The organism is Enterococcus lemanii, from assembly GCF_016909125.1.
GTDB classification, from domain to species: Bacteria; Bacillota; Bacilli; order Lactobacillales; family Enterococcaceae; genus Enterococcus_I; species Enterococcus_I lemanii.
Window position 1 is genome coordinate 1 of the sequence record NZ_JAFBFD010000030.1, and the last position, 41,896, is coordinate 41,896.

General features: G+C 36.9%; 32 protein-coding genes, 2 pseudogenes and 1 other annotated feature. Of the genes and pseudogenes, 5 read left to right on the forward strand and 29 right to left on the reverse strand.

Features of this window, described 5'->3' with window-relative positions; genetic code table 11:
- Positions 1-217: 217 nt before the first annotated feature.
- From JOD14_RS09170 to JOD14_RS09210, 9 genes are all read right to left on the reverse strand, one after another.
- Positions 218-481, reverse strand: coding sequence for a type B 50S ribosomal protein L31 (locus JOD14_RS09170; RefSeq protein WP_204654531.1), 264 nt, complete (start codon positions 479-481; stop codon positions 218-220).
- 96 nt (positions 482-577) lie between these two features.
- On the reverse strand, positions 578-1,873 hold the full coding sequence (gene rho, locus JOD14_RS09175) for a transcription termination factor Rho (protein WP_204654532.1): 1,296 nt from the start codon (positions 1,871-1,873) through the stop codon (positions 578-580).
- A gap of 4 nt (positions 1,874-1,877) precedes the next feature.
- The gene (locus JOD14_RS09180) at positions 1,878-3,137 is read right to left on the reverse strand and encodes a UDP-N-acetylglucosamine 1-carboxyvinyltransferase (RefSeq protein WP_204654533.1); all 1,260 of its coding nucleotides are present in this window, start codon (positions 3,135-3,137) and stop codon (positions 1,878-1,880) included.
- A 121-nt stretch (positions 3,138-3,258) separates the two neighbouring features.
- Complete coding sequence (locus JOD14_RS09185; protein WP_204654534.1) at positions 3,259-4,128, reverse strand: class II fructose-bisphosphate aldolase; 870 nt, start codon at positions 4,126-4,128, stop codon at positions 3,259-3,261.
- A 185-nt stretch (positions 4,129-4,313) separates the two neighbouring features.
- Positions 4,314-5,654, reverse strand: coding sequence for a type I glutamate--ammonia ligase (gene glnA, locus JOD14_RS09190; protein ID WP_204654535.1), 1,341 nt, complete (start codon positions 5,652-5,654; stop codon positions 4,314-4,316).
- Positions 5,655-5,684: 30 nt separating this feature from the next.
- Complete coding sequence (locus tag JOD14_RS09195) at positions 5,685-6,059, reverse strand: MerR family transcriptional regulator (protein WP_204654536.1); 375 nt, start codon at positions 6,057-6,059, stop codon at positions 5,685-5,687.
- 986 nt (positions 6,060-7,045) lie between these two features.
- Positions 7,046-8,293 (reverse strand): GTPase HflX, encoded by a 1,248-nt coding sequence (hflX, locus tag JOD14_RS09200; RefSeq protein ID WP_204654537.1) that lies wholly within the window; start codon positions 8,291-8,293, stop codon positions 7,046-7,048.
- Positions 8,286-9,218, reverse strand: a complete 933-nt coding sequence (miaA, locus tag JOD14_RS09205; protein WP_204654538.1) for a tRNA (adenosine(37)-N6)-dimethylallyltransferase MiaA — start codon at positions 9,216-9,218, stop codon at positions 8,286-8,288. Before miaA ends, hflX begins: the two co-directional genes overlap by 8 nt.
- Before the next feature lie 25 nt (positions 9,219-9,243).
- Positions 9,244-9,762, reverse strand: a complete 519-nt coding sequence (locus JOD14_RS09210; RefSeq protein WP_204654539.1) for a hypothetical protein — start codon at positions 9,760-9,762, stop codon at positions 9,244-9,246.
- Between the two features lie 201 nt (positions 9,763-9,963).
- Between JOD14_RS09210 and clpP the strand changes: the two genes are divergently transcribed.
- The gene (clpP, locus tag JOD14_RS09215) at positions 9,964-10,545 is read left to right on the forward strand and encodes an ATP-dependent Clp endopeptidase proteolytic subunit ClpP (protein WP_204654540.1); all 582 of its coding nucleotides are present in this window, start codon (positions 9,964-9,966) and stop codon (positions 10,543-10,545) included.
- Between the two features lie 77 nt (positions 10,546-10,622).
- Here the strand turns inward: clpP and JOD14_RS09220 are convergent, their stop codons facing one another.
- The 3 genes from JOD14_RS09220 to JOD14_RS09230 form a co-directional block, all read right to left on the reverse strand.
- Positions 10,623-11,942: a glucosaminidase domain-containing protein gene (locus tag JOD14_RS09220; protein WP_204654541.1), complete on the reverse strand. Its 1,320-nt coding sequence runs from the start codon at positions 11,940-11,942 to the stop codon at positions 10,623-10,625.
- A gap of 118 nt (positions 11,943-12,060) precedes the next feature.
- On the reverse strand, positions 12,061-13,824 hold the full coding sequence (locus JOD14_RS09225; RefSeq protein ID WP_204654542.1) for an ABC transporter ATP-binding protein: 1,764 nt from the start codon (positions 13,822-13,824) through the stop codon (positions 12,061-12,063).
- Entirely contained in the window at positions 13,821-15,554 is a 1,734-nt protein-coding gene (locus tag JOD14_RS09230; RefSeq protein ID WP_204654543.1) for an ABC transporter transmembrane domain-containing protein, read from the reverse strand. The genes JOD14_RS09225 and JOD14_RS09230 overlap by 4 nt, the downstream gene beginning before the upstream one ends.
- Before the next feature lie 444 nt (positions 15,555-15,998).
- Here JOD14_RS09230 and JOD14_RS09235 point away from each other — a divergent pair, with 444 nt between their 5' ends.
- A complete protein-coding gene (locus JOD14_RS09235; protein ID WP_204654544.1) occupies positions 15,999-16,211 on the forward strand; it encodes a DNA-dependent RNA polymerase subunit epsilon in 213 nt (70 codons plus the stop codon).
- Position 16,212: 1 nt separating this feature from the next.
- A complete protein-coding gene (gene rnjA, locus JOD14_RS09240) occupies positions 16,213-17,892 on the forward strand; it encodes a ribonuclease J1 (protein ID WP_204654545.1) in 1,680 nt (559 codons plus the stop codon).
- A 204-nt stretch (positions 17,893-18,096) separates the two neighbouring features.
- On the opposite strand, the gene JOD14_RS09245 is transcribed toward rnjA, so the two are convergent.
- The 13 genes and pseudogenes from JOD14_RS09245 to JOD14_RS09305 all read right to left on the reverse strand — a co-directional run bounded on the left by JOD14_RS09245 (position 18,097) and on the right by JOD14_RS09305 (position 34,905).
- Positions 18,097-18,297, reverse strand: coding sequence for a cold-shock protein (locus JOD14_RS09245; RefSeq protein ID WP_204654546.1), 201 nt, complete (start codon positions 18,295-18,297; stop codon positions 18,097-18,099).
- Between the two features lie 169 nt (positions 18,298-18,466).
- Positions 18,467-18,619: pseudogene (locus JOD14_RS09250) on the reverse strand (JAB domain-containing protein); the annotation flags it as partial.
- Between the two features lie 844 nt (positions 18,620-19,463).
- A pseudogene (gene radC, locus JOD14_RS09255) lies at positions 19,464-19,982 on the reverse strand (RadC family protein); the annotation flags it as partial.
- 65 nt (positions 19,983-20,047) lie between these two features.
- Complete coding sequence (locus JOD14_RS09260; RefSeq protein ID WP_204654547.1) at positions 20,048-20,710, reverse strand: HAD family hydrolase; 663 nt, start codon at positions 20,708-20,710, stop codon at positions 20,048-20,050.
- A gap of 10 nt (positions 20,711-20,720) precedes the next feature.
- Positions 20,721-22,025, reverse strand: coding sequence for a bifunctional folylpolyglutamate synthase/dihydrofolate synthase (locus JOD14_RS09265; RefSeq protein WP_204654548.1), 1,305 nt, complete (start codon positions 22,023-22,025; stop codon positions 20,721-20,723).
- 271 nt (positions 22,026-22,296) lie between these two features.
- Positions 22,297-23,424: an RNA-guided endonuclease InsQ/TnpB family protein gene (locus JOD14_RS09270; protein ID WP_204654549.1), complete on the reverse strand. Its 1,128-nt coding sequence runs from the start codon at positions 23,422-23,424 to the stop codon at positions 22,297-22,299.
- Between the two features lie 254 nt (positions 23,425-23,678).
- Entirely contained in the window at positions 23,679-24,920 is a 1,242-nt protein-coding gene (locus JOD14_RS09275; RefSeq protein ID WP_204654550.1) for a coiled-coil domain-containing protein, read from the reverse strand.
- 231 nt (positions 24,921-25,151) lie between these two features.
- Positions 25,152-26,444, reverse strand: coding sequence for a hypothetical protein (locus tag JOD14_RS09280; protein WP_204654551.1), 1,293 nt, complete (start codon positions 26,442-26,444; stop codon positions 25,152-25,154).
- A gap of 392 nt (positions 26,445-26,836) precedes the next feature.
- Positions 26,837-29,479 (reverse strand): valine--tRNA ligase, encoded by a 2,643-nt coding sequence (locus JOD14_RS09285; RefSeq protein ID WP_204654552.1) that lies wholly within the window; start codon positions 29,477-29,479, stop codon positions 26,837-26,839.
- A gap of 46 nt (positions 29,480-29,525) precedes the next feature.
- Positions 29,526-29,739 (reverse strand) — a binding site (T-box leader).
- 36 nt (positions 29,740-29,775) lie between these two features.
- Entirely contained in the window at positions 29,776-30,435 is a 660-nt protein-coding gene (locus tag JOD14_RS09290) for a redox-sensing transcriptional repressor Rex (protein WP_379962503.1), read from the reverse strand.
- Positions 30,436-30,618: 183 nt separating this feature from the next.
- Positions 30,619-31,818, reverse strand: a complete 1,200-nt coding sequence (gene thiI, locus JOD14_RS09295) for a tRNA uracil 4-sulfurtransferase ThiI (protein WP_204654554.1) — start codon at positions 31,816-31,818, stop codon at positions 30,619-30,621.
- Between the two features lie 11 nt (positions 31,819-31,829).
- Complete coding sequence (locus tag JOD14_RS09300; RefSeq protein ID WP_204654555.1) at positions 31,830-32,972, reverse strand: cysteine desulfurase family protein; 1,143 nt, start codon at positions 32,970-32,972, stop codon at positions 31,830-31,832.
- A 211-nt stretch (positions 32,973-33,183) separates the two neighbouring features.
- Positions 33,184-34,905 carry a septation ring formation regulator EzrA gene (locus tag JOD14_RS09305; RefSeq protein WP_204654556.1) on the reverse strand — a complete coding sequence of 574 codons (1,722 nt, stop codon included), beginning with the start codon at positions 34,903-34,905 and terminating at the stop codon, positions 33,184-33,186.
- Between the two features lie 285 nt (positions 34,906-35,190).
- Here JOD14_RS09305 and JOD14_RS09310 point away from each other — a divergent pair, with 285 nt between their 5' ends.
- On the forward strand, positions 35,191-36,540 hold the full coding sequence (locus JOD14_RS09310) for an aspartate kinase (protein ID WP_204654557.1): 1,350 nt from the start codon (positions 35,191-35,193) through the stop codon (positions 36,538-36,540).
- Positions 36,541-36,586: 46 nt separating this feature from the next.
- Here the strand turns inward: JOD14_RS09310 and JOD14_RS09315 are convergent, their stop codons facing one another.
- Positions 36,587-37,093: a pyrophosphohydrolase domain-containing protein gene (locus JOD14_RS09315; protein WP_204654558.1), complete on the reverse strand. Its 507-nt coding sequence runs from the start codon at positions 37,091-37,093 to the stop codon at positions 36,587-36,589.
- A gap of 14 nt (positions 37,094-37,107) precedes the next feature.
- Complete coding sequence (locus JOD14_RS09320; RefSeq protein WP_204654559.1) at positions 37,108-37,947, reverse strand: Cof-type HAD-IIB family hydrolase; 840 nt, start codon at positions 37,945-37,947, stop codon at positions 37,108-37,110.
- Between the two features lie 199 nt (positions 37,948-38,146).
- Between JOD14_RS09320 and JOD14_RS09325 the strand changes: the two genes are divergently transcribed.
- Positions 38,147-39,115, forward strand: coding sequence for an asparaginase (locus JOD14_RS09325; protein WP_204654560.1), 969 nt, complete (start codon positions 38,147-38,149; stop codon positions 39,113-39,115).
- A gap of 41 nt (positions 39,116-39,156) precedes the next feature.
- Here the strand turns inward: JOD14_RS09325 and JOD14_RS09330 are convergent, their stop codons facing one another.
- Positions 39,157-39,906: an acyl-[acyl-carrier-protein] thioesterase gene (locus JOD14_RS09330; RefSeq protein WP_204654561.1), complete on the reverse strand. Its 750-nt coding sequence runs from the start codon at positions 39,904-39,906 to the stop codon at positions 39,157-39,159.
- A gap of 54 nt (positions 39,907-39,960) precedes the next feature.
- Positions 39,961-41,289, reverse strand: a complete 1,329-nt coding sequence (locus JOD14_RS09335) for a C1 family peptidase (RefSeq protein WP_204654562.1) — start codon at positions 41,287-41,289, stop codon at positions 39,961-39,963.
- Positions 41,290-41,896: the final 607 nt, after the last annotated feature.

The window sequence follows — 41,896 nt, forward strand, 5'->3', positions numbered from 1 at the left end:
TAAAAAGCCAAAATTAAATAACAAAAAAAGAAGAACCTGAGTCCTTCTTAATTATACGGATATTGCTAAACAACACTATTTGACAAAGAGCCCTTTATTTTCTTATTTAGTGCATTCAAAGGGCATTCAAAACGTATTCAAACACAAAAAAAGAGCCTTCCCCCGAAAAGGAAAGCCCTCATAAACGTTGATACACCAACGTTTGTTAAGTCTAAAATTATTCTGCAGCGTTTTCGTCTTTGAGACCGTATTTTTTGTTGAAACGGTCCACGCGTCCGTCTGCTTGTGTGAATTTTTGACGACCAGTGTAGAATGGGTGTGAATCTGAAGTAACCTCAACACGGATTACTGGGTAAGTGTTGCCATCTTCCCATTCGATTGTTTCTTGTGTTTTCTTTGTTGAACCTGACAAGAATTTGAAGCCTGTTGTTGAGTCTAAGAAAACTACTGGATGGTATTCTGGATGAATATTTGGTTTCATGCTAATTTCTCTCCTTTGCCCTGATTCATTTGCTGAACCAGAGTTAATATCGTTTTACAACATGAACATCTTAACACGTTTCTTTTTTAGATGCAATTATCTTTTGTTAATTCGCTTTGTTATTTTTCCACCAAAGGAAACATCTTGAAAAGCAGTTAAAAATTCTTGGTTGTTTTTTGTTTTTTTCATTAATTGAATGAACTGATCCGTAAAGTCTAAAGAATCACCCACCATATTATTGCGTAAACGCCAAGTTTCCTCAAGTTGTTCAGCACTCATTAATAGTTCTTCTTTACGTGTGCCTGATTTTTTCAAGTCAATCGCTGGGAAGATGCGGCGCTCTGCTAGTTGTCGAGACAATTGCAGTTCCATATTCCCTGTTCCTTTAAACTCTTCATAAATCATGTCATCCATTCGGCTACCGGTTTCGACCAAAGCCGTCGCTAAAATCGTTAAGCTGCCACCCTCTTCAATATTGCGAGCAGCACCAAAGAATTTTTTGGGTTTGTATAAAGCCGCTGGATCAATCCCACCACTCAATGTCCGGCCACTTGGCGGAACAACTAAGTTATAAGCACGAGCCAAACGGGTAATACTGTCCATCAAAATCACGACGTCACGTTTATCTTCAACCAGGCGCATCGCTCGTTCTAAAACCAGTTCGGCCACGCGTGTATGATTGCTTGGTTGTAAATCAAAGGTCGAAGAAACAACGTCACCTTTAACACTTCGTTCTAGGTCGGTCACTTCTTCTGGACGTTCATCAATTAACAAGACAATTAGTTCGACTTCTGGATGATTTTCAGTAATTCCGTTGGCAATTTCTTTTAAAATACTCGTTTTACCTGCTTTAGGCGGCGCGACAATTAAGCCGCGTTGCCCAAAACCAATTGGTGAAAACAAATCGATCATTCGTGTTGATAAGCGGCCAGTTGTGGTTTCTAATTGAATTCGACGATTCGGGTAAAGTGGGGTTAAGGCTGGAAAGTGAGGACGCTCTTTGGCTTCTTCCGGGTCTTTTCCATTGACGCTTTCAACATGCATTAAGCCATAATAACGTTCGGACTCTTTAGGTGGGCGAGCTTTTCCGGCCACCTTATCACCATTACGTAAACTAAAACGACGAATTTGCGAAGATGAAATATAAATATCTTCTGCACTCGGGCCATAGTTGATTGGACGTAAAAAGCCATAACCTTCTTGACCAACAATATCTAATATTCCTTCCATATAGAAGAAACCTTGTTTTTCAGCTTGTGCGCGAATGACTGCTAACGATAGCTCTTTTTTATTCATTTGACTGTAATAAGGAATTTTAAAATCCTTAGCATAAGTATAGATTTCTTTTAAAGTCTTGTGCTCTAGTTCGGCCATTGTTAAATAGTCTCTCATTGCATTACTCCTCAATCATTTGGATATCTGCTCCCATAGCAGAAAGTTTTTCAATAATATTGTCGTAACCTCTTAAAATGTGATCGACTTGACTAATCTTTGTTGTTCCGGTTGCCATTAATCCAGCAATGACTAGACAGGCCCCAGCTCGTAAATCAGACGCGGCCACTTCTACACCAGATAACTGCGGGCTTTCTTGAATAATCATCATATTGCCTTCAATGCTTGCTTTTGCCCCTAAACGGACCAGTTCTGGAATATGATTGACCCGTTTAGGATAAATCGTATCGACCACTTCTGAAGTCCCTTTGGCTTTTAGTAAAAGCGGGGTTAATGGTTGTTGTAGGTCAGTTGCCAGCCCTGGATAAGGGAATGTTTTCACCGAAATAGCTTTTAGGTCTTTGGCTGGATGGACAAAAATACTATCCTCACCAATCTCCATTTCAACGCCCATTTCTTCTAGTTTTGAAAGGAAGCTATCAAGATGTTCATGAATCACATTTTTAACCAAAACGCCATTTCCAACTGCAGCGGCTAATGCCAAGTACGTACCGGCTTCAATGCGATCAGGAATAATCGTATGGCGACAACCGTGTAATTGTTCAACGCCATCGATACGAATTTCGTTGGTTCCTGCGCCACGAATTTTTGCGCCCATATTATTTAATAAAGTCGCCACATCGATAATTTCAGGTTCGCGAGCCGCGTTTTCGATAATCGTTCGACCTTTTGCACGAACGGCTGCCAAAATAACGTTAATTGTTGCTCCAATTGAAACCATATCCATAAAAATACGGGTACCTTTTAAGCCTTCTTCAGGACTGCGTAAATACATCGCGCCATGCTCATTCGTTACTTGAACGCCCAAAGCTTCAAAGCCTTTAATATGCAAGTTGATGGGTCTTGGACCTAAATTACAGCCTCCAGGTAACCCAACCACTCCTTCACCAAACTTACCAAGCAAGGCGCCCATAAAATAATAAGAAGCACGCAAACTATTAATTTTCCCAGTCGGCATTGGAATGGAGACAATTTCTGTTGGATCAATGATTAATGTATTATTTTTAAAAGTTGATTTTACGCCCATAATGGCTAAAATTTCAAGTAAAGAATGGACATCCTGAATATCAGGGACGCCTTCTAATGTAACTGGCGAGTCAGCTAAAATGGCAGCAGGGATTAACGCAACGACACTATTTTTAGCCCCACTAATAGTTACTTCACCTGTTAAGGGTTTATTTCCTTGAATCATTAATTTTTTCATTTAAATTTCACCTATTTAATTATAATTATTTTCAGATACCCTTAATACTAACATAGTTTAGCCGATTTAAAAAGGCGCCTTTCATTACAAATGAAAGGCGCCTTTTATAATTTGATTAAAATTAAGCTTTATTTGCTGAACCAAAGATTTCGATATGCTCTTCTGCATCTTTGATAATCGCTGCTTTACCAGGAGCTAATAATTTACGAGGGTCAAAACCTTTACCTTCTAAATCTTTACCAGCTTCGATATATTCACGAGTTGCTTTGGCAAATGATACTTGGAATTCAGTGTTTACGTTTACTTTAGAAACACCCATTGAGATTGCTTTTTGGATTTGCTCAGTTGGAATACCTGAACCACCATGTAATACTAATGGCACTTCTTGGCCAACCGCATCCGCAATTGCTTGTAAGTGATCAAAAGCTAAACCAGTCCAGTTTGCAGGATATGCACCATGGATATTACCAATTCCACAAGCTAGGAAGTCAATTCCTGTGTTAACCATTTGAACACATTCGTCGATATCAGCTAATTCACCTGAACCAATGATTCCGTCTTCTTCTCCACCGATTGAACCAACTTCACATTCAACAGAAACACCTTTTGCATGTGCTTTTTCAACAACGTCTTTTGCTAATTTTAAGTTTTCTTCAAATGGTAAGTGAGATCCGTCAAACATTACAGATGTGTAACCAACTTCAATACACTCTAAAGCGTCTTTGTACTCACCATGGTCTAAATGAATTGCTACAGGAACAGTAATGTTCATTGATTCCATTAAGTCTTTCACCATGTTTACAACTAATTTGTATCCACCCATGTATTTTGCTGCACCCATTGAAGTTTGGATCATTACTGGCGCTTGTTTTGCTTGAGCTGCTGCTAAAATTGCTTGCGTCCACTCTAAGTTGTTTGTGTTGTAAGCTCCAATTGCGTAGCCGCCTTCACGTGCTGCTTTTAACATTTCAGTTGCTGATACTAATGGCATAATCATTTCCTCCTAGTTTTTGGCTAAACTTTATTTGTCAAGAATTCTGATTCTCAACCAACAAACCTATTTTAGCAAAGTTTTCACTTTTTTGCTAGTCTTCCGGTGAAAATTACTATTTTTTTCATTAAAAACTGGCAACGTCAATGATTATAAAAGTAAGTTTTCAGAAAACAACCGATTAATTAATACAACTCTAGGTATTGCTCTCTCTCCCATTCAGAAACCGTTTGACGATACGCAGCCCATTCCATTCGTTTTGCCTCGTTGAAGTTCCCATAAATATGTTGCCCTAGTGCATTAATCATAACAGGGTCTTTCCGCAATGCTTTAATCGCATTATGGATAGTTGATGGCAAATCGTAAATTTGTGCAGCTTCTCTTTCTTCTTCTGTCATCACATAGATATTACGATCAACGGCAGGTGGCGGTGTCAATTCGCGACGGATACCATCTAACCCTGCTTCAAGCAAAACAGCCATCGCTAAATAAGGGTTCGCCGTTGGATCAACTGAACGTAACTCTAAACGCGTTGACAAGCCACGTGCTTCTGGAATACGAATCAGTGGTGAGCGGTTGTGTCCAGACCACGCCACGTATACCGGCGCTTCAAAACCTGGAACAAGGCGTTTATAAGAGTTAACCGTTGGATTACAAACAGCGGTAAATGCCCGTGCATGCTCTAACAAACCAGCCATAAAGTGGTATGCCGTTTGGCTAAGTTGCATTTCGCCAGTTTCATCATAAAAGACATTTTCTTTGCCTTTAAATAAAGACATATTACAGTGCATACCTGAACCAGCAATCCCATAAAGTGGTTTAGCCATAAAAGTTGCATGTAAGCCATGTTTACGAGCAATTGTTTTTACGACCAGTTTGAATGTTTGAATATTGTCACAAGCTTCAACGACATCCGCATATTTAAAGTCGATTTCGTGTTGTCCCGGAGCGGTTTCGTGATGAGAAGCTTCAACTTCAAAGCCCATTTTTTCCAATTCTAACACAATATCTCTTCGACAGTTTTCGCCCATGTCCGTTGGTGAAAAATCAAAGTAGCCACCTTTATCATTTAAATCGGTGGTAATTTCACCATCTTCATCTAGTTTGAATAAGAAAAATTCAGGTTCTGGCCCTAAGTTAAAAGAGGTATAGCCCATTTTTTCCATATTACGTAGATTTCGTTTTAAATTTCCACGAGGATCACCCGCAAATGGGGTACCATCCGGATTATAAATATCACAAATCAAGCGAGCCACTTTCCCATGCTCACTTTCCCAAGGGAAAATTAACCAAGTAGAGACATCTGGGTACAGATACATGTCGCTTTCTTCAATCCGAACAAAGCCTTCAATTGAAGAACCATCAAACATCATTTTATTATCCAACACTTTATCCAGTTGGCTAATCGGTACTTCGACGTTTTTAATTGTTCCCATAATATCAGTGAACATTAAGCGTAAAAAGCGTACATTTTCTTCTTTAGCATTTTGTTTAATTTCAGCAGCTGTAAAGTCTACTCTTGGCATAAATTTTTCCACCTTTTTGGTTTTAGATTTTTAAATTCTTGGATTTTTTTGAAAAGGATTACTTTGAGATAATCCTCCTTGTGATAAAATCTCATCGTAAAAAATACGACGAACATCTTTATCGGTTAACGGTTGTTTCGTTTTTATTTCTTTTTCTTCTTGTTTCATACGATAAAGACGTTTAATCCCAGCCATATTTAAGCCTTCGGAAAGATAATCTTTTATTTCCAGTAATACATCAATATCATTTAATGAATACATTCTTCGATTCCCTTCACTGCGTTCTGGATAAATCAATTCTTGTTCTTCATAATAACGAATTTGACGAGCCGTTAAATCCGTTAACTTCATGACAGTACCAATTGGAAATACAGACATGGAACGCCGTAATTCTTTTTCTTGCATGAAACGTACGCCCTCCTTCATCGATGCTCTTTCTTAATTAAATCTAATGAAAATATAGCAAGCCTTTTTTTAGTTGTCAACTGTTTATGTCACAAAATCTAACATGATTTTTACGAACGTTCAGTTTTTACAACTTTTTTTGGTAAATAATGTCTACTGAATAATTGCCAAATATTCATAACGTGACCAATTTAATTTGTAAGCGCCACTCACCTACGAGAATGCATTGGCTTTTGGGTCCGTGATGACGCAGCCGTTCGAACGTTAGTGAGTTACGGATGCGGGACAAGGTTGAGCGTTAGCGAAACGTTGTTCATTGCCCGTAGTCTCTCAGCTTTCGAGCTTCAAACGGAGAGCTAGTTGCTAAAGCACCAAGCTTCCGTAATTCACATCGAATCTTTTGACACGGCTCCGGCGCCAATGATTCTCTTCGGTTCGCAAATCTGAATGAACCGAGCAATAGATGCATAAACATCTTTATTTAATAAAAGAATATGAATCAATTTATTTTAAAAATAATGAATGACCAGTATCCATTAACAAATAGGATGATTTCGTCAAATAATGGTTCGCAAATAAGGATTTTCTTGAATTTGCATAACGATTTCTTATTCATTGAAGCCATATTCTTTTTGAATTAGTAAAGCACCCAAAGTCATTATAAAAGTTGCACAACATTGCCTTTTTTATTAAGTAGTTTTTTAGCTCTGACTAGCCGATTTTTTAATCCAAGAGATTGATCAAAATCTGCAAAAGTAAGTTGCGGGTGAACTTGTGGTTTATACATTAGAAATCTTCAATATTGATAAAAGTGCACGATTTTCCGTGTTCTACTGTTAAAGTTATTGCACTTGTTATATAAAATATTGAGGTCAAATACTGATGTTTCAATGTTTTTCATTTATTCAGCAGGCATTAAATGCGGCCCGTTTGACAAGTAAAAAAAGAGGTAAAAACGAGCATGATGCTTGTTTCTACCTCTTTTTTTATTCTAGTTCACTTTCCATTAGCCGAAGCGCAAAAGAACCAGCTTGGGCAAATCCTTTGACCAAATAATTCTGCGTCTCCTCGTTAAACTCAGATGACAACATGAGTGTTTCTTTTTTCAAGCGATGCAATAAGTTCCCCTTCTCTTGGGTCAGAGTTAAAGTATAAGGTTGTAAAATTTCCATCAAATTCAGTTTAATGCCTTGGATTAATTGTTCTTTTCCACTTAAACTTTTTGATGAAACAAGGACACTAGGAAAAAGAGTTGGGACAAAGTGGCTTGGGTCAATCTTATCAGACTTATTGTAGACGGTTAAAATTGGTATTTTACTAAGATCTAACTCTTCAATCAGGCGCAAGACGGTCTCCTCTTGTTGTTGGCGACTTGGCGAACTTGCATCGACAATATGAAGTAACAAATCAACTTCGCGGCTTTCTTCTAAAGTTGAATGAAAGGCATTGACTAATTGAGTTGGCAAATCTTGAATAAAGCCAACGGTATCCGTGATGGTCACTTCAAAACCTTCTGGCATCCGCCATTTTTTAGTTAGCGGATCTAAAGTGGCAAAAAGCTGGTCTTGTTCATAAGTTTGAGCTTGTGTTAAGATATTTAAAACCGTTGATTTACCAGCATTTGTGTAGCCGATTAAACCAATTTGGAAAACTTGGTTATCTTGACGTTTTTGGCGTGTTCGATGACGATGAGCAGCCACTTCTTTTAGTTCGCGTTTAATGACGGTAATTTTGTCGCGGATATAACGACGATCGGTTTCTAACTTTGTTTCCCCCGGTCCTCTTGTTCCAATTCCGCCACCTAAACGAGAAAGAGTCTTACCTTGTCCAATTAAACGAGGTAATAAATATTCTAATTGGGCGAGCTCTACTTGTAATTTCCCTTCTTTTGAGCGCGCACGCATCGCAAAGATGTCCAAAATCAATTGCACGCGATCAATTACCGCCACTCCAAGCGCATCAGAAATAATTTGGCTTTGCCGCGGAGTCAACTCATGGTTAAAAATAACTAAATCTGCCTCGTGATTTTCAACAATGGTCTGTAACTCTTCAATTTTACCTTTACCAATAACGGTTTGGCGATCAATTTGTGGCCTTTTTTGAACTAGTGAAAAGACGACTTCTCCCATTGCTGTTTTTGTTAAACTCTTTAGTTCAATCATCGATTCTTCAAAATATTTATAATTATTCTCAGTCTCTACGCCCACTAAAACAACTTTTTCTTTTTTATCCACTAATACCCACCTCTTCCAACCATTTTTTAATTTCTTTTTCTAATTGCTGACTAGCAGATGGATCTAACAGCAGGTCATACCACCTAGGATTCATTCGATTTCTAAACCAAGTAAGCTGACGTTTGGCATAGCGTCTAGAATGCAATTGAATGTCCTCGATTACTTCTTCTAAACCCATTTCACCAGCAAAAAACGGTTGAAATTCCTTGTAACCAATGCCTCGACTAGCTTGAGCATCTGGATAAGCAAGCGTTTTTTCCGCCTCGCTTATTAAGCCTGTTTCAACCATTTGTTTAACCCTAAGATTAATTCGATCATATAGTAACTCACGCTTCGTTGTTAATCCAATTAGAAAGTCGTCATACAACTTTTTTGGTTCTTTTTCCGGCGTTAAAATACTCGTTCCAGTTAATTCGTAAACTTCAAGCGCACGAATCACTTTTCTTTCATTGTTTGGATGAATTTTTTGGGCAGCTAAAGGATCGACTTGTTTTAAATACTCCCAGGTCCATTGCTTGCCTTTTTCTTGAGCCATCTTTGTATATTTTTCTCGAATCGCAGTATTTGAAACCTCGGTGTTTGCGCCTAACTGATAATCATACAATAAGGCTTGAACATATAAGCCCGTTCCTCCAACGACAATTGGGACTTTCCCTCGTTGCGTAATTTCATCAATGAGCAGTCTAGCCGCCGTTTGAAAATCGGCCACTGAATAAGGCTCACTGATTTCACATATATCTAGCAAATGGTGAGGAATCCCTTGTCTTTCTTCGCTTGTGGCCTTGGCCGTTCCGATATCAAGTCCTCGATAAATTTGCATTGAATCGGCATTAATAATTTCACCATTCAATTTTTGGGCTAATTCGATACTTAACGCCGTTTTACCGACAGCAGTAGGCCCGACAATCACAATCACTTTTTTCATTTTTTCATTAAATTCCTTTAGCTAATTAAAATGCTCTTGAAAAGAGAGTTAACGGTTCGTCCGTTACTTTTTTTAGTTGAACCTTTCTTTCATAAATCATTTCGGTGATTTTATCAGAAAGTTGTTCAATGATGACACGTCCACCTTTAAAGGTATAACCACCAATGGCCAAAGTTTCTTCTGGTGATAGCACGACTTTACGCGTTGAGATTTGATTGAAAAATTCCTCTAAAAAACGATTAGGTAAATAAAAACTATTATGAGCCGCAAACGATTGTAAATAAATGTAATCATCTACTGTGATATAACAGTCATCAAATGCATCAAAACTAACATATTTATCCATTAATAAAACCCGTTTTTCTAGAATCTCAACCATTTTTTGATTAAGATGAATTAATGTTTCGATTTCTTTGGCTTTTTGCTCGATTACGCGTCGTTTTTTCTCTTTTTGGTCTTGATATTTCAATAATAAATAAAACGCCAAAATAACAATGAGCGCGCCTGTAAACACCCCACTCATTCCAATTAAAAACAAGGTCATTTCTTCTTTCGCCTCCCATACATTCCTTTGTTATATTTTACCATAGATTCACCAAAATTCGCAGTTTTTTTATTTGACCTTTTTTGACCTTTTAGTTATACTTTGTTTAGCTAAATGTGGAAAAATTCTACTTAAATTTTTTCAGATATGTTATGCTATGTATGTAAATTTAGCGAATACAACTAAGGAGGATATATCCCTATGAATTTAATTCCAACAGTCATTGAACAATCATCTCGTGGCGAAAGAGCGTATGACATTTATTCACGTTTATTGAAAGATCGAATCATTATGTTAAGCGGACAAGTAACAGACGACTTGGCCAACTCTATTATCGCCCAACTACTTTTCTTAGATGCACAAGACTCTGAAAAAGACATTTACTTGTACATTAACTCGCCTGGTGGAAGCGTAACAGCCGGTTTAGCGATTTATGATACAATGAACTTTGTAAAAGCCGATGTTCAAACCATCGTAATGGGGATGGCAGCTTCCATGGGTAGTTTCTTACTTGCTGCAGGTACAAAAGGCAAGCGTTTTGCTTTACCAAATGCTGAAGTCATGATTCACCAGCCACTTGGTGGGGCGCAAGGACAAGCAACGGAGATTGAAATTGCTGCACGCCATATTTTAAATACTCGTGACCGTTTGAACAAAATTTTAGCAGAAAGAACCGGTCAACCGATTGAGGTTATCGAAAAAGATACCGATCGCGATAACTTTATGACTGCTGAAGAAGCAAAAGCTTATGGCTTAATCGATGAAGTCATGGTGACACGTTAATTTAAATAACATAAAAAGAACCTTCTAAATACGGAAGGTTCTTTTTATGTGTGCTAAAAAATAATCATTATCCATTTCTAATCATATTGTGTCAAATCCCAATTACGAATAATTTGATTTAATTTTTCTGCATATTGCGGATCAGTAGCGTATTTTCCAACTAAACCTTTTGTTGCTTCTTCAAAATTGCTAGCAACACTTCGCCAAGTGCCACTGTAATAATTTTTATTCCAAGATACACCATTTGCTAGTAGCTTGCCGTTGTCTTCTAAAGAATCTTTTGCCGTGGCATATTTTCTAAAGGACGCGGGTAAAGAAACCATTCGACCATTCACAAATTCATCTGAATAAATATCATACTTCTCATAGTTTGTTTCATCAGATCCTACTGAAAACTTAATTCCAAAAAAATTGTTCGCTTCTTTCGTTAACCGACTGCGACCATAATCAGACTCTAAAATAGCTTGAGCAATCATTACGGAAGGATACAATTGATATTTACCTGCAATTTCTTGAGCATCTTTCGCAATTAGACGAACAAACTCTTCATTGTCTTTATAATTGGTTAAAATAAATGTTTGAGAAGGAGCGCTTGGACTGACTTGATTATTTTTTACAACAGGTGGAATTTGACCTGAAATAAAAAATTGGTTAAAAAGTGTTTTAATCGGACGCTTTTGTTCAGTACTTTCACTAGTAAGTACATTTTCTCGACTTTCCTGGGACACGGTTTCCAACTTTTCTCCTAGTGGCTCGGACTCACTTGTATGATTTGTTTCTAATGAGTCTGCACTAGCTAAATCTTCACCGTCGCTAGCTGCTACCATCGCTTGTGCATCAATATACCCTAGCCAATTCCCTTTAAAGTCATAAGCCTCATAATACATCGTTTGATTAAAATGATAGTAGACTCCTTTTATTTTCACTTTTTTTAAATAAAAATCTTCGCTTTGTTCGTTTACTTGTCCTAAAAAATTCGAAAAGAACACCGGATTCTCTTGATGAATGGTCATTGTTTTGGCCATTTTCTTTTTATAACCTTCTGGTGAATCACCTGTTAACGTAACACTTGACTGACTGACATAACCAACTTCTTCGCCTAAATAATCACGCAATAAATAATACGTTTCGATGCCTTGACTAAAAGACTTTTCAACAAAAAAAGTCTGATTTAGCCATTTTTTTGCACCTTTGTTTTCTGTTCCTTTTAAATCTGTTGTTAGACGAAAATTCTCATAAGTAATGGTGCCGTATTCGCCAATTTCCTTTTCACGAAAAATTGATCGTGCTTGGACTTCAATTGGGTGAGTAAACAATAATGTATAACCACATCCTAAGATTGCCAAACAGCTAATCACGCAAATGGCAACGAACCCGTACTGAGTTTTTATTTTCAACGTTTTCATTCCTTTAACCTTTAATCTACCAAACTATTATACCTTAGATTAATGAGAGTGTGATGCAAATTTGCTAAAAAAAAGAGAGGATTGAACAATCATCCCCTCTTTTTTCCTTTTATTCGCTCATTTCTTCTTCTGCAAACTGGCTATTATACAATTTGGCATAAAAGCCATCTTTTTCTAATAGCGATTGGTGGGTCCCTTGTTCGATAATCGACCCTTGATTCATCACCAGTATCAAATCAGCCTCGCGAATCGTTGACAAGCGGTGTGCAATCACAAAACTGGTACGGCCTTGCATTACTTTTGTCATCGCCTTTTGAATCAAAGCTTCTAACCGCGTGTCGACTGAACTTGTCGCTTCATCTAAAATTAGAATCTTTGGATTTGAAATCACAGCCCGGGCAATTGTTAATAATTGTTTTTGCCCTAGCGAGATGTTATCTCCCTCAGAATTAATCATCATTGCATACCCTTCAGGCATTGTTCGAATAAAATGATCCACGTTGGCTGTTTTGGCAGCATCGACTACTTCATATTCCGTCGCCGTTAACTTTCCAAAACGAATATTCTCTGCGATTGTCCCTTCATATAACCAAGCATCTTGTAAAACCATCCCAAATAGCGAACGAACGTCACTCCGCTTTAGTTTCTTTGTGTCAATCCCATCAATCTTAATTGCCCCGTCATTTACTTCATAAAAACGCATCAACAAATTAATAATCGTGGTTTTTCCAGCCCCGGTTGGCCCAACAATTGCAACGGTTTGACCTGCTTTAACCGTGAAATTCAAGTTTTCGATTAACGGTTTATCAGGAGAATAAGAAAAGCCAACATTTTCAAAACGAACTTCGCCTTTTACTTCCTCGGGTAAAGAAAGGTATGCTTCACTAACAGCCTCTTCTTCTTCATCTAGAATTTCAAAAATACGCTTAGCTGAAGCAGCCGCACTTTGTAAAACACCCGAAAGTTGCGTAATATTCCCCATCGGTTGACTAATTTGCCAAATATATTGAATGAAAGCTTGTAATTGACCAACAACAAGCGCGCCAGCAATCACATAATAACTACCTAATACAGCAATAACGATATACGTTAAATAAGCCGTTAATTGAACAAGTGGCATCATTAGACCTGAAATAAAGGCTGCTCGAAAGCCATAATATTGTAATTTGTGATTCGCCTCTTTAAATCCTTCTAAAGCTTGTTTTTCGCGACCATACGCTTTTAAAATACCAAAACCGGTCATATTTTCTTGAACATAGCCGTTCATTTCACCTAAAGCGTTTTGCATGTTATTAAAATACGTTTGCGATTTTGTCACAATCATTTTAGAGATAAAAAAAGAAGCAGGAATCATGATTAGTGCAACGAGCGCCATAACTTTATGAATATAAAACATCATGCCTAACGCAATGGCAATGCTTAAAAGGGCATTGATAATACCGATTAATGCTTGTTGAAGTGCGCCACTAACCGCATCGACATCATTGGTCACCCGAGAAAAAATATTCCCTTGTTTGTTTCGATCAAAATACGAAACCGGTAATCGATTAATTTTCTGTTCTAAGTCTCGCCGCAAATCTTGCATCATCGACTGGACGACATTCGTAATTAATACTCCTGCTAATAACTGAGCAATACCATAGCCTAAACCAACCAAGAAGATCCAAAGTAAGGTTTGCTTAATATAACCAAAATTTAACGATTCTCCGGCTAAAACATTTTTTGTAATTTCAGTCGTCGGTAAGCCCGCAACATAAGGAAGGGCCCCACTAAAAATAACCGTTAAAACCGTAAAGAAAAGAACGAGAAAAAAACTCAGACGATAAGGTTTAATATAACTACTTAAACGTTTAAAAGAAGAGAAGTTTTTCATTTTTTCAATTCCTCCTCTGAAAGTTGTGACGCTGCAATATCATAATAGATTGAACAATTTGCTAGTAATTCGTCATGCGTACCTGTTCCGACAATTTCCCCTTCATTTAAAACAATAATCTTATCTGCATGCATAATGGTTCCCACTCGTTGTGCAACGATTAAAGTTGTTGTTTGCGTTGTTACTTTTTTTAAACACGCTCTTAATTTCGCATCCGTGGCATAATCAAGTGCTGAAAAACTATCATCAAAAATAAAAATCTCTGGTTGACGAATAATAGCTCTGGCAATGGCTAAGCGTTGTTTTTGACCACCTGAAAAGTTAGTCCCACCTTCTGACACTTGGGTTTCAAGCCCTTTTTCCAAGCGCGAAACAAAGTCTTTTGCTTGCGCAATTTCTAAAGCCTGTAACATTTCTTCGGTGGTCGCATCTTCTTTTCCATAGCGTAAATTATCCGCAATCGTACCGGAAAATAGTAACGCTTTTTGTGGTATATAGCCAATCTTTTTCCGTAGAAATTCAAGAGGATAGTCTTTCACATTGACCCCATCAATTAAGACTTCTCCCTCACTAACCTCGTAAAATCGTGGAATTAATTGAATTAAGGAGGACTTCCCACTCCCCGTGCTTCCAATAAACGCAACGGTTTCGCCCGGTCTTGCCGTAAAGTTTATGCTACGTAATATCGGCGTTTCAGTCGCACCTGGATAAGCAAAAGTAACGTTCTTAAATTCCACAATACCTTTTGTTTTCGTTTTAGGTGCAGTCTTTTCTTTTGACTCAATTAAAGGCTCCATCGCAAAAGCTTCCATAATTCGATTCGCAGAAACAGCGGCTCTTGGATACATCATAAAAACCGTTGCAAAAAGCATAAATGAAAACAACGCATGAAAAATGTATTCGATAAAAGCAATTAAGTTCCCAACTTGTAACGAACCTGCTTCAATTTGGATACTACCCGACCAAATAATAAGAACCATTACAATATTAAACAAAAAGAAAAAAGCGGGTTGTGCAACTGCCATTAAACGAAACAATCGCTTTGAACTATCCGTATAATCTTTATTGACCGTCGCAAAACGCTCTTCTTCGAATTTTTCATTTACAAACGCTCGAATTACCCGAATGCCAGATAAATTCTCACGTAAAATACTGTTTATTTTATCTAAGTTCTTTTGTTGTTTTTTAGAAATCGGTTCTGAAAGCAACGCAATAGTAACGACACCAACTAATAAAAAGGGCAAGGAGCCTAAAACATACCACCCTAAAGATGGGCTCGTCCGAACAACTAAATAAATACTCGCAACAAACATCATTGGTGCTGTAAAACCAATTCTTAAAATGTTTTGCATAAATAACATGATTTGATACGCATCATTGGTTACTCGTGTAATTAATGACGATACACCAATTTCTTCATACTCTTGATGTGAATAACCTTGAATTTTTTCAAACAAATCATCACGAATGTCTGCAATCATATTCGTTGTAATTCGTGAAGTAAAATAACCGAGCATAATATTCAAGATAATACCAAAAAGAACGACCCCTAACATCAAAATGCCCATTGATTGAATATAAGAAATATCTTTTTTTACAATGCCGTTATTTATCATTTTGGCTAATAACGTTGGCAAACCTAGTTCAATCCCAATAAAACCAAATACACATATAAAATTTAAAATTAATAATTTTTTATTGCGTAAGGAATATTCCCACATTAATTTCACTAATTTTCCTCCTAACTTTTTCCAAGTACAACCACTATAACAAAAGTATTTTTAAAGTTCAAAATAAAATAATACAAACTAATCGGTCTTTAATTTGCTAAATAATTATTCTTTTTTGAATGGTTAAGTTAAAATTGTGTCGGTCGTCTATCTTAAGAAGACGACCGACTTTGTTTTCTGTGCACCTTTTCTATACTTCTTTTCATTTCTATGATAAACTAAAGAAAATTTCTGTATAGAAATACAGAGCAGTCCGGTGAATTTTTAACCATTACAATCAGAAAGTCTGGTCGAAACTTTCTCTTTTTTCTCACTCAATGTCTGAAAAAAGAAATATTTAAGAAATTTCTTTCACAGCAAGTCTGCTACAAAACGGCAGCCTTTGCTTTGTTGTGTTAAAAAGTGATCGAGCGGATCTGTCAATAAACTAAAGGAGCGTATCATATGATTTACAAAGTATTTTACCAAGAAAGAAAAGATTACAACCCAAAAAGAGAGCAAACAAAATCACTTTATCTAGAAGCAGAAAGTGAAGTCATTGCTCGTCAGTTAGTCGAAAAAAATACCCCATATAATATTGAATTCATTCAACTCTTAGAAGGCAACCACTTAGAGTATGAAAAAGAAAATGCTGAATTCATTTTAACGGAGTTTTAAAATGAAAGTTTCACTAAAAAATAATGAAACCGGCGTTTTTGGCATTGGTGGATTAGGTGAAATTGGAAAAAACTGTTATGGGGTTCAATTCCAAGATGAAATTATATTGATTGATGCAGGAATTAAGTTTCCTGAGGATGAATTACTTGGGATTGACTATGTGATTTCCGATTATAGTTACATCGTCCAAAATTTACCAAAAGTTAAAGGACTAATTGTCACCCATGGGCACGAAGACCATATTGGCGGAATTCCTTACCTATTACGTCAAGCGAATATTCCCATTTATGCAGGCCCATTAGCACTCGCTTTAATTACAAATAAACTTGATGAGCATGGTCTTTTACGAGATGCACAGATGCATGAAATTAACGAAGAGACAGTTATTCGCTTTCGAAAAACTTCGATTAGTTTTTTTAGAACGACGCACAGCATTCCCGATGCCCTTGGCGTTGTTGTCAAAACACCGTCTGGCAATGTTGTAGCCACTGGCGACTTCAAGTTTGATTTTACCCCAGTTGGAGAACCAGCCAACCTACATAAAATGGCTAAAATTGGTGAAGAAGGCGTTCTTTGTTTACTTTCTGATAGTACGAATGCTGAAATCCCAACCTTTACCAAATCAGAAAAAACAATTGGCTCTTCGATTGTCAAAATTTTTGAAAAAATCGATGGCCGAATTATATTTGCAAGTTTTGCTTCAAATATTTTTCGACTACAACAAGCCGCTGATGCAGCGGTAGCAACCGGTCGAAAAATTGCCGTCTTTGGTCGCAGCATGGAAAACGCCATTATAAACGGTCAAAAACTTGGCTATATTAAAGTCCCCGATGGTACTTTTGTTGATGCTACCGAAATTAATCGTCTCCCTGCAAATGAAACGATGATTTTATGTACTGGCTCTCAAGGAGAACCCATGGCCGCTCTTAGTCGAATTGCCAATGGGACACATCGCCAAATTCAAATTCATCCAGACGATACGGTTATTTTTTCAAGTTCGCCAATTCCAGGGAATACTTTGAGTGTCAACCATGTCATTAATCTGCTATTAGAAGCAGGTGCACATGTTATTCATGGTAAACTAAACAATATTCATACTTCAGGGCATGGTGGACAAGAAGAACAAAAATTAATGTTACGTTTAATGAAACCAAAATTTTTCATGCCGGTTCATGGAGAGTTTCGTATGTTAAAAATCCATACACAACTTGCCCAGGATACGGGTGTGCCTAGAGAAAATTGTTTTATTATGGAAAACGGTGATATGTTAGCTTTAACAGCAGACACTGCCCGCTTAGCTGGTAAATTCAATGCCAGCGATGTCTATATTGACGGAAGTGGCATTGGTGATATCGGGAACGTTGTCTTAAAAGATCGTCGCATTCTATCTGAAGAAGGCCTCGTTCTAGCAGTCGCAACCGTTAATATTGAACAAAAAGAAATTTTATCAGGACCAGACATTTTATCGCGCGGGTTTGTCTATATGCGTGAATCAGGTGAAATGATTAGTGAAGGCCAGACCATTTTATTTAATGCCCTCAGAGAAGCTTTGAATCAACCTAATTGTTCCGAGTTTAAACTAAGAGAAGCAATGTCTAGCGCCTTACAACCTTTCTTATTTGAAAAAACAGAACGACACCCAATGATCTTATCGATGATTATGACTCCCGATCAAGGATAAGCAAAAGACAAGAGCTTTCTTCTAAAATAGAGGCAAGCTTCTTGTCTTTTTCCTTCAACCTATTTTTTGTCAAAAACAATGCGTACTCGTTCTAAATTTTTAAAAGAGAAGGCTCATTTTAAAAAGTCTTGTGTCAGACAAAAGTAAAAACAGCTTCTATTTTTTCATTAATGAAAAAATAGAAGCTGTTTGTTTTCACTTTAATTAAGCTTTGTGAACGTTTGTTGCTTGAGGTCCACGATCTGAATCTTCCACGTCGAAAGTTACCGCTTGGCCTTCTTCTAAAGTTTTGAATCCTTCACCTTGGATTGCTGAGAAGTGAACAAATACGTCGCTTCCATCTTCACGAGAGATAAAGCCAAAACCTTTCTCTGCGTTAAACCATTTTACTGTTCCGTTTTCCATGAATATTACCTCCTAGTGCTGATGCACATTCTTTCATTGTAACCTTTGCTCGTCACCAACATAAGAGGCAAAGACAATCTTTTTACTCCTACTAGCCAAACAAAATTACATCTACTATTTTACACGTAACCGTTTCATTTTGCAACCTCACCTCATTCATTCTTTTACATTACTGATTCCATAGACCTTCTTCTCTTAAACTAACATAACTTGAATGGCCTATAATTAAATGATCCAATAACTCAATCCCCATCATTTCGCCACAAGCTTTTAAACGCTTCGTGAATTGACGATCATTTTCCGAAGGTTCGGGGTTTCCAGACGATAGCAATAGGTCAGGTTTTGAAAGAATCGCTACCTTTTCCCCTGCTCCATACCGTGCATGCAATTTTCACCGCACACGGCATTCCACCGTTTGCCATTGATTTCTTTTTCAATCTTATTTCAATTATGACTTTATTCGATTGCATTTTTAGTATCCGAAAAAGTCTAAGACTGATTGATTTGAAATGCATTGACTAAACGACTTGAGGCTATTGCTCCACTTTCATTACAAAAGCTTCACCACTCACGCCTCTACTCTCACTACCACAAAAAGAAGTTATAGATAAAACTTTTCCTCCTTAACACTTCACTGAGCGTGTACTCTCCATGTTGGTAGTTTTCCACGTTCCCTTAACTCTATCCATGTCTTAACTTAGGTGCTAACTCTTGCCTGGCGTTCGCTCCACCGCCTGTAACGGTGCATGGTACTTTCAAAACCACCATCAGTACTCGCCCACGGAACGCACTTGAATTTTCATCAAGTCTATTCATTTCTAAATAGGTCCACTTGCAGACATTTCATTCGTTAGTTCGTCAGTGTTTGACCACATGCTCACCATATTAAGTTTTAACGACTCCCGACCTATCGGTTGTACCAACTACCTCTAGTTAGCTTTCGGTTACTAGATAAACTAGTACTACGACAACGTTCAGCCGACTTCACCGAGCTTCATACCTTATTTTTTTACACATTCAAATAGCGCATGTCGGAGTATTAGAGTAGGCACTTCAAGGCGTTACCCTATCATTTTACCTATCGAGTTAAGAGTTCACAACTTTCTTTTAGTCTTTTGACCTTCAGATCGTGTGCGTAACCTTTTCAGTTACGAACGTGTCGCACGGTGATTATGGACGCAAATGATACGTGCGGCACTGTGACGAACTGCTTCGCGAAAGATTTCACGAGGATGAGCAATTGATTGATTAAGGGACCCAATGAATAAAGTTTGACGATGGATAATTTCATTTTTAGTATTTAAGTAAAGGCAAATCAAGTGTTCTTGTTGGTAGTCTTTCAACTCTTCCATTAATTGAAAAGCTAAATCCATGCTCGTCCGGACTTTTCCGTACTTTGGTTGAAGCGCTTGATGAATGCGACTACCTAACTCCATCATTGCCTTTAACTCGATTGCTTTAATTTGCCCCACTCCTCGGATTGTCTGGAGCTCTTTTAAACTAGCCGATTTTAATTCATATAAACTAGGAAAAGCAGCTAATACTAACCCCGATAACTCCATCACATTATACGGTTTACTTCCAGTTCGCAACAAAATAGCTAATAGCTCTTGATTTGATAAGGCCTGTTCGCCGTATTCAAGTAAACGTTCACGAGGTAACGAGCTTTTAGGAATTGAAAGCATTAATTTTTCACTCAAAAAAAAACCTCCTTTGCATATTCTTAATTTAAGATACGCAAAGAGAGAATTTAACTCTGTATAAAGGATAGAAGATTTAACAAACTAGGAAAAACTTGAATCGTTTTTTCTTTTAATTCAACAGAAGGGGCAATTAAGTCAGGGATCATTACGACATCAATCTTAGCACGATGAGCTGCTAACACCCCATTTTTCGAATCTTCTAAGATTAATAATTGGTTTTTTTCAATTGCTAAAAAATCGGCCGCCTTTTCAAAAAGTTCTGGATCAGGTTTCGCACGTTTCACATCTTCAACCGAAAAAACTCTTTCAAATTCATGAACAAGTTGATTCTTTTCAAGTAAAATGTCAATTAGACGTCTTTGATTACTTGAGGCAATCACCTTTTTGATCTTTTTTTCATTCAAATAAGCGAGTAACTCGGGGACACCTTCTTTCAGTTGCGCTTGGCCAGATTCAAAAAGTTCCACAGAACGATGAAAAGCATTGTTGATAAATGCATTAACAAATTCTTTTCCAAACGTTGAGTCATACATCTGATGGTAGTGCGCCCAAAGCTCTTCATCGCTAATGCCAATATACCGATGATAAATGCTTTCATCATACGGAATTTGCATCTCATCAGCAATTGCTTGCGTCGCTTCGTAATACAATCGCTCCGTATCAAACAATAAGCCATCTAAATCGAAAATTACACCCTGGTATTTTTTCATTTTTTTCTCCTTAAATACTTAATAAGAATTGACGAATCTCAGAAACAAAGTATAACGAGCCTGTGATTAAAAGCAGATCGTCCTCGGTCATTTTTTCTAATAAATCCGCTAAACCAAATTGCCAAGAAGAGGCAACTGAAATTTTATTTGGTGCAATGGCTTGGTAGTCAGCCGCTAAGCGAATTGCCTTAGGGTTATCAAAAGTCGTGATTAAAATTTGACTTTGAGGAATCTCAGTCAAATCCTTTAACATGCTTGAAATATCTTTCGTTTCTAATGCTGAAAATAAAACATAAATTTTACGATTAGCAAATTCTCGTTTCATGTTGTCAACTAAGCGTTTCATCGCATGATCATTGTGCGCACCATCTAAAATGATTAGTGGTTCCGTACTTATTTTCTCCATTCTTGCAGGCCAAGTTGTTTGAGCTAGACCCGTTTTAATCCACTGTTGCTGAACAATGATCCCTTTTAATTGGCAATACTTGAAAAAAAGCTCAATTGCTAATCCTGCATTTTCAACTTGATGCGCGCCTAATAGCGGTGTTTTTAAATGCTTGATTTTCCCTTGTTCGTTATAAAAATCAAAGACTTCTCCCCAATTTGGATCAGGATGTTGATAAAACACTTGGTAATCTTTATTTAAACGGTACACTTTTGCTTGTACTTTTTGGGCGACCCCATCGATAACTTGTTGCGCTTGCAAACTAAGATTGCCAGTAACAACTGGGATACCTGGTTTAATAATTCCTGCTTTTTGAACAGCAATTTCTTCAATGGTTGCACCTAAAATATCGGTGTGATCTAAGCCGATGGTTGTAATCGCACTTAAAATAGGCGTAATGACATTTGTCGAATCTAATAAACCACCTAGACCAACTTCAATAATTGCCACATCGACTTTATTTTGTAAGAAATAATCAAAAGCCAAAACAGTCAATAATTCAAATTCTGTAATACCACTTGTTTTTGTTTGTGCATCTAATGATTCGACAAGTGGTTGATATTTTTCAACTAAAGCAATTAGTTCTTCATCCGCAATAAAAATCCCATTAATTGCAATGCGTTCATTAAATACTTCAATGTAAGGGGAAGTATAGGTTCCTACCGTTAAACCAGCTGATTCTAACATGTTTTTTAAATAACTAACGGTCGAACCTTTTCCATTTGTTCCTGCTACGTGAATCATTTCAATTTTATTTTCAGGATGATCAACTAAGTCCAATAATGCTTCCACTCGATCTAATCCTGGTCGAATACCAAATGGCAGCCGACTATGAATCCACGCAATCGCTTCTTCTATTGATAATTTCATCTTTTTCACCTCTTTTTCATTATAGCAAACTCTTTGAACTTTTATTAGCCCTTCTCTTTTGGGAAGTAAAATATCTTTAAAAAAGCTGGCACCTAGTCAACGACCCACCACTTAACGTAACCGTTTGAAGTGGGGGCTTGTGTCTGTCTAAATTCGACAGGGTTTCTGCCCTTACAGATAACCATTACACTTATTCCTACCCAGTAGTGCGAACGGTTGTTTAGACCTCCTACCTTCGTATGGTGGAATATAAGGACGGTTGACTTCGCCCCTACCACAAGAGTGATACTCTTGTGGTAACAACACCGATATGTTCAATTCCTTTGCGGTGTAAGTTCATGGCTGCAATACGGTCATCATTTGATTCGTACTGGCAGTTCTTACACTTAAACAGGTGTTGTTTTTTATTGCGATTTGCTTTTTCAATATGTCCACATTTCGGACACGTTTGAGACGTGTATCTAGGATCGACCGCAATTACCTTTTGTCCGTTCAGTTTTGCTTTATATTCCAAACATTGACGGAATTGGTAGAACGCCCAGGAGACAGAAACATAGCGGTTTTTCACGCGTACTTTTTCAATCGCCGAACGAACACCCGTTAAATCTTCTAAAACAAACAGCGTCCCTTTCGGGTATTTATCAACGAGTGCCTTTGTAATCTGATGGTTCACATCAGCAACATAACGGTTTTCTCTTGAACCGATTTGTTTTAATTTTTTACGAGCAGAAGGCGTTTGACGCAATTGCAATTGTTTACGAACGGCTTTAAATTGCCCGCGTTTATGTTTAACCACGTTACCATTGTAGAACGTGGTCTTTCCCTGACTGTCATACGTCGTCGCTAGAAAATTAATACCTAAATCAATACCAACAACATTCTTGACATCGGTGTCGTTCAGTTCTGGAAACTCTTTTGTCATCGGTATGTGCAAAAACCATTTTTGATATTTGTACACTAATTTTGCCGTGCCGAATTTCCACGTCCCATTAAAGTATTTTTTCATGGCGGTACGTTCGTAATTCAATTTAAGGCGACCCGCTAACGTGTTTACGCTAAATTGATTTTGCGTCAGAGAATAATCTCGATTCCAAACGAGGTCGTATTCAGGAAGCTTAAACACAATGAAAGACCAGTGATGTCCGTTCGATTGCGCTGATTTATAACGCGCGATAACGGTTTTCATTACCGATTGTGCCATCTGGCTTTTCAGCTCAAACAGACGTCTCAAATCAGCGTAATAGCGCTTGTTTAAACTTGCTTGATTCAGGTCTTTTGTCTCAAAAACATGTTTCGACAGCCAATTGCACGCCTCACGGTAAGCGTCCGTTGTGGCCTTTAGATTTTTCGCTTGGAGACTCGAAACGTAAACTTGTATTTTTGCCGTAACGGTAGACATTCACCTCACCACCTTTCACTAATGTTATTATACTATATATATCCTAGTGAAATTAAATACTTTATGTTAGAAAAAGGCATTTCAGCTATGTTCGTAGCTGACGACCATTCCTCACCCACTTATCGTTGGGCTTCGCCCTGCACACGATTGAAGTGGGCGTATCCTTGTCGGGTTTAGATGAAATACCTAAAAAATGAATAAAAAGCCACAAAAGAGTGTGACTTTTTATTCATTCAATTAATAGAAATTAAGCACTAGTTAGCAAACCAAATGGCTAAAGAGGAGTTCGAATTTGATTCTTCACATGTTTGCCAAGTCACTGCAGCACCTTGAGATTTTAATACGCCATAAGCTTGATCATTATTTGGAACATTGCGCATAATGTTAAAGACTGTATACGTTTGACCATTAATCACAACTTGGTCCCCAATATTAATTTCCCAAACTGCTGTTCCTGCACTACTTGCCCGTTCGAATAAATAATGCGTTGGGTCTTCTGTCCATTGATAAACATACGGTGTCCACGTTGGTACAGACCCAGTACCAGAAAAAGAACTTAAATCAAAATGATAGCCTTTAAAATTAAAGCCATCAGTCCGTTCTTCAGGAATCGCTACTGGCTCTTGAATGGTTTGATCACTTGATTGTGTTGTTTCTTGCGTTGTTTCAGTTGTATCGGAAAAATTTGATTCTAATTTTGATACGACTTTTATTTCTTCTTTTTGTTTTTTTGGATTGGTCTTTTGTTGTGAACGATTGTCAGTTTCGTTTACTTCATTGGTTGCTTGATAATTTAATTTTTCTTTATAATCGGCTAGTTTTTGTTCATATTCTTTTTTTGTAGTTCCAGGAACGATTTGGTCAACTAACTCTTGAAATTTTTGATAGTTTTCATTTGTTATGATTTCACTATTTTCTTGATACCACTGTTTTAATTGTTCTTTTAATTGAAGTTGTTCTTCTGCGGAATCAATCACTTGTATACATTGTTCTTTTACTTGATTTGGCTGATTTAATTCTTGGACTGCCACTTTCAAATTTTCTAAGGTTTTTTTCGTAACATCTGATTTCAATTCAATTTTTTCATTAAACTTATTTTCTTCAAAAACATTCTCTTTAAAAAGATTTTCTAAAGCTAAGGTTACTTGAAGTAATTCTTGGTTATCTTCTAACTTATCTAACATTTTTTGGTTTTCTTCGTTAATAGGTAAATACGCTTCTTGATCAAGTTTGTTTAGCTTTTCCGTTTTTGCAATCACTTTGTCTAAATCTTCTAGTAATTGTTTAACTTTTAAAGAAGTATTCTTAAGCGAAAAAGTAGGCTGGTTTGATCCTTCATATAATTGTGCAATGGATGATTCAATTTCCTTTTGCTCGGTAACGATTTGTTCTTTAAGACTCATTACATCGGTCGATTCCGCATGGATAAGCAAGCTCAAACTAGACCCTAAGACAATCGATAACAAAATGACATATTTAACAATTCTTTTCATCATAATAAAGAGCTCCTTCTTGATTTTTCTTTACTCCTTTTTTATACGCTTCTATTTTTAAATAGCCATGAAATTTTCAGAAAAATAGAATGTGAAAATAATCACTCCATCATTAAATCCAACCCTTTTGTTTTTAATCGATTCATCACAAAAAAATAAATACCCTTAGGAAATCAGTGACTAGTTTGACTAGCCGCTAATTTCCTATAGGGTATTTATTGATTATTTTTTATTCTAATAAGCAAACCAAATGGCTAGATCTGAATTTGCACTTGCTGATTCACAAGTTTGCCAAGTCACTGTTGCACCTTGTGATTTCAAAACGCCATATGCGCTGTCGTTATTTGGAACATTTCTCATGACATTAAAAACAGTATAGGTTTGTCCACTTATTACAACGGTGTCCCCCACGCCAATATTCCAAACTGCCCCACCTGCGCTACTTGCTTTTTCGAATAAGTAATGAGACGGATCATCTGTCCATTGGTAGACATACGGCGTCCATTGTGGCACTGAGCCAACGCCTGAAAATGAACTTAAATCAAAATGGTAGCCTTTAAAATTAAAGCCATCTGTTCTAGGAGCTGGAGCTGGCGCCGGTGTTGGATCCGGAGCTGGCGCTGGTGCAGGAGCTGGTGCCGGCGTCGCTTGGGTCGTTCCTCCAGTTGTTGCTTGAGAAGAACTAGAAGAAGCTGGCGTTTCACTTACTTTGATATTCGTTGAACCACTTTGCGTACTAGATGTTTGTGTTGTTTTTTCTTGTGTCGCTTTTTCTTTTGCTGCTTTTTCTTTTTCCGCTTTTTCTTTTGCTACCTTTTCTTCTAAATTCGTTTTATAAGTGACTAAGGTTTCTTTATACTCTTCTTTCGCTGTTTCTGGCCCTACTTTTGAAACGAGTTCTTCAAGAGTTTTATAATTTTCTTCTGTGACTGTTTCTTTGTTTTCTTCATACCATGTATCCACCGCTTTTTTTGCTTCAATTTGTTTTTTTGCCGAATTGGTCGCTTCTTGGAATTGAATTTTGATAGCCTCGCTTTGATTTAACGCTTGAATTTGTTGATTCAATTCATCAACTTTTTCAATAGTAACTTCGGCTTTCACTTTCACTTCTTGATTAAACCCTTCATCACCAAATACTTCTGCTTCAAACAAATCATTTAGAGCGAACATTAATTCAAAAGCTTGATCATTATTTTTTAATTTCTTTAAAATTGACTGGCTACTCGCATTCACTTCTTCAAGATTCTTTTTACCCAAACTATTTGACTTCTTCATTAATTGATCTAACTGTTTTAACAATTGATCAATTTTATCGGATGATTCTTCTGCTGTGAAGGCTAATTGATTGTCTTTTGTATATAATTGAGAAATCGATTTTTCAATTAGCTTTTGTTCTGTGACAATTTCTTCTTTAAGATTCGACTCCTTCATTGATTCTGCATACGTATACACACTAATACTTGATCCAACTACAACCGCTGCTACAATTGAAAATTTGATTATACTTTTTTTCGCTAATTTTTTCATTCTTATTTTCTCTCAAATAAATGAGAGTCCTTTCTGATTGTTAACATATAAGTGACTAGCAATAATTTCAGATAATAATAACAACGTTTTATTTTAGAATCATTATTATTAGTATCTAATATTTAATATCGGATGATAATAAATAAATTTAAGGCTTAATTTTAAATTTGTTAAAAAAATAACGAAATAAATTTCCAAATGATTTTTTGATTAAAATCAAGTTTGAGAACAATAATTATATAAAGACATTTATATCTATGTATTATTTTGAAATTAATTAGAATAATTCTAAATAACTGATTTAATTTCTCCCTCCGGTTTATCTAAAGTCTTTTTAAACAAAAAAAACCAATTAAGAGGTCTAACTACTCTTAATTGGTTTTTTTGGTACTTTATTTAATTTTTTTTAATTGGTCAATTCGATCAACCACTGCTTTTTGTTTTTCTAAATAATCGGCTTCTTTTTCACGTTCTTGAACGACTACGTCTGCTGGTGCATTGGCAACAAAACGTTCGTTGCTTAGTTTGCCTTGGACGCGTTTGACTTCTTTTGTCCATTTATCTAATTCTTTTTCTAAACGAGCAATTTCTTCTTCAATATTAATTAAGTCTGCTAATGGTAAGTAGATTGTTGCGCCTGTTAAAATAGCAGACATCGCTAATTCTGGTGCTTCTAAGTCACTTGAAATAACCAGTTCTTCTGGGTTACAAAAACGCTCAATGTAGTTTTTATTTTCAACTAAAAAGGCATCAATTTCAGTATCATGGGTTTGAATCAGTAACGTAATCGGTTTAGATAAAGGGGTATTTACTTCAGCACGACTATTACGAACCGCTCGAATGAGCTCTTTCAATGTTTCCATACCGCTTGCAGCATTTTCATCAATGAATTCTTTTTGTGCAACTGGGTAAGCCGCAACGACTAATGAATCACCTTCATGTGGCATGCTATTCCAAATTTCTTCTGTCACAAATGGCATAATTGGATGTAAGAGACGCAAACTTTGATCCAACACATGGACTAAGACGCTTTGATTCATGCGTTTGGCTTCAGCCTGATCCCCATAAAGGGTTTCTTTACTCATCTCAATGTACCAATCACAAAAATCATCCCAGATAAAGTTATACAATTGACGGCCCGCTTCGCCAAATTCAAAACGATCAAATAAGTGTGTTACGGCTTCAATTGTTTCATTTAGACGGGTTAAAATCCAGCGATCAGCAACTGATTTTTTCCCTGTTAAGCTTAAATCTTCTAAAGTTAAACCTTCGACGTTCATTAATACAAAACGAGAGGCATTCCAAATTTTATTGATAAAGTTCCAAGCAGCATCCATTTTTTCATAACTAAAACGGACGTCTTGCCCTGGTGCGGAACCATTTGATAAGAACCAACGTAAAGCATCGGCACCGTATTGATCGATTACTTCCATTGGATCAATTCCGTTGCCCAACGACTTACTCATCTTGCGGCCTTCTTCATCACGAATAAGGCCATGAATTAAGACGTTTTCAAACGGGCGCTCGTTCGTAAATTCTAAACTTTGGAAAATCATGCGACTGACCCAAAAAGCAATAATATCGTAACCCGTCACTAATGTATTATTAGGGAAATAACGTTTGAAGTCTTCGTTGTCTTCATCTGGCCAGCCCATCGTCGAAAACGGCCACAATGCCGAACTAAACCAAGTATCGAGTACATCGGGGTCTTGTTGCCAATTTTCAGAGTCAAGTGGTTCTTGCATCCCTACATAAACTTCGCCTGTTTCTTTATGATACCAAGCTGGGATTTGATGCCCCCACCATAATTGACGAGAAATTACCCAGTCATGAACATTTTCCATCCAACGCAAAAACGTTTGATTAAAGCGAGGTGGGTAAAAATTCACTGCATTTTCTGTTGCTTGATTTTCAATTGATTCCTTCGCTAATGGCGCCATTTTTACAAACCATTGAGTTGATAAACGCGGTTCTACTACAACCCCGGTTCTTTCAGAATGCCCCACACTATGAACCATTTTTTCAATTTTAATTAAATGCCCATTTTTTTCTAAATCAGCTACGATTTGTTTGCGTGCCTCAAAACGATCCAGCCCAGCATAAGCCCCAGCTAATTCATTCATCGCGCCATTTTCGTCCATCACATTGACACGTGGTAAGTGATGACGATTCCCTACTTCAAAGTCATTTGGATCATGAGCCGGTGTTATTTTTACTACCCCAGTTCCAAACTCCATCTCTACGTATTCATCTGCAATGATTGGGATTTCCTTATTAACAAGTGGTAAAATAACCGTTTTGCCAATGTATGCTTGATAACGTGGATCTTCAGGGTGCACAGCAATCGCCGTATCACCAAGCATTGTTTCTGGTCGTGTCGTTGCTATTTCAACCGATCCACTACCATCAGCTAATGGATACGCCATATGGTAAAAAGCCCCTTCAATTTCTTTATGAATGACTTCGATATCTGATAAAGCTGTTCGCGCTTGTGGATCCCAGTTAATGATATATTCGCCACGATAAATTAATTCTTTTTCATACATCGTTACAAATACTTTACGAACGGCCTCGGATAATCCTTCATCCAAAGTAAATCTTTCACGGCTATAGTCTAATGACAAACCTAATTTAGCCCATTGTTCACGAATATGACTCGCATATTCTTCCTTCCAACTCCAAACTTCTTCAATAAATTTCTCGCGACCTAAATCATAACGAGAAATTCCTTGTTCACGTAGTTTTTCTTCAACTTTTGCTTGGGTAGCAATCCCTGCGTGATCCATTCCTGGTAACCATAATGTATCATAGCCTTGCATTCTTTTTTGGCGTATAATCATGTCTTGTAAAGTGGTATCCCACGCGTGGCCTAGGTGTAATTTTCCAGTAACGTTTGGTGGCGGGATTACAATGGAATACGGTTTTGCTTTTTTATCGCCACTTGGTTTAAACAAATCTTTTTTTAGCCATTCTTCATAACGACCAGCTTCCACTTCACTTGGCTGGTATTTTGTTGATAGTTCTTTTTTTACCATTTAATTTCCTCCTTAAAAATAAAAAAAGTCCTAGGATGACGAATCATCTTAGGACGTAAATTACGCGGTACCACCTAAATTGTAGCCTTACGCTACCTCTTAAAGCGTGATTTAACGGTCACGACACGTTTGATTTTACTTTCATTTCAAATCAAAGACTCCCAAGCTACCTTCACTCATCTTCGTTGAAAATCTTTCAGCATTTGATTTTCTCTCTACTTAACTAAGATTTCGCTACTCCTCTTGTTCATTGTCTTGGTTTATTCTACAATGAAGCATTTTTAAAGTCAAGGTGTCTAATTCTTAACATAATTTGGGATAAGTTGTTGGTGTTGATTATCAAAAAAGATTAACGTTAACAATTCTGTCGTTAGGTCAATATAACGGATACTTACATAAGGTGGCACGATAACGCGATCAGGGGCAAAATTTAAAATGGCTGTAATCCCCGCATCAACAATCGTATTGACGGCCATTTGAGAACTATGACTTGGCACGGTTGTAATCGCAACATTCACATTATTTTCTTGGCAGACTTTTTCAAATTGGTCCATTCCGTAAATCATAAAACCATCAAAGACCGTCCCGATTAACTCAGGATTATTATCAAACACACAATTAATTTTTAAGTTTGCATTCCGGCGAAAATTATTTTTCAAGAGTGCTTTTCCTAAATTGCCCATTCCAACAAGTGCGATTCGTTTTTCTTCATCTGTTTCAAGTAATTCACTAAAAACTTCAATTAAAAATGGCACTTCATAACCGTACCCACTTCTTCCAAGCTCTCCTAAATAAGAAAAGTCGCGCCGAATGGTGGCAGATGGTACTTGCGTCACCTCGGCAAATTCCTTTGATTTAATTCTTGTCACACCGTTAGCTTCTAACACTTTTAAATTTCGAAGATACAGTGGTAATCGTTTCGCTGTTGCTCGTGGCAACTTTTTCAATTCATTGATTTCCACACAGTCCACCTCTTTGTTAATTCATTCACATAGATTGTATCACTTAAATTAGTGGCTTGCAAGTGCAAATAGTGTATTTTTCACAAATAAAAAGATTGATTTAATCCTAATAAAAATGATTAAATCAATCTTTTGTTATTTTCTATGCTACTCATTGTGTGATAAGTTACAATCCAATTATAAAAAATCTGAAAAGTCTTCTTCTTGTCCTGCAGTGACTTCGGTAAACATTAATCCGCTTAATGCTCGTTCAATCATCCCTTCAATATCTAACCTTGCTTCATATAAATGAACTTTTTCGAGCTTCGGACGTGTCTTGGGTTGTGGAGGAGCAAATATCGTACAGCAATCCTCAAATGGCTGAATCGCTAATTCAAAGGTATCAATTTTTTGAGCGACTTCAATAATTTCTAATTTATCCATTGTGGCTACTGGGCGAATAATCGGCGTACAGCTAACTTCATTAATTGCTACCATACTTTGAAGCGTTTGAGAGGCAACTTGACCTAAAGATTCGCCATTGATAATAATTAACCCTTTGCGAATTTCACGGATTTGATCCGTCAAACGTAACATCATCCGACGCGTAATCGTCATCCAATAACCTTGTGGCACATGATTTTTGATTTCTTCTTGAATTTCAGTAAACGGCACTTCAATAAATTGAATGCTTCCAACATAAGGAGTTAATTTCTTTGTTAAATCTTTGGCTTTTTGCAAAGCTTGTTCGCTCGTATAAGGCGGACTAGCAAAATGAACGGCTTCAATTTCAACACCACGTTTCATCGAAAAATAGCCGGCCACAGGGGAATCGATTCCGCCCGATAGCATCAACATGCCCTTGCCTGCCGTTCCAACTGGCAACCCACCTGCTCCTTGAATCGTCTCATAAGATAAATAAGCACCACCCATTCGAATTTCAAGTCGTAAATTAATATCCGGTTGCTTCATTTGCGCTTTTATATTAGGAAAAATATCAAAAATAGCATTGCCTAACGTCTGATTCAACTCATCGCTCGTTTGTACAAAGTCATGATCACTACGTTTCGCTGTAATTTTGAAAGTTTCTTTTCCTGTATAAATTTCACGCATCATTTCTTGGGCTTTGGCCTTAATCACTTCGATATCTTTTTCAACTCGAATACTTGGAGAAAAATTTTGAATGCCAAAGATTTTTTGTAACAATGGAATAATCTTGTCACTATCTTCTCCATTTAATAATAAATGCATTCGGTCTCTTTCTGCTTTCACTTTGACATGTGGAAAATCAACTAAACTTTTTTTTACATTTGAAGCTAAGCGTGTAATAAAGAGTTTGCGGTTTTTTCCTTTTGTTGATAGTTCGCCATAACGAACCATAATTTCACTATATTTCACTGACTTTCTCCTTAGTTAATTTTTGAAAACTTCTGATATAAATGATGAAAGACCACTAAAAATTGTTCGATTTCTGCTAGTGTATTACTCGCATCTAAACTAATTCTAACAGCCGTTGTCGCTAACTCATAGGGAATTCCCATCGCATGCAGGGTGCTACTCGTTTGCTGTTTTTTACTAGAGCAGGCACTCGTCGTTGAGACATAAATTTGTTTTTCTTCTAATGCATGAACGAGGACTTCCCCTCGAATTCCTTTTAGACCAAAGCAAAGAATATGAGGCGCATAATTTTCTTTTTGAGAAAAAATGGTGACCTTCTCATATTTTTCGAGTGCTTCAAAAAGATACTTTCGTAATTGTTCCACATGCGTCTCATTTTGTTGTTTTTTCTCTAAAGTTAAACGCATTGCTTTAGCCATCCCAACAATTGCTGGCACATTCTCCGTTCCACTACGAGCATTATTTTCTTGTCCACCACCATTTAAAAGCGGTGCTAAGCGGCGGCCTTTCTTCCAATAAATAAAGCCAACTCCTCGTGGCCCATGGAATTTATGTGCAGAGAAAGTGGCAAAATCAACCCGTGAGGTGAGCCAATTTTCACTTGGTACATGCCCTAATCCTTGGACCGCATCGACATGAAAGTGAATTTTAGGGTAGTCCGTTAACATTTCACTAACTGCTTGAATCGGTTGAATCGCCCCAACCTCATTGTTCACAACCATAATTGAAACTAAAATCGTTTCTTTTCGAAGATAACTTTTTAGTGTGTCTAAGTGAATTTGTCCTTTGGAATCCACCGGTACAACACTTACTTCAAATCCTAGTTTTTCGAGTTGTTTCGCGGTCTCGCTAACTGCTGGATGCTCTATCGAAGAAATAATTAAATGATTCCCGTAAGCTTTTTTTTCAATGGCGGTTCCCTTTAACACCCAATTGTCTCCTTCTGTTCCCCCACTTGTAAAAAAAATCTCTTCTGGATTAACAAAAAGTAAATCGGCAATTTGTTTACGCGCTTGTTGTAGCAAGCGATTGGCTTGGTTACCTAGGTCGTGTAAACTCGACGGATTGCCAATTATGCGTTGGCTCGTTTGCATGTACGTTTGTAACACTTCTGGAAGAATTGGTGATGTTGCACTATGATCAAAATAAATCATTTTCTTTCTTCCCACCTTTCTAAAATTCTTTTCTATTATACTCATTTGCCGTTCTTCCTTCAAGCTTTCTACTTTTTTCTGCATGCTATTTCATCTGAGCTAGAAATCGCCAAAAAAATTGATTGAAAGACGAACGTGTAATTTTCTTTTTGCATTAAAAAAACTATTTTGACTCTCTTTTTAGTTAAAAGAATCAAAATAGTTCTAGCGTTTAAACTAAATCACGATGATTAAAGTAAAAATTTTCTAAACGTTTGAATGAACCTGGTTCAACTCTTTCTAAAGCTGTTCCAATTTCATCTAAAGCATCTTGATAACGATATTCTTGATTAAATAAAACAAGACTGTGCTCAATCGCTGCTTTGACGTCTGGATGAGAATGACGATAGCGGTTGGCATATTGCATCATTTGTTCTGTTAAAGCAGCTGCATCAACTAATTCTTTCGTGCGACGATCCAATAAGTCAATTTCTTCTTGACAAATCGCTACTAACTTATTGACTTCTTCCATATTAATTCGAATTTTATTTAATAGTTTTGATAAATCTTCTACTCGATCGGTTGCTAGGAAAAAGAACTCTAAATATTCTCCTGCTAAACCTGGTAAACGATTTTTTTCAACATAACGTTTTAAATTTCGTAATTGGAATTCAAACTGTTCAATTTTTTCTTGTGCAATTTTTTCATCTTCACGAAGGTTTCTTAAAGACTCATCAATTTCAACTTGTTGGCTCTCAATATCATCTAAGATTTGGTAAGCATCTTTATAAAATGCTTGAACCTCAGAATAGGCAATTTCGTGGTTATCAAGTTGTGGGAGAATTAAACCATGACGACGAGTCAACTCATCGATTTCTGTTTGGAAGCCTCTTACGCGTCCAAGTTCGTTGTGGTTTAAAGTATAACTTTGGGTCGTATGATCAATTTCAATTAATAATTGACGGTTATTACGTAACGAGTGATTAATGTACTCTTCGATAACCGGTTTGTTTTTTAGTACATATTTTTTCGCTTCAATTTCTCTTTCCATGACTGAATACAGATCATCAATTTCTTGAGCCGTATCTCGGTTAGCCACTTCCACAATCGCAACTTCTGCTTTTGCTAAATCAGCCGTTGAATTTTCGACACGACGAGTCACGCGTTGAATATCGTTGGCAAAATTTCCTTCAGGGAATACAAACTTATCTGCAAGTAATTTTTTATAGCCTTCTTCAATTTCTTTTAATTGAGCTGGGAAAGTCTTGCTTAATTCTTCGTACACCGCTGGGATTTTTTTCATCGTTTCTTCAAGTTCATAAGTATGATTTTCAGCGGTCTCAAGTACTTCACGAGCTTCAACCGGATCACCCGATGTATTTAAAGTAACAAATTGAGTAAATTCGATTTCAATATTCTTAATTTGCTTTTGTAACTCAGCGTAGGCTGGGCCAAAATCTGAACCAGATTCGCGTAAAGCTTTTTTTAATTCTTCATAGACATCTAATGCCCGTTGAACTTGTAGAGAATTTCGTTCTTCACTTTCACGTAATTCTTTTAGCCCTTGACGGATTTCTTTTACTTGTGCTTCCATGTTTGAAACAATTTCTTCAGCTTCAGAAACCGCTGCTTTTGCTTTCATAAAGCGGTAAGTTTCATTTAAGTTTTCAACTTCAAATATTTGACTTTCCAAATCAGCAAAAGAACTTGTTGAAAGTTCAGTCCATTTTTGACTCCACTCTCTAAAAGTGTTTTGACTTTGTCCAACGAGATGCATTTTTTTCACTTCGTCCACTTCTTCAATTACTGGTAAGTCAAACAAGTCTTCTTTGCGTTTTTCTAAAACATATAATCTTTCTTGGTTTTTTCGACGCATAAAAAAACTGACCCCATATAAGACAGCGACTACCACAATGATGGCAATGACAACCCCGATGATTACTTGATTACTCATTTAAGTGTTCCCCCATTTTATTTCAGTATTCATTTGTATTTATATTGAACTAAATATTTTTAGTGTTTATTTTTTCAGATAAAAGACATCTACCTTAAATTATAACATAAAGAAAATCTGCAATCACTAAGAACCCCTAAAAAAAACACCTTTTTTGAAAAAAAACTGACTAAAAAATAGAACATTCCGAAAAATAAGCAGTTTTTTCCATATTATTATGAAAAAACTTGCATTATTTCCTATTTAAAGGTAATCTATTAAAAATTGATAAGAAGGGGATTAAAAATGAAAGTCATAAAATTCGGCGGAAGCTCTTTAGCATCTTCAACCCAAATTGATAAAGTGATTCAGATTGTTCAAAGTGACGCCAACCGTAAATTTGTCGTTGTTTCTGCACCAGGGAAACGAACAGCTGAAGATAAAAAAGTTACCGATTTATTAATCGAATTATACCAAGCACTCTTAGTTGACCGCTCAACAAAAGAGATTATCAAAAAAATCTATCAACGTTATGAAGAAATCGCCCAAGCCTATCCAAACCAAGACACGGTCTTACATGAGATTCTCCAAGACTTAACCAAATTAAATGATTTAAAAATTGAAGACAATCCATATTACTTAGATGCGATATTAGCGACTGGTGAAAATTGCAATGCAAAATTAATTGCAAGTATCCTAAGTGCCCAAGGAACACCCGCGAAGTACATCAATCCAAAAGACCTAGGAATTGTTGTAACGAGTGAACCACAAAATGCGCAAGTGATTCGTCAGTCATACAACAAAATCTATCAATGGCGTGATTCGGAAGAAATTTTAGTGATTCCTGGCTTCTTTGGTTACACAGCCGAAGGAGACATTTGTACTTTCTCACGTGGTGGTTCTGACGTCACTGGCGCAATCGTTGCCGCTGGGATAAAAGCAGATATTTATGAGAATTTCACTGATGTTAACGGTATTTATGCTGCACACCCAGGTTTTGTCCATCAACCAGAAACAATTGATGAAATTACTTATCGAGAAATGCGCGAACTTGCTTACGCCGGTTTTTCCGTTTTTCACGAAGAAGCATTAATGCCTTCTTTCCAAGCGAAGATTCCTGTTGTCATTAAAAACACAAACAACCCTGATCACCCAGGTACTTTAATCACAACGAAGCGTACAAATTGGGAAAAACCCGTTGTAGGAATTGCTAGCGATCAGGGTTTTTCGATGATTTATTTAAGCAAATACTTAATGAACCGAGAAGTCGGCTTTACTTTACGCGTCCTAGAAATTTTACGTGATTTTAATTTAAACTATGAGCACATGCCTTCTGGAATTGACGATCTCTCGATTATTTTACGAGCGCGCCAATTAACCCCTGAACTTGAAGAAGAACTTTTACGAAAAATTGCTTATGAAATTGATCCGGATGAGCTACGAATTACTCACGATCTTTCGTTAGTTGTCGTAGTAGGGGAAGGGATGAAACACCGTGTAGGAAGTATGGCTGAAAGTACTGCCGCTTTAGCTCGAAAAAATATTAACTTAGAAATGATCAATCAAGGCTCTTCTGAAGTAAGCATTATGTTTGGGATTCATAAAGATCGTGAACAAGAAGCGATTCGCAGCTTGTATTATACCTTTTTTGATTAAAAAAGAAAAAATTGATTGGAAAAAGAGCTCAAAAACTCTTTCCCAATCAATTTTTTTCTTTTTTTTGACGTGCTAGTTCCGCTTTAATTTTTGCTTCCGGAGCAAAATCGTTCACCCAATTGGTTGGTTTTAAAACTTTATTCGTCAGAGGGTCATAATGAGGACGCCCATCCGGAAAAAGCTTTCCCATATTTGCTTCGTGAACAATTTGCATCATTGGTTCTGGATCCACACCCATTAAAGAAAACGAGCCATAAGTAAAATACAACAAATCAACCAAAGCATCTACTTCATCAACTAAAGAATCTTCTACTGTTTTTTCTTTTTGTATAATTTTCTCGTAGGCTCGGTCAATCGCTTGATGCATCTGGCTAACCGTTTCTTGAAAAGCCGTTTTCTCCCCATTCGTACTTGCATACAAAAATTCAATCATTTCTTCAATTTTAAATCCTGCACGTTGACTTGCCCACTTCGCATCAAAGGCAGTCGGTTCACTGGGGATATTCGGATCAAAAATTTGATGGAATTCCTCCGCCATTTCGTATGGTTTCATTTGCTTTTTCCTATCTAATCAATAATTTTATAATAACGTAATGCTTTTTCAATTCCATCGGCATCATGACTATCCGTAATATAATCCGCACTTGCTTTCGTTTCTTCTTGCCCATTTCCCATGGCTACACCGATTCCAACGACTTTCAACATCTCAATGTCGTTTAAGTGATCACCAAATGCCATCGTCTCGGAAAGATTTATTCCAGTATCCGCTAAGAAGAATTGAATGCCACGCACTTTTGAACCACCTTTTGGAACGATGTCAACGGTGTAAGGATTGGAACGTTGCAGATCACTATGCGGCAAAGCTTCGATTAACTTTTGTGTCTCGTATTCTGCACCAAACATCATACATTGATAAATCGGTTCGTTTAAAATTGCTAAGTTTGAATAGCGATTTTTACGTCGATTGGGACTATATTTTTGCAGGAGTAGTTTTACTCTTCGAATAGGAAAACGTCTTGGAACAAAACGAATCAAACGACGTACGATCGCCGAATCACCAATTCGCATCGTTAAACTACCATCAATTCGTTGTTGGGCTCCAAACACCAATTGTCTTGATTTATCATTTGCAAATGATACAATCTCTGCTAATGCCATTTGATCAAACGAACGAGCATAAATGACGCGGTCGTTCGTGTAAACATATTGACCGTTATATGTCACAAACATATCGAAATCTAAATCTCTTACGATTCTCTTCAAGCTGCTGGGGCCTCTGCCAGATGAAACGCCACACAACACCCCATTTGCCTGTGCTTTTTTTATGGCTTCCTTTGTACTTTTAGAGACACGACCATTACTTGATAACAAAGTACCATCGATATCAAAAAAAATCGCTTTAATCATTGACCCCACCTCCTTGTAATATTGAATATCATATCAATTGCTTTTGGAAAACTCAAGCTAAAATACCTACACAAACAATTAAAAAGTTGTCAATTTCTCACTTTTTACGCTAAAATAAACAAGGAAAACAATTAGGAAATACGCTAGTAACGAATAATAAATAAATTCAAAAAAAATACAATAAAGGAGGTTCTCTAATTTGAAAAAAATACTCGTTTTACATACAGGTGGGACAATCGCCATGAAAGAAAACATAGAAACAGGCGGTGTCCAACCAGATAACACGAACCCTTTGCTTGACTCTTCAATCACCCTTCCTAAAGAGGTCAGCATTCATTCCGAGAGCATTTATAATTTACCAAGTCCACATATCACGCCTTGTGAAATGTTGCAATTAAAAGAGCGCGTGCAACTTGCTTTTCACGAAGGTTATTACAGCGTCGTTATCACCCATGGGACCGATACACTTGAAGAAACAGCTTTTTTCTTAGACGCGACAATCGGTGACTTGTTGCCCATCGTAATTACGGGTGCCATGCGTTCAAGCAACGAATTAGGAAGTGATGGCCTATATAATTTCGTCAGTGCGCTTCGAGTGGCAGCCACCTCAGAAGCCAAAAACAAAGGCGTACTCGTTGTAATGAACGATGAAATCCACTCCGCTCGCTATGTTACCAAAACACACACAACAAATGTCGCGACTTTCCGAACCCCGACACTTGGTCCGATTAGTTTAATTAATAAAACGAGAATTCTCTTTTTGCAAAAGACACGCCCTTCTTTGCGCCTAGATATCTCAACCATTGATGGTTTTATCCCAATCGTTAAGGCCTACGCAGGCATGCACGGTGAACTCCTTGAAGCACTAACCCATACCAAAATCGATGGCCTTGTTATTGAGGCCCTTGGCGCTGGAAATTTACCACCTGATACCGTTGCCCCAATTAAACAAATGCTTGCTCAACAAATTCCTGTCGTTTTAGTTTCTAGATGCTTCAATGGTGTCGCTGATCCTGTTTACAGTTACGAAGGTGGCGGCAAGGATCTCCATCAACTCGGTGTTATTTTTTGTGATAGCATTAATAGTCAAAAAGCACGGATCAAATTGTTGATTGCCCACAATAAGCAACTAACTGGTGATAAATTAAAGCATTTTATGGAAAATTGATTCGTCAATTACGTTAAAAAAGAAGTATCGTAACTTGCTAGTTACAACACTTCTTTTTTCTTTTGCCAAGTAATCTCACCACGACAAACAACTTGGTTATTCACAATTACCTCATGTTTGGTTTGAGCTTTTTCTGCTAAAAAAACAACTTCATAGCAACTGGCGACTTTTTCACCATATAAGACTTCTTTTTCAAAACGGACGTGTAGATTTGTTGGTTGATAAGTAGTTAAAAAATCAAATCCTAAAGGTGACATTAACCAATTAAAGTAGACCGCATTATTGACGTGCTGGTTTTCATCTATTTCAAAAAACTGAATAGGATAATACTCTTTTTCGACAGATTCTAAGTCAGAAAAAGCTGGACTTCGTTTGATTTTCGTTGATTTTTCACATTGATATGGCGCAATGATTTCTTCCACTACCCGACTTAGCTTCCGCGTCGTCTGATCCATTAAAGCAAAAACCGTTTCAATTCGAACGATTTCATTACCAGCTTGGTCAATGAGCCAAAAATTACGATAACAAAAGAAACGATTATAACTTGTTGCCTGCGTTTTAAAAATAATCGTTTCGCCTACACGTGGTAACCGCTCAATAAAAAGTTGATAATCTGTAATAATCCAAGTGAGCCCGAATTGATGCACAAAATCAACACCGCGCCCTAAAGCATTACTTTGTTTTTCAGACGCTTGAATAGCCACCGCTACCATGGCTGATACGGTCATTGTTTGATTTACATCACATTCATAATAAGCAACTTCATGAGACATCTGATAACTAAGACTCATTTGGTACTTCCCTCCTAAAAAAGAGGAGCCAAAAAATGACTCCTCAAAAATGAATTACGCCAATGCCCCCATTGGATCCCAAGGTGCCAAAACAATTGGTTCTGCTTCAAATGCCGCGATTTGCTCTTTCGTTAATAAATCTTTACGAATAACAATTTGATAGGTAAACTCGTCCATCCAAGCATCACTGGCCACAAAGAACCCTTTTTCGCCGACTTTTTCACCCCAACTATTTTCGACTTTCCATTTTGTCGGTTCACCATCAACGATATCTACCCCAGTTAATACCATCGCATGCGTCATTAAGCTTTCGCCGTAATCCAAACGTTGAGCCTTTGTCATCTCAAAATCAATATCAAACACATCATTGACATCAAATGCTTCGGTCGCCATAATTCCGGTATCGCGCGTGGAAGATTGACCAACATCACAACCAAACCAAATCGATTCCCCTTGTTCCAATTGTGTCATTGCTAGTTTTTTAAATGTTGCCATATCGACGTTTAAATATCTCACTTCTTTACCACCAACGACATTGCCTAGCATTTCAACAGTATAAGAACGATTAAACGGTTTATCTTGTGTAGGTGCATTAATAATACTAATATAATCGTCTAAATTCACACCAATATATTTTTCATAAAAACTTTGCGGCGTTAGTTTACGCTCAATATGATAATTTTTATCTTCATCACGGTATTCAAAATCAAAAACAGTTGGTGGATTGCCTAATGAAATTGCTAAAAAGTTATAAATCTCTTGTAAAAAACCTTCTTTTACCTTTTGAATTTCAGCACTCGTCTTACCACTAGCCACTAATTCTCGTAAAGTAATCGCATCTTTTCTTAGTTTTTTATTTAGATAATTATTAACATCACTTGAGTTTGAAGAATTACTACTTTCGGGCATAGCCGCTTTTGGAACTGCACCATACTTTTGGAAAATAGAAACAATCATATCCCATTGGCCACCATCTTGTTGTGGCGTCTGTAATAAAAAGGCCACTTTTCGGCTAGTTAATTCTTGGTCAGCAGTTGCTAAAATATTCTCATAAAAATAGTTTGCTTTTTCATATTTATCCCAGAAAAAAGTATAATTTTGTGACAATTCAAAATCCTTCAATTTTAAATCTTGGAGCATTTTATGACGAAAAGTATTTAAAGCAGCAAACATCCAACAACGACCAGATTGCTTTTGGTTGGTAACAGGACCAGTTGCAACATCAATTGAAAAAACAGGATGATTATTAATCGTCGCACTCATATTTTCAGCGGAAGCTTTGATGCCGTTTTTTACCACTGCTCGTTGAAGAGCAATTTTTTTCGTATCTTGACTTAATTCTTTCGCAAATCGATTCGTTAATTCTTTTGTAATTTCGGTCATTCTTTCATTCCCCTTTTCATTAGATGCTTCTTATTCTACTCTTCTAAATCTTTAAAAACAATAAGAGCTTTTTGCGATTCGTATAATTTTTTCTATTTTCTTTTCATTTCTTTTTGTATTGTATGGCACGTTACCCTACATGGCTAAACCCCTTTTTTTCATAAAATGAAACATTTTTTAAAATTAAAAGTACTTTCTTTTAAATGGCTTTTTCCGCTAGTATTTGTCGTTTGAATTGTTACTTGATCAATCAATCAAATTTATAATTTACTAGCAACTAAACTCATTTTAGGAAGCAATTTTCTCTTTTTAACTTTGTCGATCATTCATTATTACAAGATCAGCCATTTTCCTATTAAAACGATTGATTCGTTAAAAATAATTATGCCATTAATGAGTTCACGCAAAAAATCAATCGCAACGAACTTGTGAAGAACTCGATCTCAATTTGTTAATATTTTGATTCTTTTTGGTCAATATTTCTCTTTTCAAATATTGACCAGTTAACTAAAAAAAAGGGGTCTATAATATTTGGTGTTGTTACTAAGAAATTGGTAAGAACACCCTTTTTCTTTCTATAACAAAAAAGCATCTGTTTCCCTTATAA

What these genes read in the sequence shown, in the direction of transcription:
- JOD14_RS09180 (WP_204654533.1), bottom strand. Translation starts at nt 3,137, where the DNA reads ATGAAAAAATTAATGATTCAAGGAAATAAACCCTTAACAGGTGAAGTA.
- rnjA (WP_204654545.1), top strand. Translation starts at nt 16,213, where the DNA reads ATGAAAGTTTCACTAAAAAATAATGAAACCGGCGTTTTTGGCATTGGT.
- JOD14_RS09270 (WP_204654549.1), bottom strand. Translation starts at nt 23,424, where the DNA reads ATGTCTACCGTTACGGCAAAAATACAAGTTTACGTTTCGAGTCTCCAA.
- JOD14_RS09275 (WP_204654550.1), bottom strand. Translation starts at nt 24,920, where the DNA reads ATGATGAAAAGAATTGTTAAATATGTCATTTTGTTATCGATTGTCTTA.
- JOD14_RS09185 (WP_204654534.1), bottom strand. Translation starts at nt 4,128, where the DNA reads ATGCCATTAGTATCAGCAACTGAAATGTTAAAAGCAGCACGTGAAGGC.
- JOD14_RS09225 (WP_204654542.1), bottom strand. Translation starts at nt 13,824, where the DNA reads ATGAAAAACTTCTCTTCTTTTAAACGTTTAAGTAGTTATATTAAACCT.
- JOD14_RS09315 (WP_204654558.1), bottom strand. Translation starts at nt 37,093, where the DNA reads ATGAAACCATACGAAATGGCGGAGGAATTCCATCAAATTTTTGATCCG.
- JOD14_RS09300 (WP_204654555.1), bottom strand. Translation starts at nt 32,972, where the DNA reads ATGATTTATTTTGATCATAGTGCAACATCACCAATTCTTCCAGAAGTG.
- JOD14_RS09265 (WP_204654548.1), bottom strand. Translation starts at nt 22,025, where the DNA reads ATGAAATTATCAATAGAAGAAGCGATTGCGTGGATTCATAGTCGGCTG.
- rho (WP_204654532.1), bottom strand. Translation starts at nt 1,873, where the DNA reads ATGAGAGACTATTTAACAATGGCCGAACTAGAGCACAAGACTTTAAAA.
- JOD14_RS09330 (WP_204654561.1), bottom strand. Translation starts at nt 39,906, where the DNA reads ATGAGTCTTAGTTATCAGATGTCTCATGAAGTTGCTTATTATGAATGT.
- JOD14_RS09170 (WP_204654531.1), bottom strand. Translation starts at nt 481, where the DNA reads ATGAAACCAAATATTCATCCAGAATACCATCCAGTAGTTTTCTTAGAC.
- JOD14_RS09260 (WP_204654547.1), bottom strand. Translation starts at nt 20,710, where the DNA reads ATGAAAAAATACCAGGGTGTAATTTTCGATTTAGATGGCTTATTGTTT.
- JOD14_RS09210 (WP_204654539.1), bottom strand. Translation starts at nt 9,762, where the DNA reads ATGACCTTGTTTTTAATTGGAATGAGTGGGGTGTTTACAGGCGCGCTC.
- JOD14_RS09245 (WP_204654546.1), bottom strand. Translation starts at nt 18,297, where the DNA reads ATGGAAAACGGAACAGTAAAATGGTTTAACGCAGAGAAAGGTTTTGGC.
- miaA (WP_204654538.1), bottom strand. Translation starts at nt 9,218, where the DNA reads ATGAAAAAAGTGATTGTGATTGTCGGGCCTACTGCTGTCGGTAAAACG.
- clpP (WP_204654540.1), top strand. Translation starts at nt 9,964, where the DNA reads ATGAATTTAATTCCAACAGTCATTGAACAATCATCTCGTGGCGAAAGA.
- JOD14_RS09320 (WP_204654559.1), bottom strand. Translation starts at nt 37,947, where the DNA reads ATGATTAAAGCGATTTTTTTTGATATCGATGGTACTTTGTTATCAAGT.
- JOD14_RS09310 (WP_204654557.1), top strand. Translation starts at nt 35,191, where the DNA reads ATGAAAGTCATAAAATTCGGCGGAAGCTCTTTAGCATCTTCAACCCAA.
- JOD14_RS09235 (WP_204654544.1), top strand. Translation starts at nt 15,999, where the DNA reads ATGATTTACAAAGTATTTTACCAAGAAAGAAAAGATTACAACCCAAAA.
- JOD14_RS09280 (WP_204654551.1), bottom strand. Translation starts at nt 26,444, where the DNA reads ATGAAAAAATTAGCGAAAAAAAGTATAATCAAATTTTCAATTGTAGCA.
- JOD14_RS09305 (WP_204654556.1), bottom strand. Translation starts at nt 34,905, where the DNA reads ATGAGTAATCAAGTAATCATCGGGGTTGTCATTGCCATCATTGTGGTA.
- JOD14_RS09195 (WP_204654536.1), bottom strand. Translation starts at nt 6,059, where the DNA reads ATGCAAGAAAAAGAATTACGGCGTTCCATGTCTGTATTTCCAATTGGT.
- JOD14_RS09335 (WP_204654562.1), bottom strand. Translation starts at nt 41,289, where the DNA reads ATGACCGAAATTACAAAAGAATTAACGAATCGATTTGCGAAAGAATTA.
- glnA (WP_204654535.1), bottom strand. Translation starts at nt 5,654, where the DNA reads ATGCCAAGAGTAGACTTTACAGCTGCTGAAATTAAACAAAATGCTAAA.
- JOD14_RS09285 (WP_204654552.1), bottom strand. Translation starts at nt 29,479, where the DNA reads ATGGTAAAAAAAGAACTATCAACAAAATACCAGCCAAGTGAAGTGGAA.